Here is a 47513-nt window from a genome sequence, read left to right on the forward strand (position 1 = left end):
ACTGATAGTAATGATTTCTGAGTCAGATAATTTTGCATTCAGGATATGCCGTCGTCTGGTAACTTCTGGAGGTGCAAACTGATGATACAATTCGTCAATAATAACGTAAGCGGTTAAAATAAAGTCTTCAAAAGTTGCAATAACAGTGGTATTATTATCTTGGAACTTCAACATAATGATGCCTCCTTTCGCTGTATTACCTACAAATAGGATAGCACATTTTGTTGAAGTTTCTTTATATTTTATTTTATCTAGCACAACAAGTTAATTTATGTGGGAGGAAGAACAAATGGCAAAATTTAAGGAATATGATGTACAGGAGATAGATGCTTTGTGCAATCTTGGAAAGGCACTTTCGTCACCTATAAGAATTGAAATTTTACAGTTATTATATGAGAAGGGGATGATTATCGGAGACATTGCAAAAGAACTCGATTTACCTGCTTCCAGTACAGCATTTCATGTGAATATTCTGGAACAGGCGGGCTTGGTGCAAATGGAACGACAACCAGGTAACAGAGGTACTGCAAAATTTTGTAGGATAAAGGCGGATTTTATTACTGTGAATCTCATTAAAAAAAATACGGATATTGATGAGATTTTCAGTACAGAAATGCCTATAGGTGCCTTTTTTGATTGCAAAGTGACTCCTACTTGTGGATTGTACGGACCGAATGGACATATTGGATATGAAGATTCGGAAAAGAGCTTTTATTGTCCGGACAGAATTAATGCTGGAATTATCTGGAGTTCATCCGGATATCTGGAATATAAATTTCCTAACGGAATTCCACAGAAAAGAATTGCAAAGAAATTATCTTTGTCTATGGAAATCTGTTCTGAAGCATCTGGATATAATGAAGATTGGAAATCGGATATTACAATTTGGATTAATGGAAAAGATATAGGAACGTGGACATGCCCAAGCGATTTTGGTTCAAGGAGAGGAAGATTAAATCCCCCCTCATGGCCTAATGGAAGTACACAGTATGGTTTGCCGATGATATGGGAAGTGCGCAAGGAGGGGACTTATCTGAATGGAGAATATTTGGGAGATATCACAATAGAACAGTTGGAAATTATGAAGCAATCCTATATTACGGTGCGTGTGGGAAATAAATCTGGAGCGCAATATGAAGGAGGCTTTAATATTTTTGGAAAACACTATGGAGATTACAATCAGGATATTGTACTCACAGTTGAATATTAAGATAAAACATTTGATATGCTAAAAAGAAGCTTTTTGATATAAGGCTTCTTTTTATATTTATGAAACTTATATGGAACCAAAGCAATGAGCAACAAGAGGTTATAATTTAAGTGATAGTTCGTAAATGAAATGCGACTTATGAATGTCTGGCGGTAATATGTTAAACGGGACAATAGTTATAAAAGGAACAGTAAAACTGTATATAAAAAAATAAAAGTATATAATTAAAACAGTAACACTGTTATAAAATAAAAATAAATTAGAAAAATGCACATAAAAACAAAACATTTATATTGACAGATTATGAAAAAGGTGTAATATATACGTATAAGTAACAACATTAATGTAATAAAAGGAGATCTCAAAGTTACTGAAAAGAAAATAAAAACAGTAATCTTGTTTTAATTGACGAAATGAAACAAAATCAGGAGAAGTGTAGAAAAACAAATTTGATAAAAATGTGACAAGGAGGATCTTGAGATGAAGAAAAAACTTTTAAGTGTACTGTTGGCTGGAACAATGCTTCTTTCTATGGGGGTGAACGTATTTGCAGAAGAAACTGCGAAAGATTCTAATGTAAATGAAGATGGAACAGTGAATAATCCAGAAGATGTGAAAGTTGATAAAAATAAGTTGGTTATGTGGTCTTTATTTACCGGTGGTGATGGTGAATATATAAGCAAGATCATTGACGATTATAATGCAGGAAGCCCAACAAAACAGGTACAGCCGATTACGCTGGTGTGGGCAGACTATTATACAAAACTTCAGACAGCAGTAGCAGCAGATAAAGGACCGGATATTGGCCTGTCCCATGCTTCCAAACTTGCAGAACTGGTAGATCAGGGAGTTGTAGAACCTTTGGATGATTATCTGGATGAATTGGGAGTAGATCTTTCTTCTATGTATTCTGAGAATTCACTGGATGCAGTAACTTTTGATGGAGAGATTTATGCGATTCCTCTGGATACACATGCAGAAGTTTTCTATTACAACACAGATATACTGGAAAAAGCAGGAATTGAACTGAATTCCGATGGGAAACTGGATATTAAGAGCGAAGATCAGTTTATGGATATGCTAGATAAGGTAAAAGCAGTTATGGGAGATGGAGAAAGCCCAATTTCATTAACTAATACAGGTGATGATCCATATCGTGTGTGGTGGGCAACCTATTATCAGATGGGTGGAACTCCGATTGTAAATGATGATGGAACAGAAGTAACATTGGATAAAGATATAGCAGTAAAAGCAGCAGATTTTGTGAAAACTCTTTATGACAATGGTTACATTGCATCTGGTATTGATGATCATCAGAAACTGTTTCAGGCGGGAAAAGCAGGATTTATGTTTACCGGTACCTGGGCAGTTGGTGCAATGGAACAGACAGAAGGATTGAACTTTGGTGTGCAGAGTTTTCCACAGCTTTTTGATCAAGATCACTGCTGGGCAGATTCCCACACATTTATTCTTCCTGTAAAAGGTGAAAGGTCTGAGGAAGATACAAAAGCGGCAGTAGAATTTATGGTATCTGCTTCTGAAAATGGCGGGCTTACATGGGCAGAGTCCGGACAGATTCCTGCAAACAAGAATGTTCTTGATAATGATGAATATAAAAAACTTCCGTATAGAGGCAATTACATGGATGAACTGGAAAAAGCGGTTCTTCCGTCTAAGAATCCTCATTTCTATGCAATGAAAGACGGCATGATTCAGAGCTTGGATGCAATTTGGACTGGCAGTGAAGATGTTGAATCTGGAATTGATAACCTTTACGATGAACTGTCTTCGAATTTGGACTAAATATTTGCAAAAGGGAAGTTTTTGTACTTCCCTTTTCTAGAAAAACGTAAAAACTGTCTGAATTTCAGGCGGAAAAGGAGGTAAACCAATTGAGTAAAGAGAGAAAAAGGAAACTATTTCTGACTGCGCTGGCGTTTATGCTTCCATTCTTAATCCTTTATACAGCTTTTACCATATGGCCTATTGTTGAGGGCTTTTATGTAAGCTTGCATAAATGGGGATTGATGGGGAAACAAAGATTTATAGGTTTTGAAAATTACACAAAATTTCTTTCTGACAAAAAATTCTGGATGGCTCTTTCTAATACCTGTAAATTTGTTATAATCACAGTTCCGATTCTGGTGATTTTTGCGCTGATTCTTGCTCTTCTGGCAAATAGAGGTACACGAATGAAAAAAGGTCTCAGAATAGCATATTTTCTGCCGGGTGTCCTGTCTGTTTCAGTTGCATCTTTTGTTGCTAAATATACATTTACACCATATACAGGTTTGGTGAATGGTGTTCTCCATCAGCTTCACTTGATTCCGGCAGATACAGAATTTCAGTTTCTTATGGAGCCTAAACTTGTGTGGGTAACAATTTGCAGTATGACTGTGTGGTGGACGATTGGTTTTAGCATGATGCTTTATATTTCTGCGTTACAGGATATAGATCTTGGACTTTATGAAGCGTCAGCGATTGATGGTGCGAATGCAAGACAGCAGCTTTTTAAAATTACACTTCCTCTTTTAAAACCAACTACATATCTGGTAACACTGCTTCAGTTGATTGCCTGTTTCAAAGTGTTTGGCCAGATTCAGTTAATTACAAACGGTGGTCCGGCTGGCAGTACTAAACCGTTGATTCAGTATATTTATGAGACTGCATTTCAGAAAAATAAGCTGGGATACGCAGCGGCCATGTCATATGTTCTGTTCGGAATCCTTCTTGTTCTTTCTCTTGCACAGATGCTTATACAGAAAAGAGGGGGTGACAGATGATGAAAAAACACATAAAGGCAGGAAAGGTAGTACTGGATATCGTATCTGTAGTTCTGGCTCTGATTTATATCGGACCAATCGTATGGGCGTTTTTTGTATCACTACAACATGAGGGAAAAAAGATCAGCTCAGTTATCAGTTGGTTTACTCCTCCGTACACACTGAAAAATTATAAAGATGTTATTTTTAATTCTTCTGTACCATTATGGTTTATTAACAGTCTTCTGATTGCAGTTTTGGTAACCGCGGCAACCATTATAGTGACTGCAATGGCTGCATATGCATTGGCATTACTTCCATTTAAAGGAAGTAAATTTTTTCTGTTTTATATGATACTTGGAATGATGGTTCCGGGAGAGGCGACTATTGTACCGCTATTTATCACAGTGAAAAGTATGCATATGATAGATAGTTATGCGGGAATGATTCTTCCGACTATTGCAGGATCTATGAATCTTATTATTATGGTAACGTTTTTTAGAGGATTGCCAAAAGAATTACTGGAAGCAGTAGAAATCGATGGCGGAGGAAAGTTAACTACATTTTTTAAGATTGTAATGCCTTTATCAAAGCCGATTATAGCAACCGTCTGCATTTTTACTTTTGTTGGAAGCTGGAATAATTATCTTTGGCCGTTGCTTTGCGCGATGAGTGATAAGATGTTTACGCTTCCGGTAGGTATTCCTACCTTTGCAACGACTTATACAGTGGATTATGTAAAACCAATGACTGCAAGTATGGTTGCATCGTTGCCTATGATCATTCTTTATATTATATTTGAACGTCAGATCGTGGCAGGCATTACGCAGGGAGCTGTCAAAGGATAATAAAATTTGTATTAATCACAGGAGGATAGTTTAAGAATATGAAATGTTATAAAAAAGATTACCCAAGACCACAGTTCGTTAGAGAAAACTGGGAAAATTTAAACGGAGAATGGAACTTTTCATTTGATGATAAGAATTGCGGGGAAAAAGAAAAATGGTATATTTCTTTTCCGGAGGCATTAAAAATCCAGGTTCCCTTTACTTATGAAACAAAACTGAGTGGAATACAGGATGAGACATGCCACAATCAGATTTGGTATCAGAGAAATATCACAGTAAATCAGAGAGAACTTAATGAACATCGTCTGATGCTGCATTTCGAGGGAAGCGATTTTTGTACGAAAGTCTGGGTAAATGGACAGTACGCAGGAGAACATAAAGGTGGATATTCCCGCTTTTCCTTTGATATTACAAATATGGTAAAAGTCGGAGAAAATAGCCTGACCGTGAAAGTGGAGGATTCATTTAATACTCAGCAGCCACGCGGAAAGCAACGTTGGGTGAATGAAAATTTTGGATGCTGGTATGTGCAGACAACAGGAATCTGGAAAACTGTATGGACAGAATATGTACCGGAAACCAGCCTTGAATCTGCGAAAATGACTCCTGTTTTGTCAAAAGGAGTACTGGAATTGGAGTATCAGATAAATGCAGCGGAATGCACATATAAGAAAAAAGTGGAAGTGACCGCTGAAGTCTCTTTTAAAGATATTCTGATCAATCAAACTGTTACCAGAATTGAATCAGATTCAGTGAAAGTTACATTAGATGTTGTTCACAGAGGTGATTGTGGGTTTGAATGGGGGGGAATTCGTCCATGGAGTCCGGAGTCTCCGGAATTGTATGACATTACTTTTAAGGTTGCTGTAGATGGAAAGGTTACAGATATAATTACTTCTTATTTTGCAATGAGAGAAATCCGGATTGACGGACCAAATATTTTATTGAATGGACGTCCGATTTATCAGAGGCTGATTTTGGATCAGGGTTACTGGAAAGATTCTCATTTGACACCACCAAGTGAAGAAGCATTGCTTGAGGATATTGATAAGATTCATGCACTTGGATATAACGGATTGAGAAAACATCAGAAAATAGAGGATGAACGTTTTCTGTACTGGTGTGATGTAAAAGGAATGCTGGTATGGAGTGAAATGGCTGCGACATATGAGTACTCAGATAATGCAGTAGAAGAATTTACACAGGAATGGATAAAAATTGTAAGACAAAACTACAACCATCCATGTATTATCACATGGACTCCTGTAAATGAATCCTGGGGTGTAAGTCAAGTTGAAACTGTACGCACTGAACAGCATTTTACAGAAATGATTTATCATCTTACAAAGAGTATGGATCCATATCGCCCAGTAATTGTAAATGACGGCTGGGAACATACAGTTTCAGATATTATTACTCTTCATGATTATGAAGAAAATGGTGATATTTTCTATAAACGTTATGTGGAATATCAGAAAGAAATCCTTAATTCAGATGTATATCACTGTGGGTTTAAATCTGCAATGGCAAACGGATATACTTACCATGGGCAGCCTGTAATCATCAGTGAATATGGTGGAATTGCATTTAATAATGATGATTCCGGATGGGGATATGGAAATAAAGTAAATACAAAGGAAGAGTTCATTAAACGTTTTGATGATATTACAACAGCAGTGAAAAAGCTTCCATATTGTTGCGGATTTTGCTATACTCAGGTGACAGATGTTCAACAGGAGATTAATGGTCTGATGGATATTGACCGTAATTTTAAAGTTGATCCAAAAGTAATCAGGGAAATTAATGAACGCAGAGTTGGTTATTGGAGAGCCTGATAGATAGTCTGAAAAATGAAAAAATAGTTTGTTGCGATAAAAGTGATAAAATTAGAATAAAGAAAGAGAGTCCTTTGCTGTCGGGTGAGGGACTTTTTTTCTTTTATATATTTTATGGTAGAAAAGCCCTTTTTTCTGTGATAAGATGATATCAATTCGTAGACTAAAAATCAGGCGAATTGATGGAAAAAATATTCGAAAGCATATAGAAAGAGAACGGAGTTGAAAAGGTGGGACCAAAGGGGACGGAGTTTTTGACTTTTTTACTGTCACAGATGGATTAAAACTCTGTCTCAGGGTGTCGGGCACTCGAAATTGGTCATCCTGAAAGCCACAGACAGTATCATCTCCGGTGCCGCAGACTTCTTCGTAGCCCTCATAGCCATCTACAAAGAAAAAAGTCCGATCATAGTAATGCTGTTGGCGTGTGCGGCAGTATTTATTGTGGAGCGGATTCGGGTATTTATCTGAAAAAATAAATTAAGACAAATGAACTATAAAAGGGGAAAATCTTTTCTGAGAAAATGAGAGTATTTCTTACAGATTGGATTTTCTCTTTTTATATTGTAGGGTGAAATTATTCAGGTTATAATAAAAAAAAGAAAAATTTATCCGCTGGTCGTCAGATTTGGATCTCCGGTATGACAGAGTCTTTTCTATTATTGATATTCAGGAAAAGAACATGCAGAAATGGGGAAGAATTCTACCATTTTATCAGAACGTGCAAAAGGAGGGAATTGTTCTTTGGAAGGCAGCCTGAGAGAACTTGCAGGTTATCGGATGAAAAGAGCAGAAGAAAAATTCGGTCGGTGAGATATCCATTTTGCTATAAAAGCTATTATTACGTATATAAAGGCTAAATATGAGAAAAAAATGTAAGCAATTTATAAAATCACTTGTTTGGTGGTCATTTTTTCTTTTCTGGTGGCTATTGTATGGTATATGGCCGGAGCTTCATCCTGCAGCTATACAGTTACTGTGACTGTTGGAAGATATAATTTTATTTAATCAAGGAGCGAACAGCAGAGGTGTTGGTGACGCAGAAGATTATGAAAACTGGAATCCTTTATACCGATATGGATTAATGAACGAAAAAGCACGAAATGCTACGTGGCGTGCATATATGGATGGATATTACATTTTTCAGATAGCAATGCTTATATTTACAATAGGAGCAGTCGTGCTTAGAATCTTCATAGCAGTGTGGGGATTTCTTCATATCATAATTGTGATCAGAAGAATATGGTTTGTATACTTTATTATGATTATTATAGGATGGGTATCAGTAGATATTTATTATAGAGTGATCTATACAAAATATGCAAGGTACGCAAGAATCTATAAAAGAAGCTACCGAGATATATACAAACCAGAAAAAGTAAGACAAGCCATATTATCTGCTTTTGAAAGAAATGCTTCAACAACATCCAAAAAGATATACTGGGATAAGTATGGGCGGAAGTTCTGGGATTTTTATGAAAAGCCGGAAGGAAAAAATCTGAGTATCCTTGCTTTGGCTGAGATGTCGATGATGACTAATAAAGATGTCTATCAAATAAAAAAAGCATTTCGAAAGTTCAGGCGAAGCAAACAGGAACAAGATCCTGGAATGAAAGAAATATACGGTGTCTTCTGGTTTGATGTGAAAGATATAAGCTGGGGCATGGAAAACAAGTTGTTTGAGTTGGCCAAAGTGCTGAAAAAAGATTACATCCTGATTGCCGTATATAACCGAAAAGAGCAGAAGGTAAAGCTCATGCCACCATTTCTCCACTCTAAGCAGAAATATAAATATGTTCGGATGCGTAGGGAGTTGTTGGATATAGTTGAGATGGTAGAGGAAAAGGAAGAAGTTTAACTGAATTAAGGAAGTCCTCTGCTTCAATTGTGAAAAGCAATAAGCAGGGGACGGATGACAAAGATATTCCAGACTTTGTAAGAAAAGGGGTTTTTATACATATGTTTTCAACGGTTGTAAAGCTTTTGGTCATTATGGGAAGCCTTATTCTTAATATTGGAATTCTCAGAAACAGTTATGAATATCTTGGTCTGCTTATAGGTACAAAGATACCGGCTTTTCATTGGGTGATAAATTCGGGACTGTGGAGTTTAAACATAATGTGGCCGGTATTGACCTTATATATCATGACCATCCGTGATAATAAAAGAAAATACGTTGTGGCGGATGTTTATAATGACACGAATCCATTTTATGTGAAAAATCTGTTGAAGAAGCCTTTGATATTATATGATGGAGAAAATGCTAAACTGAAAGATTTTGCATTATTGCAGAGAATCATGATTACCTGGATGATCGCGTTCGAGAGTTATGTCATATTCTGCTGGTTTTATCCGGAATGTGTATTGCCTTTTGTGGTGTTTCTTTTTACGGCATTTTCCTTTGTGGCAGCCATGGTTAAAATATGGGTATATATCAAGTATGTAAAAATCTATAAACAATGTTTTCGGTATATGGAAAATGAAGAAGGAATCTGGATGCCGTTTCGTTTTATGAGTCAAAGAATACAACTCAGTTCAGAAAAGGGAAAATGGTACTTTCCTACGCAGTTACAGAATAAAGAAATGTTGCAGAACAATGTACAGAAATGTGGTTATACCTATATAGACAGTTATTGCAGGAATGAACATGGGCAGATAGATTTTTATTCCAGAGAAAAAGAGAATGCAGTCTGGCTTTATGTTCAGATAAACATAGGTTATATGAAAGGAAAAGATCTGCATTTTCTGGATGAGAGTTTTGAGTATTACTGGAAAACATATATGACGCCTGAAAAACAGAAGAAGGAAATATATTTTCTGGCTGTTTTTGCAGTGGGATGTAATACCAGAACATCGGATTACTTTACAGATACGGGCTGGGGAATTGATATGGATAAAAAACGGTACCGTATAGCAGCTGTATATAATACGGAAGAGAACAGCATTCAGATAGTACCAGTATACAATGCATCAGAATACAAGGGACAGTATGAAAAAATGAATCAGGAACTGCAAAAACTGGCAGAGGTGAAAGCAGAACTATAAAATGGATGAGGTGAAAACTGTATGATAACAGTAATAGAAATTTGTGTCCTTACATATTTCATGACCTATGTTTTTCTGTTCATGGGTTCTTATGGAAATGCTACGTATGTTATGGCATTGCTGGTAGCGGGTATTCTTTCTTTAAGAGGGATGAATACGGGAAAAGGGTACCGGCAGGCGGACAGGTTTGATGAATTAAATCCTCTGTATTCCATGGGATTTATGCGGGAGAAATCGAAGCATTCCAAGTGGGGTGCATATCAGAAAGGAATTTTTTTCTGGCAGATGATGACCTTGTGTATAGTTGGTATAACAATGATAGCTCTGTTTTTGGCTCATGGTACGAACTTGGATAATAAACCTATAGTGTATGGGATGTATGTCTGGATGACCATAGATGCTCTTGAAAGAATTTATGTTGTAATTGTCATTGGATATATAATTACAAGGATTTATTATGCTGTGATCTATAACAGAAGTTTCCGATACTACGCAGGAAGGGATAAAATCTGGAAGCCATTCAGTTTCATAGGCCAGGATTATTATCTTAACTGGCCGAAAGAACTGAAAACTTTGCCACGGAACTGTGCTAGCGTATATCAATACGAAGAAAACGACAATGTAAAAGAAAATATAAAGAACTCCTGTGCATCGGATGGCTATGAAAAAGTTTGTGAATTCGACTTTTCAGGCCAGGGAAAGGTTATTTTTTATAAGAAAACAGAAATATCAGAAGTTCATATATTATGTATTGCAGAAACAGAAATTCTGAAAGACGAACATACAAAACAGCTGAATGATTTTTTCGGAGAACTTTGGAAAGATAATCTTGATGAAGAAGAGAAAAAACAGCCAATATATTTTACATTTGTAATTTTCTGCAGAAGAACAGATTCACTGCTTGCAAAACAGATTCTGGAAGAGGCAAATGGGCTGCTCATGTACAGGAACCGATACCGCCTGGGGGCGATATTCAATGAAAAAAGCGGCGAATTAAACATTAAACAGGTATCCCCCAAGTCGCACTACAAAAATATATACCGCAAGATGTCCGGAGAACTGAGACGTTTTGCCGGGGGAGATACAGAAATATAACAGAGGTATAATATGTCAGGAGGGAGCTACAAAAAGCTCCCTCCATTTCCATTTATTCACCTAAAAACCCAAGATCAATTTCCCCATCAAACACCGTAGTTGCCGGACCGGTCATGTATACAAGGTTTTCGTCTCTTTCCCAGGAGATGTTTAAGTCTCCGCCAAGGAGCTGTACGGTCACCGGTTTGCTGCCGTCAACTTTGTCGTTGAGGATGGAAGCTACTGTGACTGCACAGGCGCCGGTGCCGCAGGCGAGAGTCTCTCCGGAGCCGCGTTCCCAGACACGCATTTTAACGGTGTGGCGGTCGATCACCTGAACAAACTCGGTGTTGACCCTGTCAGGGAAGCAAACGTGATTCTCAAAGGACGGACCAATTTTTTCCAGGTCAAGGCTGTCCACATCATCTACGTAGATGATAGCATGAGGATTACCCATGGAAACTGCAGTCATATGATACTCTTTTCCGTCAACGGTGATGGGAGCGTTGATCACCTGCTCGGTCTCGGCAACCACCGGGATCTCTTTTGCAGTGAGGATCGGGGAGCCCATGTTGACTTTTACCATGGAAGCCTTGCCATCGCGGATCGTAAGATCTACATATTTAATACCGCTTCTTGTGGCAATGCTTAAAGAAGTTTTGTCCACAATGCCGTGGTCGTAGACATATTTGGCAACGCAGCGGATACCATTTCCGCACATGGCTCCCTGGGAACCGTCCAGGTTGTACATATCCATCTCGCAGTCCGCAATCTCAGACGGGCGGATCAGGATCAGGCCGTCGGAACCGATGCCAAAGTGGCGGTCGCTGACAAATTTTGCCACTGCGGCAGGATCTTTGACAGTCTCCTCAAAACAGTTTACATATACATAATCGTTTCCAATGCCGTGCATTTTCGTGAATTTCATAATGATAACCTCCTTATTCCTGAATATTATACTTGCTTTTTCCGGAGGAACACAAGCCCCTGCCGGAAAAATATACCAGTTTCTTCCTCAGATATTATAGTATACTGGATAATTGTTATCGAAAAGTGAATTTTCCCGCAGATTGACAGAAAAAATACCGGGATTTATAATATTTTCATAACGCTCACGAGAAGGGGGAAAAGTACATGAAAAGAAAGAACATCTGGCTGAAAAAAGCACTGGCAGTTTCCATATGCGCGGCGATGGCGATTCAGCCTGCTGTAACATTTGCGGAAGATTTTTCGGAAGAAAGTGTTCAGGAAGCCACCGGGGAAGTGGATGAAGAAACCGAGATCGGAGATGCGGCGGTAAAAGAACCGGAAGTTACAGAAGAACCGTCAGAGGAAATGCCGGAGGAACCAGCAGAGGATACCGAAATTCCGGACGTTGTGGAGGAACTGCCGGAAAACGAAGATTCACAGGTGGAGGATCTGGAGCCTGATGCAGCTGCAGAAAGTGATATGGACGATGAGGATGATCTTTTTTCCGACGGAGAAACTCCGGATGGAGAAGAAAAACAGGGTACCTGTGGAAAAGGTGTAAACTGGACATTGAAAGATGGAATTCTCACGATTTCCGGAAATGGGGAGATGGAAGATTTTTATGTTGTCACAGATTTATTTACCGGTGAGATAACCGAATCAAATGTTTCCGGCTGGGATGATTATAAAGATGAGATAACAGAAGTTTATGTAGAAGATGGTGTTACCTATATCGGAACGGAAGCGTTTATGAATTGTTCCAATCTGAAAAAAGCAGTGGTGGGAAATACGGTAAAAACCATTCAGAGAGATGCTTTTGCCGGTACTCCGTCGTTAACCGATCTGACTCTTGGTAATTCCCTGGAAATGATCGGAGAAGAAGTATTCTGGGGATCCGGACTGACTACATTGGTGTTGCCGCCAAGTGTGACGAAATTGTACGGAACAAGCCTTACCGGACTGTGGAATCTGCAGGCTTTTGAGATGACTGGAAAAGGTGTTTACAGTACCAGCGATGGCATTCTCTATAAAGACAATGGTAAAACATTATATGCTTTTCCGGGCGGCCGTGAGGGAGAATACAGGATTCCGGGAAATGTGACAAGTATCGGGGAAAGTGCTTTTTCCTACACAAATCTTACGAAAGTAACCATTCCCAATACTGTGAAGAAGATGGGATCAGATATATTTATCCGCGCGGAGAAACTGACCACGTTGATTTTTGAAAAAGGAATAAAAGAGATTCCGGATAGCTGCTGTTTTGGAGCAGCCGCGCTGACCAAGGTGGTAATTCCGGAGGGAGTTACCAGCATCGGAGATTCAGCTTTCTGGGGTTGCACTGCCCTGAAAGAGGTAACAATCCCTTCCACAGTTACAAAAATTGGAGACAGTTTCGAAAGCACCACCAAACTTAAATTTGCAGGCGGCGGATTTCAGACAATTGAGGATGGAACTTACGTCAGCGGTGTAAAAGTAAACGTTCGTGCACAGGAATGTTATACAAAAGCCTTTGAAGTACTGAATCTGGTAAATAAGGAAAGAAAAAAACGCGGCCTGAAGGCACTGACCATGGATAAAAGCCTTCTTGAAACCGCAATGATGCGAGGATTTGAGAATGTACTTTACTGGGATCATACAAGACCCTGTGGAAAAGTATGCTTCACTGCCAATTCCAAAATGCACGGAGAAAACATCGCAGCCGGTACGACTACTGCATCCGCTGTAATGAATATGTGGATGAATTCCGAAGGCCATAAGGCAAACATTCTGGGAGAAGATTACCAGAGCATCGGAATCGGATGTGTATGCTACAATGGTTACTATTACTGGGTACAGTGTTTCAGCTATGACGGAGCAGATAAGGCAACATCATCTTCATACAAAGACAAAACAAACGACCGCAAAATCGTCGTAAGCAAAGACAAAGAATACTACAGAGCTTCTCTGAACGTTTCCGCAACTTCCCTCAAAAAAGGCCAGACAGCAACCGCAACTGTTCTGTGGGATGGTATGCCGATGAAAAATACGGGAGTTGTGATGAAATCTTCCAATACATCCGTATGCACCGTGAAGGGTGGAAAGATCACAGCTGTAGGTGCAGGAACAGCAACCATCAAGATGTATTTTGCAGGATATGAAAACGGAGCTTCCACCAGAAAAATAACAGTAACCGATCCATCGGTTGCCAGACTGACGTTTAATCCAAACGGCGGCACAGTAACCACAAAAACCAAGAATGTCAAGATAAAGGCAAAAGCAGGAACACTGCCGTCTCCGTCAAGAAAAGGCTATACCTTCACAGGCTGGTACACAGCAAAAAGCGGAGGCACAAAAGTAACAGCCGAAACAAAAATATCCAAAAGCCAGACACTGTATGCACATTGGACAAAGACCGCTGTTTCAAAGGCCGTGATCAGCAAGCTGACAAACACAGCCGGACAGAAACTGAATGTATCCGTAAATACAATCAAAGGTGTCCGTGGTTATCAGTTTATATATGCAGAAAAAAGTAATTTCAGTGGGTATAAAAAAGTAAATTCATCAAAACCGTCTGTGGTACTTTCCAATCTGAAGAAAAATAAAACCTACTATGTAAAAGTACGGGGATTCAGAAAAGATTCTGCGGGAAATTACGTATATGGAACATACAGTACTGTGAAAAAAATCACGGTAAGAAAATAGGAAAATCGAGGTTATGGTGTTTCTGTGCTTGCATTTTATGAAAAACATGGTATCATAAAACAAAGCAGTATGCATAAATATGTATAATTATTCCTGTACATTACGAACCGGGCCGACGGAAAATGAGAGAGACATAACGTAAAGTACACAGAAACAGGAGGAAAAAAAGAAATGAAAAGAAAACTTATGGCACTTGCACTTGCAGCAGCAATGACAGTATCCATGACATCCGCTGTTTTTGCAGCAGATGAGATCAAAAGCGTAGATGACCTTACCGGTAAAAAAATCGGTGTTCAGCTTGGAACAACCGGTGACGCAGACGCTACAGAGGTTAAGGACGCAACAGTAGAGAGATACAACAAAGGTAATGACGCTGTTATGGCTCTCAAACAGGGTAAGATTGACTGCGTAGTGATCGACAGCGAGCCTGCTAAGAAATTTGTTGAGAAAAACGATGATCTTGAGATCGTTGAGGATATTTTTGATAAAGAGGAGTATGCGATCTGCCTTTCCAAAGATAATGCAGACCTTACCAAAGAGTTTAACGAGGCTCTGAAGGAGCTGAAGGATGACGGAACTCTGGATTCCATCAGAGATAACTATATCGGTGATGATGCAGGTAAGACACCATATGAGACTCCTAAGGATGCAGATCACTCCAAGGGAACTCTTACCATGGCAACAAACGCAACCTTCCAGCCATACGAATATTACGACGGAGATAAGATCGTAGGTATTGATGCTGATATCGCTCAGGCTGTCTGCGACAAGCTTGGATATGAGCTGAAGATCGAGGATATGGAGTTTGATGCGATCGTAAATTCTGTTAAATCCGGAAAAGCTGATTTCGGTGCTGCAGGAATGACAGTAACAGAGGATCGTAAAAAGAGCGTTGATTTCACTGATCCGTACACAACTGCAGAGCAGGTTGTTATCGTAAAGAAATAATTTTGTACAGAGAAATCAGAGGATTCTGAACGGATAAGCTGAGAAACAGATATTCGTTGCAGAATTCAGTAGCGAATGATCAGGTTCCGGATATCCGGGTATGTTTTCCGGATTTCGGAACCTGTAGTTTTGGAAAGGGTGGAAATTTTGAGTCTTATTGAACAGTTTCAGTTTAACTTTCTGGACGACAATCGCTGGCAGTTCATTTTGTCCGGTCTGAAAAATACCATCATCATTACTTTTTTTGCTGTACTTCTTGGTATTTTTCTGGGATTTGTCATTGCTATTGTCCGTTCTACACATGATAAGACAGGTAAGCTTAAGATCCTTAATGTGATCTGTCGTGTTTATCTGACCGTGATCCGTGGCACACCAACGATGGTACAGCTGCTGATCGTATTTTATGTTATTTTTGCGACCATAGATCCGGGTAAGATAGTCGTTGCCATTATCGCTTTTGGTATGAACTCTGCTGCATACGTGGCTGAGATCGTCCGTTCCGGTATCATGTCTATTGATCAGGGACAGTTTGAGGCAGGACGGAGCCTGGGTCTTAACTATACACAGACTATGATCAAGATCATTCTTCCGCAGGCGGTCAAGAACATCCTGCCGGCCCTGGGAAATGAGCTGATCGTACTTTTGAAGGAGACATCCATCAGTGGTTATATCGGACTTATGGATCTGACCCGTGGCGGAGACATTATCCGAAGCCAGACCTACAGTGCACTGTTCCCGCTGCTGGTAGTAGCTGCGATCTATCTTGTGATCGTTTGCTTCCTTACCTATCTGGTAGGAAGACTTGAAAGGAGGCTGAGAACCAATGAGCGTAAGTAATGAAGTGCTTCTGGATGTACAGGGACTTGAAAAGGCATATGGCAGCAATCAGGTTCTCAACGGGATCACCACACAGATCCGCAGAGGTGAAGTAGTAGCCATCATCGGACCGTCCGGCTGTGGTAAATCCACATTTCTCCGTTCTCTGAATCTTCTTGAGGAGCCAACCGGGGGAAAAATTCTCTTTGAGGGAACCGACATCACAGATCCGAAGGTGGATATCAACCGTCACCGTCAGAAGATCGGAATGGTATTCCAGCAGTTCAATCTGTTTCCGCATAAGACGGTAAAAGAGAACATCATGCTCGCACCGGTAACTCTGAACCTTATGAGTAAGGAAGAGGCAGAAAAAACGGCACTGGAGCTTCTGAAACGAGTAGGTCTTCCGGATAAGGCGGATTCCTATCCGGATATGCTTTCCGGTGGCCAGAAGCAGCGTATTGCCATTGCGAGATCTCTTGCCATGAATCCGGATGTGATGCTGTTTGATGAGCCGACATCCGCACTTGACCCGGAGATGGTCGGAGAGGTTCTGGAACTGATGCAGGAGCTTGCAAAATCCGGCATGACCATGGTTGTGGTAACCCATGAGATGGGATTTGCCCGTGAGGTGGCAACCAGAGTTCTTTTCATTGATGAAGGAAAGATCCAGGAGGAGAATTCCCCGAAAGAATTTTTTGCAAATCCGAAGAATAAACGACTTCGGGAATTCCTTTCAAAAACATTATAAATTCGAATTACGCCGAACTGATATTTTCCATGTCCTGTACAGAAATGCAGGAGGAAAATATCAGTTTTTTTGTGGTATGACAGCTTCTGAAATGGAAAGTATGTTATAATAATCAGAGAAAAAAGGGTTTTACAGCAAAAAACTAAGGGGGAAAAACTATGACTATTTACACAGGAAAAGATTATCAGGATGTAAGCAGAAAAGCAGCCAATATCATGTCTGCACAGATTATTATGAAACCGGATGCGGTTCTCGGACTTGCTACCGGTTCCACACCGGTGGGCATGTATGCACAGCTGGTGGAGTGGTACAAAAAAGGAGATCTGGATTTTTCAAAAGTGACAAGTGTGAATCTGGATGAATATAAGGGACTTTCCGGTGACAATGACCAGAGTTACCGTTATTTTATGAATCAGAATCTCTTTGACCATGTAAATATTGACAAGGAGAGAACCTTTGTGCCTGACGGGCTGGAAGAGGACAGTGATAAGGCGTGTGCACAGTATAATGAAATCATCCGGAAAACCGGCGGTGTGGACATGCAGCTTCTTGGTATCGGCGGAAACGGGCACATCGGATTTAATGAACCGGGAGCGGCTTTTGAGAAAGAAACCCATTGTGTGGATCTGACAGAAAGTACAATCAAAGCCAACGCAAGATTCTTTGAGAGTATGGATGAGGTTCCAAAACAGGCCTACACTATGGGAATCAAGAACATTATGGCAGCAAAAAAAATCCTCCTTATGGCAACGGGAACTTCCAAGGCAGAAGCCCTGTACAATTCCCTGTACGGACCGATCACACCGAATGTTCCGGCATCTATTCTGCAGCTTCATCCGGATCTCACGGTTGTGGCAGATGAGGATGCACTGAGCCTGATCCGTGAAAAAGGACTTTTATAGAGGAAGCGCAGAGAGGGGCAAAAAAGTTATGATTATCCGAAATGGAAATGTTTTTCAGGAAGATGGCAGCTTCCGGAAAATGGATCTTTATGTAGAAGACGGGAAACTTGTATCCGGTGAGGCGGAAGTTTCTGATAAAGAAGAAATTGACGCTTCCGGACTGAAAATCTTGCCGGGACTTGTGGACATTCACAGCCATGGTGCGGTCGGACATGATTTTTCAGACGCAGATGCGGCCGGCCTGAAAAAAATTCTCCAGTATGAAAAAGCTCACGGAGTTACTTCCTACTGTCCTACATCTATGACACTTCCCATGGATGAGCTGATCCGGATTTTTGCTTCCGCAACAGAAGTGGAGCAGGATAAGAGCTGCGCCAGGATTGTGGGCCTGAATATGGAAGGACCGTTTTTGGATCCTGCGAAAAAGGGGGCACATGTGGAGGAATACATCCGCAAACCGGACATTGAATTTTTCCGGGAATGTCAGAACGCTTCCGGTGGAAGGATAAAGGTTGTGACTGTGGCTCCGAATATGGAAGACGCAGAGGAGTTTATTGAAACGTTTAAAGATGATGTGGTGATTTCCATCGGCCATACAGGTGCGGATTATGACTGCGCGGCAAAAGCCATGGAAAAGGGTGCCCATCATGTAACCCATCTGTACAATGCCATGAATCCGCTGGGACACCGTGCGCCTGGAGTGATCGCAGCAGCGGCAGATGATCCGCTGTGTATGGCGGAGATGATCGGAGATGGAATTCATATTCATCCGGCAGTAGTAAGAAATACATTCCGGATGTTCGGGGAAGAACGGATTGTACTGATCAGCGATTCCATGATGGCGGCAGGAATGGAAAATGGTGTTTATGAGCTGGGCGGCCAGAAGGTGATTATGAATAACCGGAAGGCGGTTCTTGAGGATGGCACCATTGCCGGTTCCGCAACCAATCTCTATGAATGTATGCAGTGCGTGATCGCAATGGGTGTGCCGGAGCGTACGGCGATTTTTGCGGCCACCAGAAATCCTGCAAAGAGCATTGGCATCTATGGAGAGGTGGGCTCTCTTGTGCCTGGAAAACGGGCGGATATGGTACTTGCAGATGAGAAGCTGAATATTGTGAGGGTGATCTGATCGAATCAGATAAAGAAGGACAGAGAATAAGGCTCCGGTTCCCGGGAAAGCAGAATGAGAATATTCGCTTTATCCCGGGAACCGGAGCCTTGTTTTTGTTTTTGGGGGCTGGTAGCTGAGTTTATTCTTCAGCAGCGCCCTGTGCGGCTTTCATTTCGTTGTAACAGTATTTGATGATGGATTTTCTGGTTATGATTCCGATAAAGGCTCCCTGGTCATCCACAACTGGCACGAAGTTCTGATTGATGGCGCGGTCCAGGAGATCTTCCATATTGGAATCTGCGTGGACCGGTTTATAGGTGGCACGGCGTGGAATTGCCATGATGGGAACGCCCTCTGTTTCCTTGATATCGTGAATGTCTGCCCGGCGCATGCCCCAGAGAAGGTCGCCCTCTGAGATGGTGCCGAGATATTTGCCGTCCATGGTGAGAATGGGAATACAGGAGTACTTGCGGTGCTCCATTTTTTCAAGGGTCTGGCGAAGGGTCTCATCTTCGAAGATGTAGGCGACTTCGCTTTTGGGAATCAGAAAAAACAGAATGTTCACGTTATTACCTCATTTCCGCAAAAATTATAAATAAATCTGCAAGATGTTTTAGAGAAGCTGAAGTCCGTGTGCTTCTGCAGCATCTGTGATTTCTTTTGGCCAGAGAGATACATGTACTTCTCCGATGTGTGCTTTACGCAGGAAGAACATACAGATTCTGGACTGTCCGATACCACCACCGATGGTGTACGGAAGCTCTTTGTTCAGGATGGCTTTCTGGAAAGGAAGTTCTCTTCTGTCATCGCAGCCTGCCTCGGTAAGCTGGCGGTCAAGTGCGTCCTCGTCAACACGGATTCCCATGGAGGAAAGTTCAAGTGCAATGTCAAGTACCGGATAGTATACAAGGATATCGCCGTTCAGTTCCCAGTCATCGTAGTCCGGGGCACGTCCGTCGTGGCGCTCTCCGTTTGTAAGAGTTTTTCCGACTTTCATAAGGAATACGGCACCTTTTTCACGGACGATCTTGTATTCACGTTCCTTCGGTGTGCAGTCCGGATACATGTCAAGAAGCTCCTGTGTTGTAATGAAGAAGATGTCCTTCGGAAGGATTTCTTCGATGTAGTCGTACTGTACAGCCATATATTTCTCAGTTTTACGAAGGACACTGTAGATGGTGCGTACGGTCTCCTTGAGAGTCTCCATGGAGCGCTCTTCCTTGGAGATGATTTTTTCCCAGTCCCACTGGTCTACGTAAACAGAGTGGATATTGTCCAGATCTTCATCGCGGCGGATCGCTACCATATCTGTGTAGAGGCCTTCACCGTGAGAAAAACCGTATTTTTTCAGAGCGTAGCGTTTCCATTTCGCAAGGGAGTGTACGATCTCGGCGTTGCTGCCTTCGATAGCCTTGATATCAAAGCTTACCGGGCGCTCTACACCGTTAAGATTGTCATTAAGGCCGGATTCCGGTGCTACAAATGTTGGAGCGGATACTCGGAGAAGGTTGAGCTTCTGGGAGAGTGTCTGCTGGAAGAAATCTTTTACTGTTTTGATCGCAATCTGTGTGTCATGGAGGTTCAGGTCTGCATGATAGGTTGCGGGGATTGTGATTGTGTTCATTATCGCTTCCTCCTGATGATTTTTTGGCTTGTTGCTCTGTGGGGTATTATAGCAGAAAATGGCCAGGGTGGCAATATAAGGAGGTGTGAAGTCCGGGCCTGGACCAGGGAAAAATACTGGGTATTGAGAGCATGATATGATATACTGAATGTAAATTGTGTAATGCTCGCATTCAGGGACATGCAGCAGGACGAAATGGGAATGTCCGATTGATAAAAATAAATGTAAATGTCCGTTTTAACGGACAGAACGGAGGGAGTTTATGGCAGGTGAGAAGTGTCAGGTTTGTGGCGGCAGGGTTGTAAATGGCAGGTGTTCACTGTGCGGGATGCCTTACAGAAATGATGAAGTACTTTACCATCTTAATGAGCCCCGTGAGGTACATTACAGACATGCTTCCGCCAAAGTGCGGGATATGATGCGGCAGTATGGAGAGACTGTGGATAAAACAGCACAGCGCAGCGGCCGGGTGAAGCAGAGTACGAATATGGGGCGGAATACGAATGCAGGCCGCAATATGAATACGGGACGGAATGCAGGAGTGAACCGGAATCCAGGCGGAAACCGAAATATAGGAAATACAGGAAATGCAGCTGCAACTGTGAAAAAGACCGCACCGGCAGGCAGTACCGTGTATAAAACAACGGCGAACAGAAATCGTACAGAAGTTTTAAATCAGGGGAAAAAGCAGCAGAACGAAGGCCGGAAAAGAAACAGTATAAGCTGGATCATATGGCTTATAGTGGCATTGGTCGCCCTGCTTCCCGAGATATGGGATTTCATCGCAGAATGGTTCCAAATGAATTTGTAAGAATATTTCCGCAGTGAGATCATGCAGTGCTAAAAGTCTGTATTTTTTTGTATACAGAAATATCCCTTTTCTTTTCCTCCCAGCTGTGGTATACTCATGCCTAGCACAATATATAGAGAAAAATCAAGATATAGGTAGAGATAGTACTATATATAGTATTTGGGAGAGATGAGCCATGTTATATGTAATTAAGAAAGACGGAACAAGAGAGGAGTTTAATCCTCAGAAAATCGTGGCTGCCGTGAACAAATCAGCAGAGCGTATTCTTTATACTTTTTCCGATGAGGAGAAGGATTTTATTTGCCGTTTTGCCCAGGAGCATGCGGATTCCCTTGGGAAAAATGAGATCGAGATCCAGGAGATGCATAACATCGTAGAGGGAGCACTGGAGCGTGTAAATCCTGCAGTTGCCAAGAGCTACCGCGATTACCGGAATTACAAGCTGGATTTCATTCACATGATGGATGACGTTTACACCAAGAGTCAGGCCATCCGTTACATCGGCGATAAGAGCAATGCCAATACGGACAGTGCGCTTGTTGCAACCAAGAGAAGCCTGATCTTCAATGAGCTGAACAAGGAGCTTTACCGGAAGTTCTTTATGAACCGTAATGAGCTTCAGGCATGTAAGGATGGTTACATTTACATTCATGATCAGTCTGCACGTCTGGATACTATGAACTGTTGTCTGTTTGATGTGGCAGCTGTTTTAAGCGGCGGTTTTGAGATGGGTAATGTCTGGTATAATGAGCCGAAGACCCTGGATACAGCCTTTGATGTGATGGGCGATATCATCCTCAGCACAGCAGCGCAGCAGTACGGTGGTTTTACCGTTCCTGAAGTTGATAAGATCCTGGCACCGTATGCGAAGAAGAGTTACGATAAATATATTTCCGAATTTCTGAAATACTCTGATGAGAGCTGGAGCGGCCGCGAGGAACGTGCGATCGAGTATGCTCTTGATAAAGTCCGCAGGGATTATGACCAGGGATGGCAGGGAATTGAGTACAAGCTGAATACGGTTGGTTCTTCCAGAGGCGATTATCCGTTTGTTACAGTAACACTTGGTCTTGGAACCGAGCAGTTTGAGAAGATGTGTACGGTTTCTCTTCTTGAAGTGCATCAGGGAGGCCAGGGAAAAGCCGGACATAAGAAACCGGTACTGTTCCCGAAGATCGTATTTCTTTATGACAAAGAGATCCACGGTCCTGGAAAGTGCTGTGAGGATATTTTTGAGGCTGGTGTGGAGTGCTCCTCCAAGACCATGTATCCGGACTGGCTGTCCATGTCCGGCGCAGGCTATATCTCCAGCATGTACAAGAAATACAAAAAAGTCATCAGCCCGATGGGATGCCGTGCTTTCTTAAGCCCGTGGTATGAGCGTGGTGGCATGGAACCGGCAGATGAGAATGATACGCCTGTTTTTGTGGGCCGTTTTAACATCGGTGCGGTAAGCCTTCATCTTCCGATGATCCTTGCCAAGGCCAGAGCGGAGAGCAGAGATTTCTATGAAGTTCTGGATTTCTATCTGGAAATGATCCGTAATCTGCATATCCGTACGTATGAGTATCTGGGACAGATGCGTGCGTCTACCAATCCTCTTGCCTACTGTGAGGGTGGTTTCTACGGTGGACATCTGAAACCGAATGAAAAAATCGGCAAGATCCTGAAGCCGATGACAGCTTCCTTTGGTATTACAGCACTTAATGAGCTGCAGGAGCTTTACAATGGAAAATCCATTGCAGAGGATGGTGCGTTTGCCCTGGAAGTTCTGAAATATATCAATGACAAGGTAAATCAGTATAAGAAGGAAGACGGTTACCTTTACGCAATCTACGGAACGCCGGCAGAGAGTCTCTGTGGCCTGCAGGTAGAGCAGTTCCGTAAGATGTACGGAATTATTGAAGGGGTTTCTGACAGACCATATGTAAGCAACAGTTTCCACTGTCATGTAACAGAGGACGTAACCCCAATCGAGAAACAGGATCTGGAGGGACGTTTCTGGGAGCTTTGCAATGGTGGTAAGATCCAGTATGTACGTTATCCCATCGGCTACAATAAAGAAGCCATCCGTACACTGATCCGCAGAGCCATGGATCTGGGATATTATGAGGGCGTGAACCTTTCTCTTGCATACTGTGACGACTGTGGTCATGAGGAGCTGGAAATGGATGTGTGCCCGGTCTGCGGTTCCAGAAACCTGACGAAGATCGACCGTATGAACGGATATCTTTCCTACAGCCGTGTTCATGGGGACACCCGTCTGAATGAGGCGAAGATGGCGGAGATCGCTGAGCGAAAATCCATGTAAAATATAGGCCGGACAGATTGGCTGAGGTAGAGCTATTTACACAGATATGGCATTATGCTGTATCTGTGTTTTTTTGCGCCGATTTCCGGCATAAAAAATATCCCGCAGAACTGCCGGTAGATTCAGCAGTTTTCTGCGGGATATTGTTATGGAAAAGTGTATTATTTAATGATGGTTCCTGTCTTCTCACAGTATCCGTCTTTGGCGTGAGCCATATCGGTGATGATGGTACGGCGTCCGGTGCCTTTTTCGACGAAGGAAACACCTGCTTCAATCTTCGGAAGCATGGAGCCTGCCGCAAACTGATTGTCTGCGATGTATTTCTGCGCATCTTCTGTGGAGATGGTATCCAGATAAGATTCCTGATCGGTGTTATGGTTAAGGCTTACCTTCTCAACACTTGTAAGAATCATCAGAGTATCTGCGTTCAGTTCCTCTGCAAGAAGTCCTGCTGCACGGTCCTTCTCGATGATGGCGCTGGCACCGTTCAGCTGGGTACCCTGCTCAAGAACCGGGATTCCGCCACCGCCTGCTGCGATAACGATCTGCTCTGCCTGGGAAAGAACCTTCACGGTCTCGATCTCCACGATCTTCTGTGGCTTCGGTGCTGCAAGGATTCTTCTGTACTGTCCTTCCCCTACTTTTGTGACGAAGTTTCCTTTTTCTTCCTCGGCTTCTGCTTCTTCTGCATTCAGGACACGACCGATGATCTTCTCCGGTTCGGAAAATGCTTCATCATATGGATCAATGACAACCTGTGTGAGAATGGTGCTGACAGGTTTATAGATTCCTCTGGAAATAAGTTCCGCACGAATGGCGTTCTGAAGGTCATAGCCGATATAACCCTGGCTCATGGCAGAACATACGGACATTGGTGCAAATGTATAATCAGGATGTGCCTTGCCGAATTCATTCATTGCGGTGTGGATCATCCCTACCTGCGGACCGTTGCTGTGGGAGATTACCACGCGGGTTCCTTCTTCAACCAGGTCTGCGATTGCCTTGGCTGCAAGTCGGGCAGCTGTTTTCTGCTCAGGAAGTGTGGTACCAAGTGCTCGGTGGCCTAATGCAACTACTACGGTTTTTTCGCTCATAGGAAATACCTCATTTCTCTTTAAAATTGGTTACTGTTCAATAGTAACGAGTATTATATTTTATTATAAAAGACCTATGTTGGAAATGCAATAGAATTTTAGATGAATACGGTTTACAGATAGTTGTCCGACCGTGAATTTTCAGACAAGGAAAAACCGCCTGATTCGGTCAGGCGGTTCATTTCCTACTATTTTTTGAGGGGGGAGATAGAGAGTGGTTTTTCATCTATCCAAGATCTATTATATAGAGGAAATATGTTTAAATTATGTCGGTAATCTAAAAGAAATCGAAAATTTATAAAGAAAGTTTAAACAAACTTTATAATTTTTATATCTGGTTGCGCCCATTTGAGGAATGTGCTACTCTGAAAGAGTCTAATTTCCGCGCTCTGCGGAATGTATTCACGCATCAGTTCGATGCAGAAATCCATTTTTTACTGATAAATATTGTTTTTCTGACGGTTATGCACCGTTTTGCCGGGGAGGGATGCCTTTGTCTGTGGAAAAGTAAGCCTCTGTTAAAAGTGAATGTGTAAAAGATAATGCCATAGCAGGCAGAAATGGAGAATTGCGATGAAAAACAGAATATGGAAACAGATAAGGAGAACTTCAATTGCAGCTGCAGCTGCGGGAACTGTACTGGTGGGAAATATTCAGCCGGGAACCGTTTTGGCATCTGCATTTCAGTCAGGGCCGAACCCGAAAGTGGAGCAGAGCTGTTTCTGGACAGACAGAGAGAAGGGAATGGCAGAGCTGGATATCCGGATTACAGGATTAAAGGACTGGATAATGGAGAGAAGGATTTCGGACGGCAATGAGAACCTGCCGGAAATAACAGAATCGGAAAATAAGCAGGAAATGGAGGAAGAAGATGAGTACATGGAGGAGCTGGCATCCGGGAAAACAGTATACGAAGAGAATGAAACGCAGGAGGAAGAGAGTGAGGGCTCACAGGAGGGAACGACGTCCGGAGGAGAAGATGTAGAGAATGAAAGCTCTGCCGTGATACTGGAAAACGAAGAAGTCACGGAAGAGGATCAAAATCCGGAAGAAACGGAGGAAATGCCAGAAGAAGAATCGGAAGAGGAATCCGGGGAAAACAAAAATCCTGACGTGGAACCGGAACCAGTGACCTGCGTGGTGTATGTCTCGGAATATTTTTCCACGGAAACAACATCACTTCCGGAAAATGTACAGACACAGCAGATACCGGTGAAAAATCAGAAAGGCGAAGATACGGAAATCACAAAACTGGTATATAAGATAGAAACGGAAAATTTCCATGAGGAATCCATTTTGCTGCAGATTCCGCTGTCTCTGCGGGATGAATACAGATATCCGGTGGAAGAAACCAGTTATCTGCTGGTGCAGGACGAACCGCTGAAGAAAGACTGTGGTGGTGCAGGAACGGTTCTTCTGGTGAAAGAAAACGGAAGTACTCAGATTCTTGCGGAAGGAATTTCTCCAATTCTTACTGTGGAAGCTGCAAAAGCAGATATGATACTTTCTGTAACTTCCGAGACAGAAGAAATGAAAGCCGGAAAAACCATCCGTTATCGGGTAGATCTTGCGAATACAGGGGCTCTGGATCTTGAGAATATCCGGATGACCAGCAGTTTTTCCTGCCCGAAGATTACGCAGCAGTGGGAAGAAGCACAGGGACTTACCGGAAAAGGCTCCAGGGCGGAAGTGACAGAGCTGAAAGCCGGGGAACAGAGGAGTTTTTATATTCTGGCACCGCTTTTAAATGAACAGGAGAAGGATCTGGAGCATAAAGTGGAAGCAGGGGCAAAAGTGAAAGGCCGTCCGGAGGAAACTATCTTTCGGAAGGCGGAGGTGGTCAGTCCGCTGCAGTCTTTGAAGGCGGATTTTTCCGTAAAGAAAACAGCAGACCGGGAAAGCGCAGCTCCAGGAGAAACCGTGACGTATCAGATCTGTATCATAAATACAGGGGAAAAAACACTGCATTCGGTTGTTGGAACAGAACGTTTTCAGGCAGAGGGAATTGAAGCACAGTTTGTGGAAAAGGAAGGCATTAGGTTAAACAGCACCAGAACCAAGGCACTGATCCCACAGATAGCGCCAGGAGAAGCCGTGTCACTTCAGGCAACGGTAAAGATTCCGGAAAAAACCGTAAACCAGAAACTTTTTAACCAGATCTCTGTGACAAGTAAGGAAACCGGTGAAAAACAGGTAACGGCATCCGCAGAGATTACTGTGGAAGGAAAAGCCACCCAAGCGCTGGAAACAGAGATGATCTCAGAAAATGGAGAGCAGGATTCCACATCTGTACAGGAAGGAATGGCAAGAGAGGCATCCACACATCCGAAAACAGGAGATGATACAGATACAGAACTGTTTGTTCTGATTGCGCTGACGGCTGCAATCACGGCTCTGGGGGCTTTCTGGCTGCACCGAAAATATGCCGGAATGCGAGAGAAAAAGTGATGTTTCAGGCGTTGGGCGCACCGTAAAGAAACGTTGAAAACAGGGGGCAGGTGTGCTATTCTATATGGTATGTACATAAAACAAGAATAGTATGCCTTCCCGTATTCTGGCCGCGAAGCGACAGCAGGGATACGGGGAAATGGAGGAGAAAAAATGAAACTTTTATCCTTATTGGAACATCTTGAATACAAATGTCTTCAGGGAAGTACAGACCAGGAAGTTTCTTCTGTTGTTTATGATTCCCGTAAAGTGGAAGAGGGAAGCCTTTTTATCTGCATCCGGGGCGCTGTAGTAGACGGACATAAATTTGTGCCGGATGTTGTGGCAAAGGGAGCCAGAACTCTTATTGTGGAGGAACCTGTAGAAGCTCCTTCTGATGTAACGGTAATCCAGGTGAAGGATACCCGCTATGCCATGGCGTTTATTTCCGCTGCATGGTTCGGACATCCGGCAGAGAAACTGAAAACCATCGGAATCACAGGAACAAAAGGAAAAACCACAACCACCTATATGGTAAAATCCATCCTTGAGAATGCTGGATACAAGGTAGGTCTTATCGGAACTATCGAGGCGATTATCGGAGAAAAACATATCCCGGCTGCCAATACCACACCGGAGTCCTACATGGTACAGAAATATTTCCATGATATGGTAGAAGCAGGCTGTGACGCGGTAGTTATGGAGGTTTCCTCACAGGGACTGATGCTTCACAGAACCCAGGGCTTCATCTTTGATTTTGGTATCTTTACCAATATTGAACCGGATCATATCGGACCGAACGAGCATAAGGATTTTGACGATTATCTTCACTGCAAATCCATGCTTCTCAAACAGTGTAAAGTCGGTATCGTAAACCGTGACGATGAGCATTTTGACCGGATTGTGGAGGGACACACCTGTGCTCTTGAAACTTACGGATTTTCTGAAAAAGCGGATCTTCGTGCAGAAGATGCAAAACTTGTGGGAAGAAAAGGATATCTTGGAATTTCCTACCATGTGAAGGGACTTCTGGACTTCCCGGTTGAGATTGATATTCCGGGTAAATTCAGCATCTACAATTCCCTGACAGCCATTGCCATCTGCCGTCATTTCAAAGTATCAGAAGAGAACATCATCAAGGCTCTGAAAGTAGCCAAAGTCAAAGGACGTATTGAGATGATCAAGGTATCCGATGAATTTACACTGATGATCGATTACGCACACAATGCCATGGCACTGGAGAGTCTTCTTGGAACACTGAAGGAATACAACCCACACAGACTGGTATGCCTGTTTGGGTGTGGTGGAAACCGTTCTAAACTCCGCCGTTACGAGATGGGTGAGGTTTCCGGAAAAATGGCAGATCTGACCATTATTACATCCGATAACCCAAGAGATGAAGATCCGCAGGCTATTATTGACGATATTAAAATCGGAATGGCAAAAACAGATGGAAAATATGTGGAGATTCCGGATCGTAAGGAAGCGATCGCCTATGCGATTCATCATGGCGAACCAGGAGATATTATTGTTCTTGCGGGAAAAGGCCATGAGGATTACCAGGAAATCAAGGGCAAAAAATACCCAATGGATGAGCGTGTGCTGATTCAGGAAATCCTGGAAGAAGACCAGAAAGCGTAAGCGAATGATTTATGCAGATGTGATCATTGATATTTCACATGAGAAGCTGGACCGGGATTTTCAGTACCGTGTTCCGGAAGAAATGGAACAGTCCATAAAACCGGGCGTTGTAGTTACAGTACCCTTCGGAAAGGGAAATACAGTCCGGAAAGGTTATGTAATCGAGATTTCTACAGAAGCCAAATACGATGCTTCCAGAACCAAGGAAATCCAGGGAGTATCCACAGATGGTGAGACAACGGAATCCAGGCTGATTGCACTTGCGGCTTGGATGAAAGAAACGTATGGCTCTACCATGATTCAGGCACTGAAGACGGTTCTGCCTGTAAAAGATAAAGTCCGGGCCAAAGAAAAAAAACTGATTTTTTTTACCGGGGAGAAAGCGGCTGCCGAAGAATTGCTGAAAGAACTGGAGGGCAGCCGCTTTAAGGCACGTGAAAGATTTCTGCGGACAATTCTGGAGTCAAAAAGTCTGGATTACACCTACGCATCCAAAGAACTTGGGGCCAGCAGTTCTGTTCTTGATTTCTTCGAAAAAAAAGGTTTTATAAAAATCGAAAGTCAGGAAATGTACCGGATTCCGGAAAGTGAGGGGCTTGTAAAAGACGACAGAGAGCTGTGCCTGAATCAGGAACAGCAGGAAGCGGCAGAGCAGATTTTCCGGGAATGGCAGAATCCACATCCGAGACCAACACTCCTGTTCGGAGTAACCGGAAGTGGAAAAACCCAGGTCTATATGCGGCTGATCCAGAAAGTTCTGGAGGAAGGAAAACAGGCCATTGTCCTGATTCCGGAGATTGCCCTTACGTACCAGACTGTCCGCCGTTTTTATGCCATGTTTGGGGATAAGGTTTCGGTTCTGAATTCCAGACTTTCTTTAGGAGAGCGTTATGATCAGTTTAAACGGGCAAAACGTGGAGAGGTGCAGGTGATGGTAGGACCCAGATCCGCACTGTTTACACCGTTTTCCAATCTGGGACTGATTGTGATTGATGAAGAACATGAACCCACATACAAGAGCGAAAATACGCCCAGGTATCATGCGAGGGAAACTGCGATCCAACGTGCACAGATGGAACATGCACAGGTTGTAATGGGGTCCGCAACTCCGTCACTGGAAGCATACAGTCATGGATGCAGCGGAGAATATCTGCTGGTGAGACTGCGTGCACGTTATGAGGAAAGACCTCTTCCACAGGTATCGATTGTGGATTTGAGGGAAGAATTAAAAAAAGGAAACCGTTCTGTGCTGAGCAGGGAACTTAAAACTCAGTTGGAACAGGTTCTTGAAAAACGGGAACAGGCCATGCTGTTTCTGAACCGGAGAGGTTATGCTGGGTTTGTCTCCTGCCGGGCCTGCGGTCATGTGATGAAATGTCCACACTGTGATGTATCCTTAAGTGAGCATAACGGAAATCGGCTGATCTGCCATTACTGTGGTTATGAAACAGCGAAGCCGGAAGTCTGTCCGTCCTGTGGTTCGCCTCATATTGGAGGATTTAAGGCAGGAACTCAGCAGATTGAGAGAGTTCTGGAAAAAGAATTTCCGGAAGCCAGGGTACTTCGGATGGATTTTGATACCACAAGGACCAAGGACAGCTATGAAAAAATTCTGGCATCTTTTGCAGGGCATGAGGCAGATATTCTGGTGGGAACCCAGATGATTGTCAAGGGACATGATTTTCCGGATGTAACTCTGGTCGGCGTGATTGCGGCAGATCTTTCCCTGAATATGGATGATTATCACTGTGGAGAGAGAACCTTTCAGCTTCTGACCCAGGCAGTGGGACGTTCCGGCAGAGGTGACCGGCCGGGACATGCGGTGATCCAGACGTATCAGCCGGAACATTACAGCATTCAGGCGGCAGCTATCCAGGATTATGAAAAATTTTATAAAGAAGAAATGGGTTACCGGATGCTTCTGGATTATCCACCGGCAGCCCATATGATGACCGTTTTTGGCGCCTGCCAGGATGAAGAACTTCTCAAAAAAGCCATGTATTATATAGAAGTTTTTATCCGCAGGGTAAGTCCGAAAGAGGAGCTTCACATGATCGGCCCTGCGTCTGCATCGGTAGGAAAAGTAAAAGATGTTTACCGCCAGGTGCTCCATCTGAAGCACACAGATATACGTTTTCTCACGGCAGTCAGAGAAAAGCTGGAGAAATATATAGAGATAAATTCCGGATTCCGGAAGATATACATTCAATTTGATATGAATTAAAGGAGAAGAAAAATGGCACTTAGAACAATTCGTGTACAGGGCGATTCTGTACTGACAAAAAAATCCCGCACAGTGGACAAAATGACACCAAGGATCGGAGAACTGATTACAGATATGCTGGATACCATGTATGATGCAATGGGCGTAGGCCTTGCGGCACCACAGGTGGGAATCCTGAAACGTATTGTTGTAATTGATGTAGGGGAAGGCCCGATTGTCCTGATCAATCCGGAGATCCTTGAGACCAGCGGTGAGCAGACCGGTGATGAGGGATGCTTAAGTGTTCCTGGAATGGCAGGACAGGTTACACGTCCGAACTACGTGAAAGTAAAAGCACTTGACGTCAACATGGAAGAGCAGATCCTTGAGGGTGAGGGACTTCTTGCGAGAGCGTTCTGCCATGAGATCGACCATCTTGACGGAAAAATGTATACAGAACTTGTGGAGGGAGAACTTCACAAGGTAACTTATGATGAGGAAGACTAAAGGCGGGATAATATGAAAATTGTTTATATGGGAACTCCGGACTTTGCGGTAGCACCTCTTGCGGCGCTGGTAGAGAACGGATATGAGGTGGAGGCTGTAATTACACAGCCGGATAAACCTAAGGGCAGAGGCAAGACCATGATGCCTACCCCTGTGAAAGAAGAAGCACTGAAACATGAAATTCCGGTTCTGCAGCCGGTGAAGGTAAGGGATCCGGAGTTTGTGGAGAAACTTAAATGTCTTGCACCGGATATTATTGTTGTAGCGGCATTTGGACAGATTATTCCGAAGAGTATTCTGGATATGCCGAAGTTCGGATGCATCAACATCCATGCATCTCTGCTTCCGAAGTACCGTGGAGCAGCGCCGATCCAGCAGGCGGTAATCGACGGGGAAAAGGAATCCGGCGTTACCATCATGCAGATGGGAACCGGACTGGATACCGGTGACATGATTTCAAGAATTGTGGTGCCACTTGCGAAGGATGAGACAGGAGGAAGCCTGTTTGCCAAACTTGCCCAGGCGGGCGCGGAACTTCTGATTCAGACATTGCCGTCCATTTTTGACGGAACTGCCACCCGCGAAAAACAGCCGGAAGAAAGTCCGACTCCATATGCGGCCATGATCTCCAAGAAAATGGGACTTCTGGATTTCAGCAAAAATGCAGAGGAACTGGAGCGACTGATAAGAGGCTTGAATCCATGGCCAAGCGCATTTACCTTTATCAATGGAAAAACAATGAAGGTATGGAAGAGTTCTGTACAGGAAAAACAGGCAGAAGAAGCGCCGGGAACTGTGATTTCCGCAGACAAAGAGGGAATCCGTGTAGCATGTGGAAAGAATGTGCTGGTGCTTCAGGAAGTACAGCTGGAAGGCAAAAAACGTATGGAAGCAGATGCTTTCCTTCGGGGATATCAGCTGAAACCAGGAGACATGTTTAAAGATTCCAGGGAGTGATGAGTTATGTACGGATATGGTTATTACGGATGGGGAATGGACCCTACCGTTCTTTTACTTGTAATCGGAATGCTTCTTTCTCTTGCGGCCTCCGCAAAGCTCCACAGTACCTTTGCGGTTTACAGAAAAGTCCGGAATCATTCCGGGATTACCGGTGCAGAAGCTGCACAGAGAATCTTAAGAGCTGCCGGAATTACGGATGTACAGGTGGTTCCGATCAGAGGAAGCCTTACGGATCACTATGACCCAAGAACAAAAACCGTGTCTCTTTCTGAAGATATTTATGGAAGAAATTCACTGGCAGCAGTAGGTGTGGCTGCACATGAATGTGGACATGCCATTCAGGACGCCATCAATTATGCGCCTCTGAATATCCGGTCTGCCATTGTGCCGGCTGCAAATATCGGGTCACAGTTATCATGGCCACTGTTTATTGCAGGACTGATTTTTTCAATCCGCCCCTTGGTAACTCTGGGAATTGTTCTGTTTTCACTGGCAGTTCTGTTTCAGCTGGTAACATTGCCGGTTGAGATCAATGCATCTTCCAGAGCACTGAAGATGCTGGAGAGCACCGGTATTTTAGGCACAGATGAAAAAAAAGGAGCAAGAAAAGTACTGACAGCGGCAGCACTTACCTATGTGGCAGCGCTGGCAGCATCTATCTTACAGCTTCTGAGACTGATTATCCTTGCAGGAGGTAGAAATCGTGATTAACAGCGGAGTAAATGCAAGAGAACTGATCCTTGAGATCCTGCTGCAGATTGAGGAAGAAGGCGAGCACAGCCACATTGCCATCCGCAATGCTCTTTCCAAATATCAGTTCCTTCCAAAACAGGAACGCAGTTTTATAACGAGAGTATGCGAGGGAACCCTGGAATACAGGATTTATATTGACTATGTGATTGATTCTTTTTCCAAAATATCCGTAAATAAGATGAAACCGCAGATTCGTGAGATTTTAAGAAGTGCGGTATATCAGCTGAAATTTATGGACAGTGTGCCGGACAGTGCTGTATGTAATGAGGCGGTGAAGCTGGCACAGAAAAAAGGCTTCTATAATCTGAAACCTTTTGTCAACGGAGTGCTCCGTACCATTGCAAGGGAAATTGGAAATCTGGAACTTCCGTTAAGAGAAGAGAACGAAGTACGTTATCTTTCTGTGAAGTATTCCATGCCGGAATATCTTGTGGAAAAATGGAATGCTGCCTATGGTGTGAAGACAACCGAGAAAATTCTTGAAGATTTTCTCACAGAAAGACCGATTACAGTGCGGTGCCGGACACATAAAGCGTCTCGGAAGGAAATCGTTACCAGCCTGAAAGCACAGGGAGTAACGGTGGAACAGGCACCGTATCTTTCCTATGCACTGAAAATTTCTGATTACAACCATATCCTGACACTGGATGCATTCCTTCAGGGAAAAATCCTGGTGCAGGATATCAGCTCCATGCTGGTGGCAGAGGCGGCCAGCCCCAAAAAAGGGGATTACATCATTGATATGTGTGCGGCGCCAGGTGGCAAGAGTATTCACGTCGCAGATAAGATGGGCGATTACGGAAATGTGGATGCAAGGGATGTAAGCCAGTACAAAGCCGATCTGATTAAGGAAAACATTCAGAGAACCGGTGTGATCAATGTTGATGCAAAAGTTCAGGATGCAACCATTTATGATCCGGAGTCTGAACAGGCTGCAGATATTGTGATTGCAGATGTACCGTGTTCTGGGTATGGAGTTATCGGCAAGAAACCGGAGATTAAATACAGGGCAACGCCACAGAAACAGGAAGAAATCGTAATGCTTCAGAGGATGATCCTTGACAAGGCGGCGAAATACGTGAAACCGGATGGAACACTGATTTTCAGTACCTGTACCATTGCCCGTGAAGAAAACGAAGAAAATGTATTATGGTTTTTAAAGAACTATCCGTTCCGACTGGAAAGCCTTGACCCGTATATTCCGGAAGAACTTCACTGTAAATCCACCAAGCTTGGATATCTGCAGCTTCTGCCTGGAATACATAAGACAGACGGATTCTTTATTGCCAGATTCAGAAGGAAATAACAGAAAATGACAGATATAAAATCCATGACAATGGAGGAACTGAAAAATCTGATGACAGAGATCGGCGAGAAGCCCTTCCGTGCAAAACAGATCTATGCATGGCTTCATCAGCAACTGGTTACCTCCTGGGATGAAATGACAAATCTTTCCAAAAGCCTCCGTGAAAAGCTTTCGGTTTATCCGATTACAGCGCTCAGCCAGGCGGATGTGAGGATTTCAAAAATTGACGGAACCAGAAAATATCTTTTTCAGCTGGAAGACGGAAATGTAATTGAGAGTGTTCTTATGAGATATCATCACGGAAACTCCGTATGTATCTCCTCGCAGGTTGGCTGCCGTATGGGCTGCCGGTTCTGTGCCTCCACCATTGGAGGACTGACCAGATGCCTGAAACCTTCCGAGATGCTGGATCAGATTTACCGGATTCAGGCAGATACCGGAGAGCGTGTGGCCAATGTGGTTGTAATGGGAACCGGAGAGCCGATGGATAATTATGATAATCTTGTCCGCTTTATCCGGATTCTTACCGACGAGAACGGCCTTGGAATCAGCCAGAGAAATGTGACGGTTTCCACCTGTGGAATTGTGCCGAAGATGTATGATCTGGCGGAAGAAAAACTTCAGATTACCCTGGCGCTTTCCCTTCATGCTCCAAATGATGAAAAGCGTCAGGAACTGATGCCTATTGCAAATAAGTATTCCATGGATGAGGTTCTGGATGCCTGCAGAAATTACTTTGACAAAACAGGCCGGAGGATTACGTTTGAATACAGTCTTGTGGCCGGGGTCAATGACAGCGAGGAAGATGCAAAGCAGCTGGCAGGCCGTATCAGAGGAATTAACTGCCATGTAAATCTGATTCCGGTTAATCCGATTAAGGAACGTTCCTATGTGAGGTCTACTCGACAGGCTGTGGAGAATTTCAAAATAAAACTTGAAAAATACGGAATTAATGTTACTATTAGAAGGGAAATGGGCAGTGATATTGACGGTGCCTGTGGACAGCTAAGAAAAAGTTACATGGAAAAAACAGAAAGCGAGAAGTGACATGAGGATATACTCAGCTACTGATGTAGGGCAGAAGCGGAAGATGAATCAGGATTACGTGTTTGCGTCTGAAGGTCCGGTGGGAAATCTGCCTAATCTTTTCACAGTCGCGGACGGGATGGGTGGCCATAACGCCGGTGACTATGCATCCTCACATGCAGTACGGATCCTTGTGGATGAAATCCGTGAAGATGCGGATTACAATCCGGTGAAGGTCATTCGTCATGCCATTGAAACTGCAAACACGGAGATCAGAAACCGTGCACAGGAAGACGAAAACCTCCGGGGCATGGGAACCACTATGGTAGTGGCGACTATTGTAGATCAGTATGCCTATGTAGCCAATGTAGGTGACAGCCGTTTGTACGTGATTCAGGACGGGATCCACCAGATCACCAGAGACCATTCACTGGTCCAGGAAATGGTGAGAATGGGCGAGATCAGCCAGGAGGAAGCACGGAATCATCCGGACAAGAACATTATTACAAGGGCGCTTGGCGCGGAGAAAACGGTGGATGTGGATTTCTTTGATCTGAAACTTGAGGAAGGCTGTACCATTCTTATGTGTTCAGACGGCCTCAGCAATATGGTTGCAGATGAAAAGATTGCAGAAATCATATCCGATCCGGAAGCAGATATTGATCAGAAGGGCAGCGCGCTCCTTCGGGAAGCAAATCAGAATGGTGGTAAGGATAATATTGCAATCGTACTGGTAGAACCATTCACGAATGAGGTGGAAACATGTTGAAGACGGGAATGATCATAGCCGAGCGCTATGAGATCGTAGGAAAAATCGGAACTGGCGGAATGGCAGATGTCTATAAGGCTATGGACCACAAGCTGAACCGCTTTGTAGCAGTGAAAGTCCTGAAACCGGAATTTCGGGAGGATACCACATTTATCAAAAAGTTCAGAAGTGAGGCTCAGGCAGCAGCCGGTCTTACTCATCCGAACATTGTCAATGTATTTGACGTGGGAGATGACGGTGGTGTTTATTACATTGTTATGGAGCTGATTGAGGGAATTACCCTTAAGGAATATATTTCCAAAAAAGGCAAACTCTCCATCAAGGAAGCAACAAGCATTGCGATTCAGGTTTCCATGGGTCTGGAAGCAGCACACAGCCATGGAATTGTTCACAGAGATGTAAAACCGCAGAATATTATCATCTCCACAGATGGTAAAGTGAAGGTAACAGACTTTGGAATTGCCAGAGCTGCGTCATCCAATACCATCAGCTCCAATGTGATGGGATCGGTACATTACAGTTCTCCGGAACAGGTAAGAGGTGGATACAGCGATGAGAAGAGCGATATCTATTCTCTTGGTATCACGCTGTATGAAATGGTAACAGGAAGAGTTCCTTTTGACGGAGATACAACCGTTGCCATTGCTATCAAGCATCTGCAGGAAGAGATGGTTCCGCCAAGTGTGTATACACCGGATCTTCCGTACAGCCTGGAGCAGATCATCCTGAAATGTACCCAGAAGAGTGTGGATCGCCGCTATGGACGTATGGAGGATGTGATTGCAGATCTGAAGCATTCACTGATTGATCCTCAGGGAGATTTTGTGAAGCTTGCCACGGTAGATACAGACGCCAAGACTGTTGTGATCTCCGAGGAAGAACTGGGAGAAATCAAACATACACCGAAGCAGATTACCAAGCCGGAACCCACTGCTCTTGAGGAAGAAGAGTATGATGATAACGACTACGATGATGCTGAGGACGACTACGATGCAGGCGCCAGAAAGAAATCCGGAAAGAAAAAGAAAAAAGGTTCCGGCATGGGCCTGACAATTGCTGCATTAATCGGAGGGGCGGCCCTTCTGATTATCCTGGTGGTTGTTTTTGGACGTGCGGCAGGCCTTTTTGGAAACAGCAGTACAAACAGCGGAAAAACAGAGACCGAGCAGAAGACAGAAGAGTCAGCATCCAATATGGCAACTGTGCCAGATCTTGTAGGTAAGACAGAAGATGAGGCAAAGACACTTGCAAATGATGCACACCTTGGTGTACAGATGGCAGGTGAGGAATCTTCCAACCAGGAAAAAGGCAAGATTTCCCGTCAGGAAACCGCAGCGGGAACTCAGGTGGAAGAATATACAACTGTGAAGTACTGGGTAAGTACCGGAACCGCACAGGTTACCATTCCGGATCTGGATGGACGTACCGGAATTGACGCACAGCAGACTCTGGAGGATCTGGGACTTGAGGTAACTGTTCAGAAGGAGTACAGTGAGACTGATGATAACGGTTACGCACTGGTAGATCCAGGATATGTTTACAGCGTTGAGCCGGCAGCAGGCACATCTGTGCAGGCTGGATCTTCGGTAACACTGACAGTCAGCCGTGGTGTTGATTATGGCGATAACGCAGAGGTTCCAAGTGTTGTTGGAATGAGCAAGGATGATGCGCTTACTACTTTGGGCAAGTTTATTGATATCCAGATTACAGAGCAGCAGAGTACAGAGGCTGCCGGAACTGTTATCGCACAGGAACCGGAAGCTTATGCGGCAGCGGATCCGGATCAGCCAATCTATCTGACGATCAGCTCTGGTGACCAGGCTCCGTCTACGGACAGCAGTGCATCCACAGACAGTACCGCGTCTACAGACAGCAGCGTGTCCACAGACAGCACAGCCGCCACAGACAGTACTGCATCTACAGACAGCACAGTGGCATCCGCAGGAAGTACAACAAGTGGTTCCGGCTGGAAATGTACACAGACACTGGATACTCCGTCCGGATATAACGGAGGAGCAATCCGTCTGGAACTGATTCAGGAAGTAAATGGTGAGCCGAAGGCTTCCACCATCCTTGACGGACAGAATGTAAACTTCCCGTATCAGCTTGATGTGACAGGTGCAGACGGTGTTACAACTGGAACCATTTACCTTTACGAGCAGGTAAATGGAGATTATCAGCAGCTTGGTACTTATACCGTTACCTTTAAGGAAGCCAACTGATTATGCAGGGAAAAATAATCAAAGGTATTGCCGGATTCTACTATGTATATGCAGAAGACGGCAATACATACGAATGCAGAGCAAAAGGCATTTTCCGAAAAGATAAATTCAAGCCCCTGGTAGGGGATAATGTAGACATTGCAGTTCTGGACGAAAAAGAGCTGGAAGGCAGTGTGACAGAGATTCATAAGCGGAAGAATTCCCTGATCCGCCCGGCAGTAGCCAATGTAGATCAGGCGCTTGTAATCTTTGCCATGGATAACCCCAAACCTAATTTCATGCTTCTGGACCGTTTCCTCATTATGATGGAACGGGAGGATGTTCCGGCGGTTATTTGTTTCAACAAAAAAGACCTGGCAACGGAAGAAGAGCTGGAGTTTCTCTGTGAAACTTACCAGAGCTGTGGTTATCAGGTAATTCTGTCAAGTGCCCTGAAAGGGGAAGGCCTTGGCGAGATTGAGGAAGTGCTTCAGGGCAAAACAACGGTTGTTGCAGGTCCTTCCGGTGTTGGGAAATCTTCCCTTACCAATTCCCTTCAGGAAGAGGTAGAGATGGAGACCGGTGAGATCAGCCGTAAGCTGAAGCGTGGAAAACATACTACCCGCCATGCACAGATTATACCGGTAGCGCAGGATACGTTTCTTGTGGATACGCCAGGATTTTCCTCCTTATATATTGAAAATATGGAGGAACAGGAACTGAAGGATTATTTTCCGGAGTTCCGGAAATATGAAGGACAGTGCCGTTTCCAGGGCTGCCGTCATATACATGAACCGGGCTGCGCCGTTAAGGAAGCCCTTGAGAACAATGAGATCAGCAGACTCCGTTATGAAGACTATCTGGAGCTGCATCAGGAATTAAAAGAGAAAAGGAGATACTGAGTCATGGAATACCGATTGTGCCCGTCGATTTTATCAGCAGATTTTAACCGACTGGGAGAACAGATTAAAATTCTCGAAAGAGAAGGTGTTGAATATCTGCATATTGATGTTATGGATGGAGATTTTGTTCCGAGCATTTCGTTTGGAATGCCGGTGATCAAATCAATCCGGAAAGAATCCAACATGTTTTTCGACGTACATTTGATGGTAACAGAACCGGAAAGATATATTCGCGATTTTGTAGAGTGTGGAGCAGATTCCATTACCGTACATGCGGAGGCATGTGAGGATCTGGAGCGTACGCTGGAGCAGATTAAAGCTTCCGGTGTAAAAGCGGCAGTTTCCATTAAACCATCCACACCGGTAAATGACATCAGCCATCTTCTCGAAGATGTGGATATGGTGCTCGTGATGACCGTTCAGCCGGGATTTGGCGGACAGAAATATATGGATGAGTGTACAGAGAAGATTCAGGAGCTCCGTGAACTGATCGATGAGGAAGATCTGGATGTTGACATTCAGGTAGACGGCGGCATCAATGATGATACCCTGGAAACCGTTATGCGTGCAGGAGCCAATTTTATGGTAGCCGGTTCCTGGGTATTTAAGGGAGATGTGGCAGCCAATGTAAGACATATCACAGAGCGGATTCACGATATCAAAGAAAAGCTGGACTGAAAATGATTGATACAGTAATAATTAGCGGGGGCAATATCCAGGATGGTTTTGCCCTCGGTTTTTTGAAAAAAAGAATAGAAGAAGGCCAAAGAGAAAGCCTTGCCCTTGTTGCCGCAGATAAAGGCATGGAATGGTTCATGAGAAACCGGGAATTTACTCCGGATCTTGCAGTGGGAGATTTTGACAGTCTTTCTGAAGAAGGGGAAGCCTACATGGAAAGCCTGAAGGATCTTGAGATTGTCAGGCTGAAGCCGGAAAAAGATGATTCCGATACACAGTCTGCCGTGAATCATATGATCCGTGAAGGGGCAAAAGAAATCCTGATTTTTGGTGCCACCGGAACAAGGCTAGATCATGTACTGGCCAATCTTGGACTACTTTCCATGGGAAAAGAACAGGGAGTACAGATTGTTCTTGCAGATCAGTGGAATTATATTACTCTGGTTGAAAGTGGAACCGTGCTGAAAAAAGAGGAGCAGTTTGGAAAATATGTTTCTTTTTTCTCTGTAGGAGGAGATGTAGCCGGATTGTCCCTGAAAGGATTTAAGTATCCGTTGAACCGGTATCATCTCACCGTTGCGGACAGTGGACTGACTGTCAGCAATGAGATTACAGAGGAAACGGCTGAAATTACCTATGACAGTGGTCAGCTTCTGATGATTATGTCCAGGGATTAAAGCATTGGCTGTTACGGCACAGAGAATCCGGTGGGCGGCAGTCCCGGGTTGCGGATTCCGGTTGTGTGTGGTAAGATGGGAACAGCAAAATGGCTGAAAATGCTGTGAAATCAATACATTTAAAGGAGAAATATAGAGAAATGAAACTTGGAATTGTAGGTCTTCCTAATGTGGGAAAAAGTACATTATTTAATTCACTGACAAAGGCCGGCGCAGAGTCAGCAAACTATCCGTTCTGTACCATTGATCCGAACGTAGGCGTTGTAACCGTACCGGACGAGAGACTGAATCTTCTCGGTGATTTTTACAAATCAAAAAAAGTAACACCTGCAGTGATTGAATTTGTGGATATTGCAGGTCTTGTAAAGGGTGCATCCAAAGGTGAGGGACTTGGAAACCAGTTTCTCGCAAATATCCGTGAGGTAGATGCCATTGTTCATGTAGTACGTTGTTTTGAGGATTCCAATGTTGTCCATGTAGATGGAAACATTGATCCGCTTCGTGATATTGAGACCATTAACCTGGAGCTTGTTTTCTCAGATCTTGAGATCCTTGAGAGAAGAATTGCAAAGGTTACCAAGACTGCACGTATGGATAAGGAAGCAGCCAAAGAGCTTACATTCCTCGAAAAAGTAAAGGCACATCTGGAAGACGGCCAGCTTGCAATTACTCTTGAGACAGAGAATGAGGATGAGGATGCATGGCTTGCAACTTACAATCTTCTTACTGCTAAGCCGGTTATTTATGCTGCCAATGTTGCGGAAGACGATATTGCAGATGACGGTGCAAATAATGCACATGTACAGGCTGTACGTGAGTATGCGTCCAAACAGAACAGTGAGGTATTTGTAATCTGTGCACAGATCGAGGAAGAGATTTCCGAGCTGGACGAGGATGAGAGAAAGATGTTCCTGGAAGACCTGGGACTGACAGAATCCGGTCTTGAGAAGCTGGTACGTGCAAGTTATCATCTTCTTGGCCTTATGAGTTTCCTGACAGCAGGAGAGGACGAGACAAGAGCATGGACGATCAAGATCGGAACCAAGGCACCTCAGGCAGCCGGTAAGATCCACACAGACTTTGAACGTGGCTTTATCAAGGCAGAGGTTGTAAACTATCAGGATCTTCTGGACTGCGGTTCCTATGCAGGCGCCAGAGAGAAAGGTCTTGTAAGAATGGAAGGAAAAGATTACGTTGTACAGGATGGAGATGTGATCTTATTCCGCTTTAATGTATAACAGGTGATTTTATGGATATGTCAATTCGCTTTCCCGGATTGAAACTGATATTGGATTATGTTCCGAAATCCTTTGAAATCTTTGGATTCGAGATCACGATTTATGGTGTTCTGATTGCGGTCGGAATGCTTCTTGGAATCTTTTTTGTGGTACTGGAAGCAAGGAGAAATCATGAAGAGCCGGATGCTTATCTGGATCTGGCTATCATAACACTGATTACAGGGGTGATCGGAGCAAGGCTTCTGTATGCTGCTTTTTCGTGGAGCCTTTATAAGAATGATCCCGGACAGATTCTGAATGTGCGCTCAGGAGGCATGCTTTTTTATGGCGGTCTTCTCGGCGGAGTGCTGGGTGGTATCGTCTATTGCAGGATACGTAAAAAATCATTCTGGAAAATGGCAGATCTTGCCTGTATGGGAATTCTGATCGGGCAGATCATAGGAAAGTGGGGAAGCTTTTTTAACAGAGAGTCCTTTGGGGAATATGTGGATAATATTCTTTCCATGCAGCTTCCACTGACTGCGGTAAGGGCCGGAGAAGTGACGACCACAATGCGTGAGAATCTCCAGATGGTAGATGGAATATCCTGCATTCTGGTGCAGCCGCTGTTTCTTTATGAAAGTCTCTGGTGTCTTCTGGTGCTTATGCTGCTTATGATGCACCTTCGCAGGAGAGTATTTCAGGGAGAAATTTTTCTGAGATATCTTGCTGGTTACGGACTTGGAAGATTTGTGATCCAGTGGATGCGTACAGATAAAGTATTTTTTCCGGGAACGGAGATTGATGTTTCATTAGTGATTTCAGGTGTGCTTTTTGTCCTGTGTACAGTGATTGTTACTGTAAAGATTGTGATGGCGAAGAAGCGTGCCCGGGTACGAAAGAGAAGAATCGAAAAAGATTACCAGGCAGAGCAACAGGCCGCAGAACAAAGAAAAAATGCAACAGAGAATCTGGAAACAGAAACTGTACAGGGAGAAAAATATGAGTCAGAACAAAATACAAATACAGCAGAACCAGGAGACTCTCCGGAAAGCATCCCTTCTGCAGCAATTGCAGGAGGAACGGAAGAATCTGGACAGCCAGATCAGAAGCAGGAGCGATCTTCTGAAGAATCTGGAAGCCAGTCAGAGAGTTGACCGCATTCTGGAGTTATATTATCAGTGCTGAGGATATAGCTGAAAAAATAAACACGGATCTGTGTGAAAACCTGAAGGTTCAGGGGCATACAGATCCGTGTTTTTTTAGTACATTTTCCGGAAGTCCAGAGGTGTTGTGCCGGTAATTTTTCGGAACATGGCAATAAAATGGCTGGAATCGGAAAAGCCGGAGGCGCAGGCAACATCCTGAATTTTCATATCCGGTTTGGAAAGAAGCAACTCCCTGGCACGGCTGATGCGGTACATGGTAACGTATTCATAGACAGAACAGCCAAGAAAACGCTGGAACAGACGGGAAAGATACTGCGTGGATACAAAGACACTCTGACTGAGTTCGGCAGCGGTGATGTCCTGCTGATAACGGGTTTCAATTTCTTTTATTACGGGAACAACATATCTCTGGTAAAGAGGGTTATCCTGAATTTTCGGAGAAGCGGCGCAGTCCATAAAATTCATGAGAAGATTATAGCAGTCCGAGGAGAGCGATTTCATATTCGGGGTTGGTTCGTGGTATTTTCGAAGGGAATAAGAAATCAGTTTCCGGATATTTAAGCCCTGCTCTTTCGGGATGAGGATGACGTCCTGATTATCGGTCATGGATGGGATGCTGCCGGCGAGAGTTCCGGTAAATGTGGCAAACATGGTAATCCATGAAGTAGATTCCCGGTGATAGGAGTGGGGAACGGAAGGTGCAATGAGGATGCCTTCGTTGGCACCCAGAGTGTAGTGCTTTCCATTTACTTCGATGCGGCCGGTTCCTTTTTCTGTCTGAAGATAATGATAGTATGGGTATCCGTCCGGCCGGTTTATGGTATCCTGGTTCCAGTGATTTCCGAGAGATTCGAACATAAACGGAGCACTGACAGGAGTATTTCTGAAATAAATTGACATATGCTTCACCTGTTTCTAAATGTTATATATTTTGGCGAAACATATTATACCATAATCTGTAAGTTTATACTATAATAATGTACAGACAGAAACGAAGTAACGAAAATACAACTGTAAAACACAGTATTTCAGGAAATTCAGTCAATATTTACCGGAATACAAAAGCCGGACAGGAGGAAAACATGAAAAAATTTGATTATTCTCTGGTGAAAGATCCACAGTATTTCTGTGACGGAAGAATGGAAGCGCATTCGGACCACATGTATTATCGCAGTGAGGAAGAACGGGAAGATGAGGAAACTTCCTATCGCCACAGCCTCAACGGACTCTGGAAATTCCACTATGCAAGAAATTATGCAAGTACAGTTGCAGGATTTGAGGAGGACGCATATTCCTGCAAGGACTGGGAAGATATTTATGTACCGGCGCATATCCAGATGGAAGGATATGATGTACCACAGTATGCCAATGTCCAGTATCCATGGGAAGGTCACGAGGAACTTCACCCGGGACAGATCCCGGAGCGTTTTAACCCGGTGGGAAGCTATGTGAAATATTTCCATGTGCCGGAAAACATGAAAGGAAAAAGAGTATTTATTTCTTTCCAGGGAGCAGAAAGCGGACTGGCTTTGTGGCTCAACGGAACTTTTGTGGGATACAGTGAAGATTCTTTTACCCCTTCAGAATTTGAGCTTACAGAGTATCTGAAAGAGGGCGAGAACAAACTGGCAGCCCAGGTATTCAAATGGACAGCCAGCAGCTGGTGCGAAGACCAGGACTTTTTCCGCTTTTCCGGAATTTACAGGGATGTTTATCTTTATACCGTGCCGGAGGTTCATGTCTATGATCTTAAGATCCGTGCGATCCCGGATGAGACCCTTAAAAAAGCAAGTCTTGAGATCGTGACAAAAACCTGGGGAAAAGGAAAACTGAAACTTATACTTTCCAGAAAAGGCGAGATCCTTTTGCAGGATGAAAAAGCTCTGGACGGTGAAGATACCTGTACATGGGAAATTTTGAATCCTCTGCTCTGGAGTGCGGAAGAACCGAATCTTTATGACCTTGACATGGAAGTGTATGATGAGAACGGAATGCTCCAGGAGATTATTCCGGAAAAAGTTGGTTTCCGCCGCTTTGAAATGAAAGACGGCATTATGACCCTCAACGGAAAACGTATTGTGTTCAAAGGTGTGAACCGTCACGAGTTCAGTTCCGTCACAGGAAGACACGTATCCCGTGAGGAACTGATCCAGGATATTGTGACTATGAAGCAGAACAACATCAATGCCATCCGTACCTGCCATTATCCGGATGCCTCTCCGATCTACCGCCTCTGTGATGAGTACGGCCTTTATATGATCGCGGAAAACAATCTGGAATCCCATGGTTCCTGGGATGTGGCCGAACTTACCGGAGATTACACAGATATTGTTCCTCACAATAAACCGGAATGGCTTGGTATGATGCTGGATCGTGTAAATTCCATGTACCAGCGTGACAAAAACCACCCGGCAATCCTGATCTGGTCCTGTGGAAATGAGTCCTTTGGTGGAAAAGATATCTTTGAGATGTCCGAATTTTACCGCAAGAATGATCCTACAAGACTTGTGCATTATGAGGGACTTTTCCATGACAGAAGCTACAATGCCACCAGCGACATGGAAAGTCAGATGTATCCGTCTGTAGAAGCAATTAAGGATTTCCTTGCAAAAGATGACAGTAAGCCGTTTATCTGCTGCGAGTACACCCATGCAATGGGAAATTCCTGTGGCGCAATGCATAAATATACAGATCTTACTGACACAGAACCGAAATATCAGGGTGGTTTCATCTGGGATTACATTGACCAGTCCATTTACAAAAAAGACCGCTACGGAAAAGAATTCCAGGCATACGGCGGTGATTTCGGTGAGCGTCCGACGGACTATAATTTCAGTGGAAACGGTATTGCATACGGCGGCGACAGAACTCCGTCCCCGAAGATGCAGGAGGTCAAATTCAATTACCAGAATATCACTGCAGAAGTAACAGAAGATGCTGTAAAAGTTATCAACAAAAATCTGTTTGTAAATACCGATACGCTCCGATGCGAAGTGACTCTTGCAAAGAATGGACATGTCCTCCGTACAGAGACACTGGAGACATCCGTAGAACCGTTAAGCGAAAAAACATACCCACTTCCTTTTGGAAAACAGCAGCGTCCAGGCGAATATACAGTGACCGTATCCTTCCTTCTCAGAGAAAAAACACTCTGGGCAGAGGCTGGACATGAGGTTGCGTTTGGACAGTATGTTTACAGTGTAGAAGGAGCGGAAAAAGCTCCGGTTTCCGGTGTGGAGATTGTGAGAAGCCTTCATAACATCGGCGTTCGCGGAGAGAATTTTGAGGTGATGTTCTCTGTTCTCAATGGTGGCCTGGTTTCGTATAAATATGCAGGAAGAGAAATGCTCGAGGCAATTCCGAAGCCGAATTTCTGGAGAGCACCTACAGATAATGACTGTGGAAATCAGATGCCAATGCGTTATGCACAGTGGAAAATTGCCAGCATGTACGCAAGCCACAAAGAGTTCCGCAAGGGAATGTATGGTCCGTCCAACGCTCCGGAGACAACTGTTCATGACAACAGCGTGGAGGTCGCTTTTACCTACATCATGCCGACTACGCCGGTCAGTGAGTGCCGTCTTGCCTACGAAGTATTCGGAGACGGAAGAGTAAAAACTACCCTGACCTATGATCCGGTAAAAGAACTGGGGGATATGCCGGAGTTTGGTGTACTCTTTAAATTCAACGCAGATTATGACCATGTGAAGTGGTATGGACTTGGACCTGTGGAAACTTATGCTGACCGCAAACATGGTGCAAAACTTGGCATCTATGAGAATCTGGTAACAGACAATCTGGCACGTTACCTGGTACCGCAGGAATGTGGCAGCAAAGAAGGCGTACGCTGGGCAAAAATCACAGACAGAAAGGGCAGGGGAATGCTCTTTGAGATGGACGAGAAAAACGGCCCGATGATGTTCTCAGCACTTCCATATACCCCTCATGAAATGGAAAATGCCATGCATCCGTATGAACTTCCGGAAATTCATTATACCGTTGTCCGTGCTGCAAAAGCACAGATGGGTGTGGGAGGAGATGACAGCTGGGGCTCCTATACTCACCCGGAATATCTTCTTGACACCAATGAAAAAATGGAATTTTCCTTTGTATTCAAAGGTCTTTAAAATGTCATAAAAAGACACTGCAGAAACCAGAAAAAAGGGGCTGTTGCAAAATAGATGAGTAATCATCTATGGAGCAATGGCTCCTTTTTTGTGTTCAAATGAAAAAGCAGGCTCCGAAGAACCTGCCATTCATGGTATAATAAATTATGACTAG

At 43.8% G+C, this 47513-nt stretch carries 38 protein-coding genes and 1 pseudogene; 33 read left to right on the plus strand and 6 right to left on the minus strand.

Annotated elements, in window-relative coordinates:
- Positions 1 to 174: pseudogene (locus KQI39_RS13525) on the minus strand (IS982 family transposase); the annotation flags it as partial.
- Positions 175 to 289: 115 nt separating this feature from the next.
- Between KQI39_RS13525 and KQI39_RS13530 the strand changes: the two are divergent.
- The 9 genes from KQI39_RS13530 (at position 290) to KQI39_RS13570 (ending at position 10795) form a co-directional block, all read left to right on the plus strand.
- Positions 290 to 1210, plus strand: a complete 921-nt coding sequence (locus KQI39_RS13530) for an ArsR/SmtB family transcription factor (RefSeq protein ID WP_216418977.1) — start codon at positions 290 to 292, stop codon at positions 1208 to 1210.
- A gap of 480 nt (positions 1211 to 1690) precedes the next feature.
- Positions 1691 to 3013 carry an ABC transporter substrate-binding protein gene (locus KQI39_RS13535; protein ID WP_216418979.1) on the plus strand — a complete coding sequence of 441 codons (1323 nt, stop codon included), beginning with the start codon at positions 1691 to 1693 and terminating at the stop codon, positions 3011 to 3013.
- An 89-nt stretch (positions 3014 to 3102) separates the two neighbouring features.
- A complete protein-coding gene (locus KQI39_RS13540; protein WP_253293195.1) occupies positions 3103 to 3993 on the plus strand; it encodes a carbohydrate ABC transporter permease in 891 nt (296 codons plus the stop codon).
- Entirely contained in the window at positions 3990 to 4820 is an 831-nt protein-coding gene (locus KQI39_RS13545; RefSeq protein ID WP_216418982.1) for a carbohydrate ABC transporter permease, read from the plus strand. The genes KQI39_RS13540 and KQI39_RS13545 overlap by 4 nt, the downstream gene beginning before the upstream one ends.
- A 38-nt stretch (positions 4821 to 4858) precedes the next feature.
- Positions 4859 to 6655, plus strand: coding sequence for a glycoside hydrolase family 2 protein (locus KQI39_RS13550; RefSeq protein WP_216418984.1), 1797 nt, complete (start codon positions 4859 to 4861; stop codon positions 6653 to 6655).
- Positions 6656 to 6970: 315 nt separating this feature from the next.
- Entirely contained in the window at positions 6971 to 7126 is a 156-nt protein-coding gene (locus tag KQI39_RS13555; RefSeq protein ID WP_330654060.1) for a hypothetical protein, read from the plus strand.
- A 514-nt stretch (positions 7127 to 7640) separates the two neighbouring features.
- Positions 7641 to 8513, plus strand: a complete 873-nt coding sequence (locus tag KQI39_RS13560) for a hypothetical protein (protein ID WP_216418986.1) — start codon at positions 7641 to 7643, stop codon at positions 8511 to 8513.
- A 260-nt stretch (positions 8514 to 8773) separates the two neighbouring features.
- Positions 8774 to 9700 carry a hypothetical protein gene (locus tag KQI39_RS13565; RefSeq protein ID WP_216418989.1) on the plus strand — a complete coding sequence of 309 codons (927 nt, stop codon included), beginning with the start codon at positions 8774 to 8776 and terminating at the stop codon, positions 9698 to 9700.
- 294 nt (positions 9701 to 9994) lie between these two features.
- Positions 9995 to 10795 (plus strand): hypothetical protein, encoded by an 801-nt coding sequence (locus tag KQI39_RS13570; RefSeq protein ID WP_216418991.1) that lies wholly within the window; start codon positions 9995 to 9997, stop codon positions 10793 to 10795.
- A 52-nt stretch (positions 10796 to 10847) separates the two neighbouring features.
- On the opposite strand, the gene dapF is transcribed toward KQI39_RS13570, so the two are convergent.
- Entirely contained in the window at positions 10848 to 11702 is an 855-nt protein-coding gene (gene dapF, locus KQI39_RS13575; protein ID WP_216418993.1) for a diaminopimelate epimerase, read from the minus strand.
- Between the two features lie 206 nt (positions 11703 to 11908).
- On the opposite strand from dapF, the gene KQI39_RS13580 reads away from it, so the two are divergent.
- The 6 genes from KQI39_RS13580 to nagA all read left to right on the plus strand — a co-directional run bounded on the left by KQI39_RS13580 (position 11909) and on the right by nagA (position 18974).
- Positions 11909 to 14425, plus strand: coding sequence for a leucine-rich repeat protein (locus tag KQI39_RS13580; RefSeq protein WP_216418995.1), 2517 nt, complete (start codon positions 11909 to 11911; stop codon positions 14423 to 14425).
- A 171-nt stretch (positions 14426 to 14596) separates the two neighbouring features.
- Complete coding sequence (locus KQI39_RS13585) at positions 14597 to 15373, plus strand: transporter substrate-binding domain-containing protein (RefSeq protein WP_216418997.1); 777 nt, start codon at positions 14597 to 14599, stop codon at positions 15371 to 15373.
- Positions 15374 to 15517: 144 nt separating this feature from the next.
- Positions 15518 to 16210 (plus strand): amino acid ABC transporter permease, encoded by a 693-nt coding sequence (locus KQI39_RS13590; protein ID WP_059086976.1) that lies wholly within the window; start codon positions 15518 to 15520, stop codon positions 16208 to 16210.
- Complete coding sequence (locus KQI39_RS13595) at positions 16197 to 16940, plus strand: amino acid ABC transporter ATP-binding protein (protein WP_216418999.1); 744 nt, start codon at positions 16197 to 16199, stop codon at positions 16938 to 16940. The genes KQI39_RS13590 and KQI39_RS13595 overlap by 14 nt, the downstream gene beginning before the upstream one ends.
- 158 nt (positions 16941 to 17098) lie before the next feature.
- Positions 17099 to 17842, plus strand: coding sequence for a glucosamine-6-phosphate deaminase (gene nagB / locus KQI39_RS13600; RefSeq protein WP_148448503.1), 744 nt, complete (start codon positions 17099 to 17101; stop codon positions 17840 to 17842).
- 28 nt (positions 17843 to 17870) lie between these two features.
- Positions 17871 to 18974 carry an N-acetylglucosamine-6-phosphate deacetylase gene (gene nagA, locus KQI39_RS13605; RefSeq protein WP_216419002.1) on the plus strand — a complete coding sequence of 368 codons (1104 nt, stop codon included), beginning with the start codon at positions 17871 to 17873 and terminating at the stop codon, positions 18972 to 18974.
- A gap of 121 nt (positions 18975 to 19095) precedes the next feature.
- On the opposite strand, the gene KQI39_RS13610 is transcribed toward nagA, so the two are convergent.
- Positions 19096 to 19521 (minus strand): CBS domain-containing protein, encoded by a 426-nt coding sequence (locus KQI39_RS13610; RefSeq protein ID WP_021977908.1) that lies wholly within the window; start codon positions 19519 to 19521, stop codon positions 19096 to 19098.
- A gap of 48 nt (positions 19522 to 19569) precedes the next feature.
- Positions 19570 to 20580 (minus strand): aspartate--ammonia ligase, encoded by a 1011-nt coding sequence (gene asnA, locus KQI39_RS13615; RefSeq protein ID WP_148448506.1) that lies wholly within the window; start codon positions 20578 to 20580, stop codon positions 19570 to 19572.
- Between the two features lie 262 nt (positions 20581 to 20842).
- Between asnA and KQI39_RS13620 the strand changes: the two genes are divergently transcribed.
- Complete coding sequence (locus tag KQI39_RS13620; RefSeq protein WP_216419004.1) at positions 20843 to 21391, plus strand: hypothetical protein; 549 nt, start codon at positions 20843 to 20845, stop codon at positions 21389 to 21391.
- Between the two features lie 175 nt (positions 21392 to 21566).
- Positions 21567 to 23702, plus strand: a complete 2136-nt coding sequence (nrdD, locus tag KQI39_RS13625; RefSeq protein WP_021977905.1) for an anaerobic ribonucleoside-triphosphate reductase — start codon at positions 21567 to 21569, stop codon at positions 23700 to 23702.
- 161 nt (positions 23703 to 23863) lie between these two features.
- On the opposite strand, the gene arcC is transcribed toward nrdD, so the two are convergent.
- Complete coding sequence (arcC, locus tag KQI39_RS13630; RefSeq protein ID WP_216419006.1) at positions 23864 to 24796, minus strand: carbamate kinase; 933 nt, start codon at positions 24794 to 24796, stop codon at positions 23864 to 23866.
- Positions 24797 to 25369: 573 nt separating this feature from the next.
- On the opposite strand from arcC, the gene KQI39_RS13635 reads away from it, so the two are divergent.
- The 15 genes from KQI39_RS13635 (at position 25370) to lgt (ending at position 43220) form a co-directional block, all read left to right on the plus strand.
- Positions 25370 to 27244, plus strand: a complete 1875-nt coding sequence (locus tag KQI39_RS13635; RefSeq protein ID WP_216419008.1) for a COG1470 family protein — start codon at positions 25370 to 25372, stop codon at positions 27242 to 27244.
- A 153-nt stretch (positions 27245 to 27397) separates the two neighbouring features.
- Positions 27398 to 28864, plus strand: coding sequence for a UDP-N-acetylmuramoyl-L-alanyl-D-glutamate--2,6-diaminopimelate ligase (locus KQI39_RS13640; RefSeq protein WP_148448514.1), 1467 nt, complete (start codon positions 27398 to 27400; stop codon positions 28862 to 28864).
- Between the two features lie 4 nt (positions 28865 to 28868).
- Entirely contained in the window at positions 28869 to 31088 is a 2220-nt protein-coding gene (gene priA / locus KQI39_RS13645) for a replication restart helicase PriA (protein ID WP_216419010.1), read from the plus strand.
- Between the two features lie 12 nt (positions 31089 to 31100).
- Complete coding sequence (def, locus tag KQI39_RS13650) at positions 31101 to 31574, plus strand: peptide deformylase (protein ID WP_118070605.1); 474 nt, start codon at positions 31101 to 31103, stop codon at positions 31572 to 31574.
- 12 nt (positions 31575 to 31586) lie between these two features.
- Positions 31587 to 32531 (plus strand): methionyl-tRNA formyltransferase, encoded by a 945-nt coding sequence (fmt, locus tag KQI39_RS13655; RefSeq protein WP_173762427.1) that lies wholly within the window; start codon positions 31587 to 31589, stop codon positions 32529 to 32531.
- Between the two features lie 6 nt (positions 32532 to 32537).
- On the plus strand, positions 32538 to 33245 hold the full coding sequence (locus tag KQI39_RS13660) for a zinc metallopeptidase (RefSeq protein ID WP_216419012.1): 708 nt from the start codon (positions 32538 to 32540) through the stop codon (positions 33243 to 33245).
- On the plus strand, positions 33241 to 34593 hold the full coding sequence (gene rsmB, locus KQI39_RS13665; protein WP_148448577.1) for a 16S rRNA (cytosine(967)-C(5))-methyltransferase RsmB: 1353 nt from the start codon (positions 33241 to 33243) through the stop codon (positions 34591 to 34593). The genes KQI39_RS13660 and rsmB overlap by 5 nt, the downstream gene beginning before the upstream one ends.
- 6 nt (positions 34594 to 34599) lie before the next feature.
- Positions 34600 to 35640, plus strand: a complete 1041-nt coding sequence (gene rlmN, locus KQI39_RS13670; RefSeq protein WP_148448521.1) for a 23S rRNA (adenine(2503)-C(2))-methyltransferase RlmN — start codon at positions 34600 to 34602, stop codon at positions 35638 to 35640.
- Position 35641: 1 nt separating this feature from the next.
- Positions 35642 to 36388 (plus strand): Stp1/IreP family PP2C-type Ser/Thr phosphatase, encoded by a 747-nt coding sequence (locus tag KQI39_RS13675; RefSeq protein ID WP_148448523.1) that lies wholly within the window; start codon positions 35642 to 35644, stop codon positions 36386 to 36388.
- Positions 36382 to 38610, plus strand: coding sequence for a Stk1 family PASTA domain-containing Ser/Thr kinase (gene pknB / locus KQI39_RS13680; RefSeq protein ID WP_148448525.1), 2229 nt, complete (start codon positions 36382 to 36384; stop codon positions 38608 to 38610). Before KQI39_RS13675 ends, pknB begins: the two co-directional genes overlap by 7 nt.
- A gap of 2 nt (positions 38611 to 38612) precedes the next feature.
- On the plus strand, positions 38613 to 39491 hold the full coding sequence (gene rsgA / locus KQI39_RS13685) for a ribosome small subunit-dependent GTPase A (RefSeq protein ID WP_148448527.1): 879 nt from the start codon (positions 38613 to 38615) through the stop codon (positions 39489 to 39491).
- 3 nt (positions 39492 to 39494) lie between these two features.
- The gene (rpe, locus tag KQI39_RS13690; RefSeq protein WP_173762429.1) at positions 39495 to 40169 is read left to right on the plus strand and encodes a ribulose-phosphate 3-epimerase; all 675 of its coding nucleotides are present in this window, start codon (positions 39495 to 39497) and stop codon (positions 40167 to 40169) included.
- 2 nt (positions 40170 to 40171) lie between these two features.
- Positions 40172 to 40846, plus strand: coding sequence for a thiamine diphosphokinase (locus KQI39_RS13695; RefSeq protein ID WP_173762430.1), 675 nt, complete (start codon positions 40172 to 40174; stop codon positions 40844 to 40846).
- A 140-nt stretch (positions 40847 to 40986) separates the two neighbouring features.
- Positions 40987 to 42084, plus strand: coding sequence for a redox-regulated ATPase YchF (ychF, locus tag KQI39_RS13700; protein WP_021977889.1), 1098 nt, complete (start codon positions 40987 to 40989; stop codon positions 42082 to 42084).
- A gap of 11 nt (positions 42085 to 42095) precedes the next feature.
- Positions 42096 to 43220 carry a prolipoprotein diacylglyceryl transferase gene (gene lgt / locus KQI39_RS13705; protein WP_216419014.1) on the plus strand — a complete coding sequence of 375 codons (1125 nt, stop codon included), beginning with the start codon at positions 42096 to 42098 and terminating at the stop codon, positions 43218 to 43220.
- 105 nt (positions 43221 to 43325) lie between these two features.
- On the opposite strand, the gene KQI39_RS13710 is transcribed toward lgt, so the two are convergent.
- Entirely contained in the window at positions 43326 to 44132 is an 807-nt protein-coding gene (locus KQI39_RS13710) for a helix-turn-helix domain-containing protein (protein ID WP_148448534.1), read from the minus strand.
- Between the two features lie 182 nt (positions 44133 to 44314).
- Between KQI39_RS13710 and KQI39_RS13715 the strand changes: the two genes are divergently transcribed.
- A complete protein-coding gene (locus tag KQI39_RS13715; protein WP_216419017.1) occupies positions 44315 to 47359 on the plus strand; it encodes a glycoside hydrolase family 2 TIM barrel-domain containing protein in 3045 nt (1014 codons plus the stop codon).
- Positions 47360 to 47513: the final 154 nt, after the last annotated feature.

Source organism: Blautia sp. MSJ-36 (assembly GCF_018917985.1).
Classification (GTDB): Bacteria; Bacillota; Clostridia; order Lachnospirales; family Lachnospiraceae; genus Blautia_A.

What these genes read in the sequence shown, in the direction of transcription:
- KQI39_RS13530 (WP_216418977.1), top strand. Translation starts at nt 290, where the DNA reads ATGGCAAAATTTAAGGAATATGATGTACAGGAGATAGATGCTTTGTGC.
- KQI39_RS13535 (WP_216418979.1), top strand. Translation starts at nt 1,691, where the DNA reads ATGAAGAAAAAACTTTTAAGTGTACTGTTGGCTGGAACAATGCTTCTT.
- KQI39_RS13545 (WP_216418982.1), top strand. Translation starts at nt 3,990, where the DNA reads ATGATGAAAAAACACATAAAGGCAGGAAAGGTAGTACTGGATATCGTA.
- KQI39_RS13550 (WP_216418984.1), top strand. Translation starts at nt 4,859, where the DNA reads ATGAAATGTTATAAAAAAGATTACCCAAGACCACAGTTCGTTAGAGAA.
- KQI39_RS13565 (WP_216418989.1), top strand. Translation starts at nt 8,774, where the DNA reads ATGTGGCCGGTATTGACCTTATATATCATGACCATCCGTGATAATAAA.
- dapF (WP_216418993.1), bottom strand. Translation starts at nt 11,702, where the DNA reads ATGAAATTCACGAAAATGCACGGCATTGGAAACGATTATGTATATGTA.
- KQI39_RS13580 (WP_216418995.1), top strand. Translation starts at nt 11,909, where the DNA reads ATGAAAAGAAAGAACATCTGGCTGAAAAAAGCACTGGCAGTTTCCATA.
- KQI39_RS13585 (WP_216418997.1), top strand. Translation starts at nt 14,597, where the DNA reads ATGAAAAGAAAACTTATGGCACTTGCACTTGCAGCAGCAATGACAGTA.
- KQI39_RS13595 (WP_216418999.1), top strand. Translation starts at nt 16,197, where the DNA reads ATGAGCGTAAGTAATGAAGTGCTTCTGGATGTACAGGGACTTGAAAAG.
- nagB (WP_148448503.1), top strand. Translation starts at nt 17,099, where the DNA reads ATGACTATTTACACAGGAAAAGATTATCAGGATGTAAGCAGAAAAGCA.
- nagA (WP_216419002.1), top strand. Translation starts at nt 17,871, where the DNA reads ATGATTATCCGAAATGGAAATGTTTTTCAGGAAGATGGCAGCTTCCGG.
- asnA (WP_148448506.1), bottom strand. Translation starts at nt 20,580, where the DNA reads ATGAACACAATCACAATCCCCGCAACCTATCATGCAGACCTGAACCTC.
- KQI39_RS13620 (WP_216419004.1), top strand. Translation starts at nt 20,843, where the DNA reads ATGGCAGGTGAGAAGTGTCAGGTTTGTGGCGGCAGGGTTGTAAATGGC.
- nrdD (WP_021977905.1), top strand. Translation starts at nt 21,567, where the DNA reads ATGTTATATGTAATTAAGAAAGACGGAACAAGAGAGGAGTTTAATCCT.
- arcC (WP_216419006.1), bottom strand. Translation starts at nt 24,796, where the DNA reads ATGAGCGAAAAAACCGTAGTAGTTGCATTAGGCCACCGAGCACTTGGT.
- KQI39_RS13635 (WP_216419008.1), top strand. Translation starts at nt 25,370, where the DNA reads ATGAAAAACAGAATATGGAAACAGATAAGGAGAACTTCAATTGCAGCT.
- KQI39_RS13640 (WP_148448514.1), top strand. Translation starts at nt 27,398, where the DNA reads ATGAAACTTTTATCCTTATTGGAACATCTTGAATACAAATGTCTTCAG.
- priA (WP_216419010.1), top strand. Translation starts at nt 28,869, where the DNA reads ATGATTTATGCAGATGTGATCATTGATATTTCACATGAGAAGCTGGAC.
- def (WP_118070605.1), top strand. Translation starts at nt 31,101, where the DNA reads ATGGCACTTAGAACAATTCGTGTACAGGGCGATTCTGTACTGACAAAA.
- fmt (WP_173762427.1), top strand. Translation starts at nt 31,587, where the DNA reads ATGAAAATTGTTTATATGGGAACTCCGGACTTTGCGGTAGCACCTCTT.
- KQI39_RS13660 (WP_216419012.1), top strand. Translation starts at nt 32,538, where the DNA reads ATGTACGGATATGGTTATTACGGATGGGGAATGGACCCTACCGTTCTT.
- rlmN (WP_148448521.1), top strand. Translation starts at nt 34,600, where the DNA reads ATGACAGATATAAAATCCATGACAATGGAGGAACTGAAAAATCTGATG.
- KQI39_RS13675 (WP_148448523.1), top strand. Translation starts at nt 35,642, where the DNA reads ATGAGGATATACTCAGCTACTGATGTAGGGCAGAAGCGGAAGATGAAT.
- pknB (WP_148448525.1), top strand. Translation starts at nt 36,382, where the DNA reads ATGTTGAAGACGGGAATGATCATAGCCGAGCGCTATGAGATCGTAGGA.
- rsgA (WP_148448527.1), top strand. Translation starts at nt 38,613, where the DNA reads ATGCAGGGAAAAATAATCAAAGGTATTGCCGGATTCTACTATGTATAT.
- rpe (WP_173762429.1), top strand. Translation starts at nt 39,495, where the DNA reads ATGGAATACCGATTGTGCCCGTCGATTTTATCAGCAGATTTTAACCGA.
- KQI39_RS13695 (WP_173762430.1), top strand. Translation starts at nt 40,172, where the DNA reads ATGATTGATACAGTAATAATTAGCGGGGGCAATATCCAGGATGGTTTT.
- ychF (WP_021977889.1), top strand. Translation starts at nt 40,987, where the DNA reads ATGAAACTTGGAATTGTAGGTCTTCCTAATGTGGGAAAAAGTACATTA.
- lgt (WP_216419014.1), top strand. Translation starts at nt 42,096, where the DNA reads ATGGATATGTCAATTCGCTTTCCCGGATTGAAACTGATATTGGATTAT.
- KQI39_RS13710 (WP_148448534.1), bottom strand. Translation starts at nt 44,132, where the DNA reads ATGTCAATTTATTTCAGAAATACTCCTGTCAGTGCTCCGTTTATGTTC.
- KQI39_RS13715 (WP_216419017.1), top strand. Translation starts at nt 44,315, where the DNA reads ATGAAAAAATTTGATTATTCTCTGGTGAAAGATCCACAGTATTTCTGT.